Genomic DNA, 54034 nt, shown 5'->3' with positions numbered 1-54034 from the left:
ACCTGGCCGCTCAGCTCGCCGACTCGGGTGCCGTGGCGATCGTCAGCTGGGCGCAGGCGTTCCCCGCGGTGCCCGTGCAGACGCTGCGGTTCGCGCTGGTCACGAACCGCGAGCAGGGCCTGGACCCGGCGGTCCGCCTGGCCGAGCACGGGTCCGCCGACCACGCCGCGATCGACTTCGAGGCCTTCCACGCGGACGCGCCCACCACGGCGCCCGAGATCGACATCGACCTGGACGGGCTCGCGCACCTGGCCTACACGGGCGGGACCACGGGCCGGTCGAAGGGCGTGATGCTGCCGCACCGCAACGTCGTCACGAACGTCCTGCAGTACGCCTGCCTGGGCAGCGGCACCCGCTGGGACCTCGACGCGGACGGCGGGATCGTGCTCGCCGACCAGGGGCCGCCCGAGGAGTACCCGGTGCGGCTCGGACAGTCCGTCGTCGTCAACGTCACCCCCTGGTTCCACGCGATGGGGACCGTCGGCGGGCTGAACGTCCCGCTGCTCTCGGGCACCACCAGCGTCCTGCACGAGCGGTTCGACCCGGCGGCCTACCTCGCGGACGTCGAACGCTTCCGGGCCACCTCGATGGGCGGCGCTCCCCCGCTGTACGCGGCGCTGCTGCGCCATCCGGACTTCGCGAAACGGGACCTCTCCAGCGTCCGTGCGCTCAGCTCGGGGGCCGCGCCACTGCCCGTCGAGATGATCGCGGCGCTGCACCGCCAGTGGGGCGAGGACATCGTGATCACCGAGGGCTACGGCCTCACCGAGGTCACGATGGGGGCGACCGCCAACCCGTCGAACCGGTCCGGGCTGCGCAGACAGGGCACGGTCGGGGTGCCGGTGCCGGACACGGAGGTCCGCGTCGTGGACCCGGACGGCGAGCCGGTGCCGGTCGGCGAGACCGGCGAGGTGGTGATCCGCGGGCCGCAGGTCATGATCGGCTACAAGGACCGCCCCGAGGAGACCGCGGCGACCCTGCGGGACGGCTGGCTGCACACCGGGGACGTCGGCGTGCTGGACGAGGACGGCTACCTGCGGATCGTCGACCGCACGAAGGACATGCTGCTCTACAAGGGCTACAACGTGTACCCCCGCGAGCTGGAGGAGCTGCTCTTCCGCGAGGACGGCGTGGTGGGGGCGGCCGTGGTCGGGCGGCCCGATCCGGAGGTCGGCGAGCTCGCCGTGGCGTTCGTCGTGGCGCCGGGTCGCACCCAGGAGGAGGCCGAGGCGATCCGCGCCGCCGTGAACGCCCAGGTCCTGCCCTACAAGCGCATCCGGGAGATCCGGTTGGTCGACGAGATCCCGGTGTCCGCCGCGGGCAAGGTGGTGAAGCGGGAGCTGAGGGAGCGGCTGCGGTGAACGGCGGTGTCGGTGACCTGCGCGCGTCGTCAGCCCTGACGACACCGATCGGGTGAGCGGGCCGCACACCGCTAACGACCGTGCATGACGGCTCGATCACATTCACGTGACCGTCCTGCCCGTGACCCCCACCGCGCCCACCGTCTCCACGGTGCGGCCGCCGGTGGCGGTCCCGCGGCAGTCGCGGGGAGCTCACCGGGCCGCACCGTCCGCGGTGCGCCTGCCGGAGCGCTCGCGTGTGCCGGTCACCTCGCCGCTGCGACCGGTCGAGCCCGTGCGGTACTCACGGGTGAGCCCCGCGGTGCGCGGGGCCGGGGCCGCCGCCTACGCCGTGGTGGCGCGGACGGGCAGCCTCGTGACGCTCGCGGCGATGCTCGTGCTCGGCGGCGCCGTGGCCGGAGCGACGGACGGCCCTGCTCCGCCGCAGACGACGCCCGTGACCCTGCAGGTCCCGTGAGGGACGCTCAGGCGGCCACGCCGCTCTGTCCGTCCGCGTTGAGCGGGGTCTTGAGCACGTGGTCGACCAGGCGCATGACCAGCTGCCCGCCACCGAGGCGGTAGCCGAACTCCTCCCAGGTCAGGAGCTCACGCGAGAGCACCTCGCCGACCGGGCCGGGGTAGAGCCGGGTGACCCGGAACGCGGCTGCGCGCAGCCGCATCTTCTCGTGATGGTCCATGGGAACGGGACTCATTGCACTCACCTCCACAGGCGATGGACGTGCGGGCCGGTTGCGCGCCCTCTGCGCTGAGTCGCCATCCGGGATGCTTCATCGTGACCCACCCCGTTTACCGGCAGATGTCATCGTAACCGAAGAGTGACTGACCTCTCACTCAACGCACACGAATCGTGCAAGATCCACTACAAAGGGCGTCGACATCGACAGCGGGTCAGCACACGATCACGCACCGCGACACCGATTAGGGTCGAGATCATGCGCACGACCGACGTCCTCTGGGCCGACGCCACCGAGATCTACGAGGCGATCCTCGCCCACCCGTTCGTCACCGGCCTGACCGACGGCACGCTCCCCCACTCGGCGTTCCGCCACTACATCGTCCAGGACGCGCACTACCTGCGCGGATACGCCCGCGCGCTGGCGCTGTGCGCCGCGAAGGCCCCGGACGAGCACGCCCTGACGATGTTCTGCGCGCACGCGGGCGGCGCCATCGCCGCCGAACAGGAGCTGCACACCGAGCTGCTGGGGACGCTCGACCTGACCGCCGAGGCCGCCGCGGCCCTCCCCGTGGCGCCCGCGACCCAGGCCTACGTCTCCTACCTGCTGGCCGCCGCGTACTCGGGCTCGTACGCCGAAGCCGTCGCGGCGGTGCTGCCCTGCTACTGGATCTACGCGCGGGTCGGTGAGCACCTCGTCGAGGCGGGCTCCCCCGACCCGCTCTACGCCCGCTGGATCGCGACCTACGGCGGCGCGGAGTTCCAGCAGGTCGTCGACGACGTGCTGGCGGCGACCGACGCGATCGGCGAGACCGTCTCCGCCGCCGAGCTGGCCCGCATGCGCCACCACTTCACCACGACCAGCCGCTACGAGTGGATGTTCTGGGACGGCGGCTACCGCGAGGAGACCTGGCCCGTCTAGAACGACGCCGGGTCAGCGGCGGTCGATGCCGTCCGGGATGATCAGGTGCAGCACGAAGCCGACGACGGCGACCACGATGGCGCCCCAGAAGCCCGGCCAGAAGCCCTCGACCACGAACGGCAGCCCGACGCCGCTGGACAGCGTGCCGACCAGCCAGAACAGCAGGGCGTTCACGACCAGGCCGAACAGGCCCAGGGTCAGCACGTAGAGCGGACAGCCGATCACCTTGATGATCGGCTTGAGCACCGCGTTCACGATGCCGAAGATCAGCGCCACCACGAGCAGCGTGCCGATCCTGCCGCCGGTGGAGGTGGCGCCGAGCTCGATGCCGTTGACCAGCCACACGGCGACGGCGAGCGCGATCGCGACCACGACGACCCGGACGACGAACGCCACGACGGCGTTCCCTCGGGGTTGGACCGGAACAGTCACGAGACCACCGCCTGGGAGACGAGCGTCCGCAGCTGCGGACGGATCGGGTAGGTGCTGGAGGGCATCAGCTGGGTCAGGAAGACGACCGTGAGGTCCTCCTCCGGGAACACGGTGAACGTGGTGCTCGCCAGGCCGCCCCACCCGTACTCGCCGGGCGACTGCAGCTGCTTGCCCGCCGCCGGGTCGACGACCACGGAGAACCCGAGCCCGAACCCGGTGCCGAGGTAGGTGGACTCGGCGAAGATCGGGCGGCCGAAGGTCTGCAGGTCCGCGTTGCCGGGCAGGTGGTTGCGGGTGGCGTAGGCCAGCGTGCGCGGGCCGAGCAGCCGGACGCCGTCGAGCTCGCCACCTCCTGCCAGCATCTGGGTGAAGCGGTGGTAGTCGTACAGGGTCGAGGCCAGCCCCCCGCCGCCGGAGAGCATCGCGGGCTCGGCGGTGATCGCGTCCCCCATCGCGGCGGAGCGGACCAGCCCGCCCCCGGGCTTCGGCAGGTACAGGGTGGCCAGCCGGGAGACGTCCCGGGCCTGGAACCCGGTGTCGACCATGCCGAGCGGGTCGAAGATCCGCTCCTGGAAGAACACGTCGAGGGACTGCCCGGACGCCACCTCGACGACGCGGCCGAGCACGTCGGTGTTGACGCCATAGTTCCACTCGGTGCCCGGCTGGAACAGCAGCGGCAGGCTCGCCCAGACGTCGCACGCCGCGGCGAGGTCCTGCCCGCGCGGGGCGCCGAACTCGTGGCCCTTGGCGCGGTACATCTCGTCCACGGCGTGGGCGTGGTGGAAGCCGTAGGTGAGCCCCGCGGTGTGGGTCAGCAGGTGCCAGATCCGCACCGGTTCGGTCGCGGGCACCGTGCCCGGGTTGGCCGCCGACCCGCCGGTGTAGACCCGCATGTCCGCGAAGGACGGGATGTAGCGGGACACCGGGTCGGTGAGCTCGAGCAGCCCCTCCTCCCACAGCATCAGCGCGGCGACCGAGGTGATCGGCTTGGTCATCGAGTAGATGCGCCAGACCGTGTCGTCGGTGACGGGGAGGTCCGCCTCCACGTCCCGCCTGCCGTAGTGCGCGACGTGCGCCGGCCGACCCCGCCTGGCGACCGCGAGGGACCAGCCCGCGAGCCTCCCGTCGTCGACGTACTTCGCGAAGTGGGAGTCGATCCTGGACAGACGGGCGGCGTCGAACCCCAGCTCGGCGGGGTCGACCTCGACCTTGCAGACGCTCACGGATCCACCCTACCGAGAAGTAAGCACCGCGCGCCCGAGTCGACGGCAGGCGTGCAGCGCCAGCTCGATGTCCATCCGCGCGTCGGCGAGCGGGCGACCGAGCTCGCGCTCCGCGCGCCCGACCCGGTAGCGCACCGAGTTGCGGTGCAGCATCAGCTGCTCGGCGGCCGCCGTGTAGCTGCCGCCGGTGTCCAGGAAGATCAACAGGGTCTCGCGCAGCCGGGCGTGGGCCACGGTGTCGACGGCGAGCCCGCCCAGGGTGTCCGCGACCCACGAGCGCGCCGCGGCGAGGTCGGTGGTCAGCAGCGACACCGACGCGACGTCCGCGAACAGGGTGACGGCGGCGGCGTCCGGTCCCGCGGCGAGAGCCACCGCCTGGGCCCGGAGCGCCTGCCGGTGGCTCTCCCGGAACCCCTCGAGCCCGGAGCCGGGCTCGCCCACGGCGAGCCGCACCCCCGGGGGCGGCTCGGCGGCGAGGGCGGCGACGTCCGACGCCCGGGTGCCCCGCCCGACCGGGAGCCACGCCCAGGTGGTGCCGTGGTCGTAGGCGATGCTCAGGGCCCGCCTGCCCAGCCCGTCGGCCAGCCCGCCCACGGCCCGTCCGGCGGCGGCGCCGTCCGCGGACCAGGCGACGAGGGCGAGGTGCGGGCCGCGCAACGCGTAGCCCAGCGTGGCCTCGGCGGCCTCCAGGTCGGTCGAGTCGCCGTCGAGCAGCGCGCGGACCCGCCCGGCCCGCGCGGTGTCCCGGTTGGCGAGCCAGCGCTCGCGCTCCTCCTCGTAGACCTCGGTGACCTGCCCGCAGATCCAGTCGACGTAGTGGAAGGTGTCCGCGACCAGCCTGCGCGCGGCCGCGAGCGCGACCCGGGGGTCCGAGCACACCCGGTCGAGCTCGGCGAACAGGAAGTCCAGCAGCCGGTCGTGGCCGATCCGGTAGGCGCGCAGCAGGGCGTTGGCGGGGACCCCGCGCTGGGCGAGCCTGCGGGCGTACTCGAAGGCGGCCGAGGGCGGTTCGACCCGCTCGGTCGGGATCTCGTGCGCGAGCATGTGCACGATCGTCTCGACGTTGCCCTCGACGGACGCCCCCAGCAGCTCGAGGATGCGCGGGTCGCCGTCGAGCTCGTCGATCTCGGTCGCCATGAACGTGCTCAGCTCGTCGGAGGTCTCCACGACCCGGCGCCCGAGGGCCCCCGCGACGGCACGGACGACGGCCCCGGCCGTGGCCTCCGACGTCGTTGTGGGCACCCGTCCACTCTCGGTGCCGGACGCACGGGTGACAAGTGTCCGGCCGGGCGCGACGACGGTGGCGCGCCCGGCCGGAGTCCCGTCCGCCTCAGACCTTCCGGACCGCGTCGGCGACCTCGTCGAGGATCGGCGCGCCGACCGGGGTGGCGCCGAGGGTCCACAGGAAGTCGTGCAGCAGGCCCTCGAAGCGCTTCCGCGTGACCGGCACGCCCGCGGCCTCGAGCTTCGTGGCGTAGGCCTCCCCCTCGTCCCGCAGCGGGTCGTACTCCGCCGTGGCGACGTAGGCCGGGGGCAGCCCGGAGAGGTCCGCGCGCCGACCGGGGCACAGGTACTCGATGTCGTCGGACTGCGCGCCGAGGTAGTGCGCCCAGAACCACTCCATCGCGCCGCGGGTGAGCAGCTTGCCGTCGGCGTTCTCGGAGTAGCTCGGGGTGGTGAAGGCGAAGTCGGTGACCGGGAACAGCAGGACCTGCGCCGCGATCGCGGGGCCGCCGCGGTCCAGCGCCGCCTGCGCCACGGACGCGGCGAGGTGGCCGCCCGCGGAGTCCCCCGCCACGACGAGCCTCGACGCGTCCGCCCCCAGCTCCGCCGCGTGCTCGGCGGCCCAGACGGTGGCCGCGTAGCAGTCGTCGAACGCGGCGGGCGCGACGTGCTCGGGGGCCAGCCGGTAGTCCACGGAGACCACCACGGCACCGGAGCGGTTGGCGATGGACCGCAGCGGCCGGTCGACGATGTCCAGGTCCCCGATGACCCAGCCGCCGCCGTGGAAGTAGACGACGAGCGGGCGGGGTCCCGCACCGTCCGGCGTGTAGATGCGGACCGGGAGCTGCGAGGCCGGGCCGGGGATCCGCCGCTCCTCGACGGCGATCGGCTCGGGCTCGCCCTGGAGGTCGAGGAAGCCCTTGGTCGCGGCGCGGGCCGTCGGGACGGTCATCTGCGGGAACGGCGGCATGCCCTGCGCCTCGAGCGCGTCGAGCAGGGCCTGGGCTTGGGGGTGGACCGGCAACGCTGCCTCCTCCGGAACGGGTGTCGCGCCCACCGTGACATCGGTCACGCCCGCGACCTTCGTGCCGAGGATACGAAAACGACCGACGCGTTCGTACCGGGAGAATGACGGGGATGACTGCTCCGGATCCGTGGGGTGACGCCTGGGGTGACCAGGAGGTCCTGCGTGCCCTGCTGCGCAGGCGGGAGGCGGGCAGCAGGCCCGGCGAGCGCCGGGACGGGCACCGGATCGCACTGGTGGTGGGCGGCGGCGGGATGCGCGGTGCCTACGCGGGCGGGATGGTCTGGGCCCTGGAGCAGGCCGGGCTCACCGCGGGCTTCGACCTCGCCTACGGCGCGTCCGCGGGGGCGTTCGTGGCGACGGCGGCGCTGCTGGGCCACGGGTACGACGCCTCGCGGATCTTCCCCGACGACATGGCCCGCCCGGAGTTCGTCGACCCGCGGCGGCTCGGCCGGGCGCCGATGGTGTCGCTGGACCACCTGATCCACGAGATCCTCGTGCACACCAAGCCGACGGACTGGGAGGCGCTGCGGGACCACCCGGCTCCCCTGCACGTGGTGGTCACCGATGCCGCGGACATGACTCCGCACACCCTGACCGGGCTGCGCGACGCTGCGGAGTGGCGGCTGGCCATGCGCGCCACCGCCGCCATCCCCTACCTGACCGGTCCGCCCGTCGAGGTGCGCGGCCGCCGCTGGGTGGACGGGTCGATCGGCGACCCGCTGCCCGTCGGGCGGGCGCTGCGCGAGGGCGCGACCCACGTCCTCGCCCTGCTCACCCGCACCCTGCCCGAGCTGCGCAGGCCCGCGCCCGCGAACCCGTGGTGGGCCCGCGGGATCGACCGCCTCGTGCCCGGGCTCGGCGCGATGACCCAGGACGTCGCGCGGCACGCGGACAGCATCGCGCTGCTCGCCGACGCCGCCCATCCCGCCCGCGGCGGCAGGCACGTGTGCGCCCTCAGCCCGCTGACCAGCGCGGACATCCGGGGGCTGACCGTCGACCCGGTGCGGGTGGAGCGGGCGAGCCACCTGGGACACGCCGCGGCGGCGGCCGCGATCCGGGCCGTCGACCCCGGTTTCCGCCTCGGCCCCGATGAGTTCCCGGCCGGACGGCGGTCTCCCCTTCCGTAACCGGATCCGGGGGAGGGGTGGTGGACCGCTTCGACAGACGACGCATCACGATCGAGGCGGGCACGTCCCGGCCGCACGACGAGGACGAGTGGCGAGGGGTACTCGTCCTCGTCGAGGCGGGGGAGATCGAGTTGCGCTGCGCGCTCGGCGGGCGGCGCCGCTTCCGCGCCGGGGCGGTCCTGTGGTTCTCGGGGCTGGACCTGCGCGAGGTGCACAACCCGGGAGTCGACCGAGCGGTGGTCGTGGCCGTGTCACGAACCCGTAGCACCGGGTGAGCACGGTCGACATGTGGACGGACGACCATGAACCCATGAGCATCGACGTGCCCGTCGCGCAGGCGGAGAACACGCGGTCGGCCGCGATCGGTGAGCTCCTGGACGCGCTGCAGGAGCTGAGCGCCACGTACCTCGACCTGCCCGAATCCGAACGCATCGCGCGGTGCACCGCCGAGGCGGACCGGATCACCGCGGAGGTGGCCCGCCACCTCTTCGGCGCCCGCACGCGGCTGTCCAGCTCCTACAGCCGCCGCTGAACCGTCCGCTCGGCGAAGCCCCGGACCCAGCGCCGCTGCCACGGGGTCTCGACGGCCCGCGGCCGGTAGTGCGCACGGGTCCAGGCCACGGCGTCCGCGGCCGGGTGTCCGGCGAGGACGGCCATGCAGGCCAGCACGGTGCCGGTGCGCCCGGTGCCGCCGGTGCAGCTGACCTCGACGAGCACACCCGACCGGGCGCGCTCGTAGGCGTCCACGATCGCGGCCGTCGCGCCCGCCCGGTCGCGCGGCACGCGGAAGTCCGGCCAGTCGATCCACGCGGCGGCCCACTCCGGCTCGTCGTCGTGGCCGGGCCTGCCCAGACACAGCGAGAACGCGGGCCGCGGGCCGCCCGGGAGGGGATCGCGCCGCCCCCGCCCGCGGACCGGGGTGCCGTCGGGGAGCAGGACGGCGCCGTCCAGCTGGGTCATGGGGGCCATACTGCCCCGTCGTGACCGTCGACGGGATTGTGGCCACCCTGCGCGCCGCGGGGTGTGTGTTCGCCGAGGAGGAGGCCGCGGTGCTCCGCTCGGTCGCGTCCGGCGCCGGGCTCGACGCGCTGGTCGCGGCCCGGGCCGCGGGCGCCCCGCTGGAACACCTGGTCGGGTGGGTGGAGTTCGCGGGCCTGCGGGTCGCCGTCGGGCCCGGGGTGTTCGTGCCGCGGCGCCGGACCGAGCTGCTCGTGGACCAGGTGGTGGCCGCGGCGCCCGCCGTCGTCGTCGAGCTGTTCTGCGGGGCGGCGGCCGTGGCGGCGGCCGTCGCGGCGGCGCTGCCGTCCGCCGAGGTGCACGCCGCGGACGTCTCGCCCGAGGCGCTGGTCCACGCACGTCGCAACCTGCGCGCGGACCGGGTCCACGGCGGCGACCTGGATGCCGGGCTGCCGCCGGACCTGCGCGGGCGGGTGGACGTCCTGGTGGCGAACGCCCCCTACGTCCCCACCGGGGCCATCGCGACGATGCCGCCCGAGGCGCGCGACCACGAGCCCCGCGCCGCGCTCGACGGCGGCGCGGACGGCCTCGACCACCACCGCCGCCTCGCCGCGCGGGCGCCGCTCTGGCTGCGCCCTAGCGGTCTCCTCGTCGTGGAGACCTCCCGCGGGCAGGCGGCGGGCACCGCGGCGGCGATGCTCGGCTTCGCGACCACCGTGGTGCGGGACGAGGACCGGGACGCGACCGCCGTCGTCGGGCGGCTCACCGCCGGGGCGTCTCCACCACCACGTTCGTCGACTTGATCACGGCGACGGCCAGCGACCCGGGCGCCAGCCCCAGCTCCGCGACGGCCTCGCTGCTCATCAGCGACACCACCCGGTGCGGGCCGCACTGCATCTCCACCTGGGCCATCACGGTGTCCGCCACGACCGACGTGACCAGCCCGACCATCCGGTTGCGCGCCGACGACGCCACCGAGGACGTCTCCGGCGCGGCGCTCGCGTGGTCACGGGTGAACGCGGCCAGCGCGGCCCCGTCCACCACCTTGCGCCGCGACGCGTCCAGGTGCACGGGCAGGGTGCCGGCGTCGATCCACCGGCGCACGGTGTCGTCGCTGACGCCCAGGAGGTTCGCCACCTCCGAGATCCGGTACTCTGCCACCTACCGGATACTAGCCACGGCCAGGTCGCCCGGTTCGGCGCCCGCCCGGACCGGCGCGGACCCGTCCGCGGGCCAGATCCCGGAGCGCCCCGCGGTGCGGTCGTAGCCGAAGCCGGTCGGGGCGGCGCAGCTCGCGATCACCACGGCCACGCCGTGGTCGGTCACGACCCGCCGGGCCCGTTCCTCCTGCACGGCCGCGTCCTCGGGCCGGTCGACGACGCCGGCGACGTAGACGTCGATCCCCAGCGCCGCGGTGTCCGCGGCGTGCCGCGGGATCCCGGTGTCCCGGCAGACCGCGAGGCCCAGCCGCCACCCGTCGACCTCGACGACGGCCGGGGCGTCGCCCGCGCGGTGGTGGGCGGTCTCCTCCGCACCCAGATAGATCTTGCGGTAGGCGACGCGCACCCCGTCCCCGTCGACGGCCAGCACACCGATCGACGGGCCCGCCACCGGCGCCCCGGCCAGGGCGAGCGTCCCGGTCTCGGCGCAGGCGGCGACCAGCGGGGCGAGGTCGGCCGGGTCGACCGGGGGCGCGTCGAGCTCGTAGCCGGTCAGCGACAGCTCCGGGAACACGACGACCCGCGCCCCCGCCGCCCGGACGACCTGGGCGTGCAGCCGGGCGTTGGCCGGGACGTCCCGCGCCACGCACGGCGGTTGTGCTGCGGCGATGCACAGCTCGGTGCGCACGATTCCTCCTCGCCGTGACGAGAACGCCCGCCGGGGCCCGACGTCCGCCACCGATGACTTCCGACTCCCCCGGAGGTCTACCCTCCCATGCTGATCATTGCCGGGTACCTGCGCACCGAGCCCACGGATCGAGACGCCTTCGTGGCAGACGGAGCGAAGGCGGTCTCCCTGGCGCGCAGTGCGCCCGGCTGCCTGGACTTCTCCCTCACGGCCGACACCGTCGATCCGGCGCGCATCACCATCTTCGAGCGTTGGGAGTCCGAGGACGAGCTCCTGGCGTTTCGCGGCTCCGGGCCGGACTCGGGCACCGCCGCGCGGATCCTGGGTGCGGACGTGAAGCGCTACGTCATCGCGTCCGTCGAGGAGGCGTGAGCGGAGCACCTCTGGACCGGTCCCCGACGCACTGAGTCGTGAGGAGGCCCCCGCACCGCTCGCCAGGCGCCCGTACGATCTTCGGCACCCACCCTCTCCCGACACGAGAACGGCCCCCGACCCGCGTCTCCGCTGGTCAGGGGCCGTCACCCGAGGGTGTGGCAGGTGAAGGATTCGAACCTTCGTAGGCTAAGCCGACGGATTTACAGTCCGCTCCCTTTGGCCACTCGGGCAACCTGCCGGGGTGCAGTCGGCGTGCCGACGTGCGGGGAGAAGGATACGACAGCGGTGATCGACCTCCGACGAGGGGGTGCCGTGCCGCAGCGAGGAGGAGCCATGGCCGACCCGTCGTTCGACGTCGTCAGCAAGGTCGACCGCCAGGAGGTGGACAACGCGCTGAACCAGGCGGCGAAGGAGCTGTCGCAGCGCTTCGACTTCCGCGGCACCGGAACGTCCATCGACTGGTCCGGCGAGGAGGCGATCAGCCTCGAGTCGGAGACCGAGGAGCGGCTCAAGGCCGCGGTCGAGGTCTTCAAGGAGAAGCTGATCAAGCGCAACATCTCGCTGAAGGCGTTCGAGGTCGGCGAGCCCGCCGTGTCCGGCAAGACCTACAAGGTCACCGGCAAGATCCTGCAGGGCATCGCCTCCGACAAGGCCAAGGAGATCAGCAAGGCGATCCGGGACGAGAAGCTCAAGGGCGTCCAGGCCCAGATCCAGGGCGACCAGCTGCGCGTCTCGGGGAAGAAGAAGGACGATCTCCAGGCGGTCATCGCCCTGCTCAAGGGCAAGGACTTCGGCATCGCCCTGCAGTTCACGAACTACCGGTAGCCGGGCGGGGCCGGGGGCCCGGACCACGTGACCGCCCTCACAGTCCGGTTGGGCGCCGCCCGTCCGATTCTGCGACGACTGAGCAGATGTTCATGCTTGAAGTCGTCCTCGGTCGCCTGCTGGCATGGACCCCGTGCCCCGCATCCGTTCGCGCCTCACCCCCGCCGAGAGACGAGGTGCGACGGCGATGGCCGCCGTCCTCGTCGTGCTCACCGTCGCCGGATGGGGCGTCCTCGTCCTCCTCGTCGTCCCCCACCACTACGACCTCGGCAGTACCGGGGCGTTCGGGGTCGGGCTGGGCCTGACCGCCTTCCTGCTCGGGATGCGCCACGCCTTCGACGCCGACCACATCGCCGCCATCGACAACACCACCCGCAAGCTGCTCGCCGAGCGCGAGACCGGCTCCCCGCGGCCGCTCTCGGTCGGGTTCTGGTTCGCCCTGGGCCACTCCAGCGTCGTGCTCGTGCTCGTCGCCCTGGTCGCGCTCGGGGTGCGGGTGATCGCCGGGGAGATCTCCGACGACGGCTCGTCGCTCAAGCAGGTCGGCGGGCTCATCAGCACCAGCGTCTCCGGTCTGTTCCTGGTCCTGCTCGGGCTGGTCAACCTCGTCATCCTGGTCCAGATCCTCAAGGTCTTCCGCGACATGCGCCGCGGCCGCTACGACGAGGCCACCCTCGAGGAGCACCTCGCCAAGCGCGGCCTCCTGAACCGCATCCTCGGCCGCGCCACCCGCGCCGTCCGCCGCCCGTGGCACATGTTCCCCGTCGGCCTGCTGTTCGGCCTCGGCTTCGACACCGCCACGGAGGTCACGCTGCTGGTCATCGCCGGGGGCGCCGCCGCGGGCGCGCTGCCCTGGTACGCCGTCCTCGTCCTGCCGGTGCTCTTCGCCGCGGGCATGAGCCTGTTCGACACCCTCGACGGCGCCTTCATGTGTTTCGCCTACGACTGGGCCTTCCGCGGGCCCGTCCGGAAGGTCTTCTACAACGTCACCATCACCGCCCTGTCCGTCGCGGTCGCCCTCGTCATCGGCATGATCGAGCTGCTGTCCCTGCTCGCGGACAAGCTCGGCGTGGACTCCGGTCCGCTCGGCTGGGTCGCCTCGCTGGACCTGGACGACGTCGGGTTCGTCGTCGTCGGGCTGTTCTGCCTGACCTGGGTGGTCGCCCTCGCCGTCTGGCGGTTCGGCCGCATCGAGGACCGCTGGAACGCGGCCCTCGCCGACGCCGACGCACCCGGCTGAACCCGCTCCCGACGAGGTCGGTCAGCGGTCCCGGCGCCGGTCCACGAGCGTCCGCGCGACGTCGGCGAGCTTGACGTTCATCCGCTGGGAGGCGGAGCGGAGCGTCGCGAAGGCCTCGTCGGCGCCGATGCCCTGCCGCTCCATCAGGATGCCCTTGGCCTGCCCGATGACGTCCCGGGTCGCGAGCGCCGTCTCCAGGTGGGCCGATCTCGCCTCGGCGGCGGAGGTCGCCCTGGCCATCACCAGCGCGGCCCCGACGTGCGCGGCGAGGATCACCGCGACGTCGCGGTCGGCGGAGTCCAGTCCGTGCGCGCGGTGGGAGTAGAAGCTCAACGCACCCGCCCGGGGCGGGGCGCTGTGCGGGAAGAGACCGACGGCCAGGGCGGCGTTGATCCCCGCCCGGGCCGCGGCGGACCCCCACCGGCCCAGCAGCGGGTCGGCCCGCACGTCCGGGGAGTACACGATGCCCGGCCCCGTCGCCCGGGTCGCCGCCACGCAGGGACCTTCCCCGAACCGCAGCTGCAGCTCGTCGAGGCGCGTGACGAGCGCATCGCCCCGGATGGGCGAGTGGAATCCGCCCTCGGCGTCGGCGAGGGACACGCCGACGAGGTCCGCCGTCGGCACCAGCGCGCTCGCCGCACCGAGGACGCGGCGCAGGATCTCCACCACACTCGTCGTGTCGGACATCGACTCGGCGAGCGCCGAGAACACCAGACGTCGGTCGTTCGCCGTCCGTTCGGGAACGGACGGATGATCGTGCTGCGGCACGCGGGGACCTTTCCACCCACGCCCTGGTCGAGGGCTCCAACCGGTCGCGGCTGGAGGTTCAACCGATCTCCACCTTAACGTCGCCCGTCCGGTCCGTGAGACCGGGGCGGCAGGCGTCAGCGCGCGTCCTCGAACGGGAACAGCGGGACGGGAGCCCGGGCCGGGACGGCGACCGCGGGCGTCATGTCCACGGTGGGCACGGCCGGGGCGCCGCCACCGGACAGCCCGATCCCGACGATCGCCGCGACGGACAGGACGACGACCACGCCCGCCGAGAGGCGAGGCCCCAGGATCCGCCGGTCGTCCGGGGCCTCAGCGGCGGGGAACGTGCTGGTCATCCGGGCTCCTCGGGACGGGGCACGGGCCGAGACACCGCGCGACGCGCGCGGAATACCCGCGCGCCGACCCGCCAAACCCGAGGCGCTACCGGGCGCGTCGCGCCGGGAGGTCTCCGGTGTCGATGACCTGCTCGGCGATGTCCCGGAGCTTGACGTTGAGGAACTGCGAGGCCCGCCGGAGCAGGTCGAAGGCCTGCTCCTCGGTGACCAGCCCGCGCCCCATCAGCACCCCCATCGCCATCCCGATCCGCCGGTTGCTCTGCAGGGCCTCGTCGAGGTCCTGGGCGTGGCGGCGTTCGCGCGCGGCGTCCATGGCGACGGCGGCGTGCGCGGCGAGGACCGCGCCGACCGCGTGATCGTCCTGCCCGAAGGCCCCGACCTCACGGGAGTAGAGGTTCAGCGCCCCCATCGTGTCCTCGCGGACGAACAACCGGAACGACAGCATGCTGTGCACCCCGGTCTCGTCGGACGCCCGGCGACTGAAGGCGGGCCATCGGCTCTCGGTCGCGAGGTCCTCGATGAGGAACACCTCGTGCGCGGCGATGGCGCCCAGGCAAGGCCCCTCGCCCGCGGCGTACTGGATGCGGTCGACCTGTACGGCCACGTCGTCCGTCGCGGCGACCGTGTCGATCCCGCCGCGGCGCCTGACCAGCGAGATGGCGGCGTGGTCGCACCCGTCGACGACGTCGACGGCGGCCTTCGTGACCCGCGTCTGGGTCTCCTCCGGTCCGGACTCGGCCTGCAGCTCGCGGGCGAGGGAGGCGAACACCTCGGCGAGGCCGTGCTCGTTCGCGTGCGTTCCCATCGCCCGACCGTAGCCGCCCCCCGCCGACCCTGACGTCACCAAATCGTCGGACGGTGCCGGTCCACGCGGACGGCCGAGGGTCGCTCACCCATTCGGGGGTGTCTCAGGTGATAGGCGACCCGCCCGTGACCCCGACGACCTCCGCGGTCCTGTAGGCGGACTCCTGGGAGGCGAGGAACACGGAGAACGGGGGGCGAGCTCGACCGGCTGCGCGGCCCGGCCCAGGGGTGCCTGCGCCCCGAACGACTCGAGCTTCCTCTCGTCCAGCCAGAACAGCGGGTAGAGGTTCGTCTTCAGCACCCGGTCGAACCACTCGGAGGTGATGTCGTCGATGCCGCCGTCCTGCGACATCGGGTAAGGCGGCGTTGCTGACCAGGACGTCGAGGCCGCCGAGCTCGCCCACCGCACGCTCGACCACCTCGCGGCAGACCGACTCCTCGCGGAGATCGGCCTCCACCAGCACGGCCGTGCGTCCGGCCGCGCGCACCCAGCGCGCGGTCTCGTCGGCGTCCGCCTTCTCCGCGGCCAGGTGGGTGATCAAGACGTCCGTGCCCTCGCGGGCGAAGGCGATCGCGACGGCCCGACCGATGCCCGAGTCCCCGCCGGTGAGCACGGCCCGCCTGCCCTCGAGACGACCGGTCCCGCGGTAGGTCTGCTCGCCGTGGTCGGGGCGGACGTCGAGCTCGTCGGTGCGGCCGGGATGCTCGACGGTCTCGTCGCCGCTCCCGGGGGAGGTGCTGCTCGGTGGAGTCCTGCGGCGTGAACTGTTCGGGCGCCATGGGCGTCAGTCCTCTCGGTAGAGACGTCGGTGGGCCGCCTGCACGGCCCGCCGGTAGAGCGGCCCGGCGAGCCCGGACGCGGCGAGCGCCGCCCGCGCGGCGTTGGCCCCGGCGCCGCCGTGTACAGCCCCGCCGGGGTGGGCCGACGAACCGGCCAGGAACAGCCCGTCGACAGGGGTGTCCGCCCGACCCAGGCCCGGGACCGGCCGGAACACCAGCTGCTGGTGCACCGCGGCGGTGCCGCCGTTGATGGCGCCGTCGACGAGGTTGGGGTTGCGGCGCTGCAGGTCCGGCGGCCCCGCGACGTGCCGGGCCCGGATCAGCGCCCGGAAGCCGGGGGCGACCCGCTCCACGGTCTGCTCGATCCGGTCGGCGTGGCGTGCCAGATCCGACTCGGTCCAGCCCAGCCCGCGCGGGACGTGCGTGTACGCCCACGCCGACTCGGTTCCCGCGGGCGAGCGGCTCGGGTCCGCGGTGGTCATCTGCCCGAAGAGCAGGAAGGGCTCGTCGGGGAGCCGATCGGCGGTCAGGTCGGCGGTGTAGCGGCGCAGCCCGTCGGCGTCCGCGCCCAGGTGGACGGTGCCCGCGCCGCGGGCGCCCTCGGCGGTCCACGGGACCGGCCCGTCGAGTGCCCAGTCCAGCTTCACGGTCGCGGTGTCCCACTCGAACCCGACGAGATCGCGCACGAACCGTGCCGGGAGGTGCTGCTCGCCCACCAGCTCCCGGTACAGCAGGGGCGCGGCGACGTCGGCGAGCACCGCACGGCGGGCGACGACCACGTTCCCCTCGGCGTCCCGCACCCCGCGCGCCCGGCCGTCTCGCACCACGACCGAACCCACCGGGCGGTCGCAGTCGAGCCGGCCGCCGCGGCTGCGCAGCCGGGCCACCAGCGCGTCGGTCAGCCTGCCCGCCCCGCCCTCCGGGACCGGGAACCCGACGTCCTGGCCGAGCATGCTCAGCAGCCATCCGAACACCGCGCTGCCCGCCGCGTCCGGCCCCAGGTCGGTGTGCAGGGCGTTGCCGGCCAGGAGCAACCCGGCCCCCTCGCCGCGGAAGTGCTCGCGGGCGAACCCGCGCACCGGTTGCACCACCATCCGCGCGAACCGCAGGCCCTCGGCCGCACCGAGCGCCCGGAGCAGCCGCGGTGCACCGCGCAAGGGCGGGAACGGCCGCAGGACGGTCTCCAGCAGGGGGTCGCGGATCCGCTGCCACTGCGCGACGAGCGCCAGCCACGCCTCCCCGTCGCCCGGGGCGGCGGCGTCCAGGTCCGCCGCGGTGCGGGCCGGGTCGCGGTGCAGCACGGTGCACCGGTCGTCCGGGGTCACGTGGGCGAGCACCGCCGGGGCGTGGCGCCACCGCAGGCCGTGCGCCGGGAGGTCGAGCCCGGCCAGCACCGGTGAGGCGGCCGCGAGCGGGTAGAACGCGCTGAACAGGTCGTTCTGGAAGCCGGGCGCGGTGATCTCGGCGCTGCGGACCGCGCCGCCCGGGCTGTCGGTGGCCTCGCAGACGAGCACCTCCCAGCCGGCGTCGGCGAGCAGGTTGGCCGCGACCAGCCCGTTGTGCCCGGCCCCGACCACGACCGCGTCGACGCTCTCGGCCGTCATCCCCGCTCACAGACGACGGCGGCGAGCCGGGCGAGGGACTCGCGGTTGCGCGGCACCAGCAGCGCCTGCTGCACCACCCCCGGAATCAGTCGGGCCGGACCCCGTTCGGCGTTCTCGGTCATGACGACGAGGCTGCCGGCCGCGTCCGGCCGCACCTCGATCCGGATCCGGGCCGCGCCCGCGGGCCAGGCGTACCCGCGCAGCTCCAGCAGCTCAGCCGGCGTGCACGCGAGGACCTCGGTGTCGTCCTCGATCTGGAGCGGCCACGACCCCACGCTGTGGTGCAGCCGCGACCCGACGGCGGGGAAGGTCTCGTCGACGTCTCGCATGTGGGTCGCGCCCACGACCCACAGCGGGTAGCTCCAGCCGTCGGCGAGCACGGCGAACACCCGCTCCGGCGCCGCGGGGATCCGGCGTTCCACTCGGACACTCATCGCTTCGACGCCTCCAGTCGCAGGTGGTAGGGATCGAGCCCGGCGGGCAACGGTTCTCCGACGGCGAGCGGGGAGTCCAGCGGCAGCCCGACGTCGAGCTGCTCGAGCAGGGCCGCCAGCGCCGTGCTCGCCGTGAACAGGACGAGTTCGCGGCCGGGGCACACCCCCGGCCCGCCGCTGAACGGCACGAGCGCGCGGTCCGCGGACGCGGCGCCGTCGAGCCACCGGTCGGGACGCAGCTCGTCGGCCTCGGGGTCCCGAGCGGTGTCGCGGTGCAGGTACCAGGCGGGGATCAGCAGTCCGGTCCCCGCGGGCAGGGTCCCGGTGCGCCAGTCGGTCTCGGTGGTGGTGTCGCGCAGCAGCAGCGGGGTCGTCGGCCAGAGCCGGACCGACTCCAGGACGACCGCCCGCAGCCGGGCGAGCTCCTGGGGGCGGGCCAGGTCGAGGCCGTCCAGCTCCCCGCGGGCCCGGCCGAGCTCCGCGGGTCGGGCGGCCAGCGCACCGAGCGCACGCAGGGTGACCGCGCCCGCCGGGTCGAAGGCGAACAGCCACTGGGGGACCTGGTCCACCCGATCCACCCCGGGCTCGGCAGGCATCCGGGCGACGAGCTCGGCCAGGCTGCCGGGTTCGGCGCGCTCCAGGTGCGCGGCCAGGGCCGCGCGGAACCGGTCCCGCCGCCTCCGTTGCCGCGGGGCCAGGTACGACCAGTTGCCCGCCTGGCGGAGCCGGGTGAGGTCGTCGGTCAGGGCGTGGTCGTCCCGGGCGCCCTCACCCAGGACGATCCGCCGGACGACGCGCCACCACGCCCGCGCGAAGGGCGGCCAGTCCAGGGTGCCCGTGCCTGCCGCGACGGCGATCGGTTCGGTCATCTCGGCGCGGATCACCTCGGTCATCCGCGCGGCGAAGGGGTGCATCGGCTGCCCGGTGTCCAGCACGGCCTCGGTGAAGCGGCGCCGCTGTGCCCGCAGCTCGCCGTGCGAGACCAGCGTGCCGTGCGGCTGGAACTGACCGAGGGCGGCCTTCTTCTCCCGGTTGGCCGGGGCGAACGGCACCGGTGTCTCGTCGAGGACCCGTTCGACGTCGTCGGGGTCCAGGACCAGCGCCAGCCGGCGGCCCGGCAGCGGCACCCGGACCGGGCCGGGCCCGTACCGCTCCCGGACGCGCTGCAGCTCCCGCACCCCGCGACCGTCCGTGTCGAGCCCGCCCGCGATCCGCACGACCGCGGGCCGCCGGGCGATCACCCCCTGGGCCACGATCGGGGCGAGCGCCAGGCCCAGGACGCGGGCGGTGTCGGCCGGGCTGAGGGTCGGGTCTCCAGGGTTCGCGACACGGGTCATGAGGGCGGCTACCCCCGACGCCCAGCGCCGAACGTCGCTGCGGCCGCCGCCACGGCACCCACCGCGGCACCCACCGTGCCCACCACCGCGGCGAGCCGCCTCGTCCGCTCCCGCCCGGCCCCGTTCCAGCCGTCGGGCACGCGCCGCGGCCCCTCGGGGACCCGGTGCAGGTTGCCCGACGTCGGCGGCGCGGCGTCGCCTCCCAGGGCGTAGCGGGCGACCTCCTCGGCCAGCACCCGCTCGGCCAGACCGGGCACGACCTTGTGCACGACCAGCAGCATCGAGGTCAGCGGACCGCCCGCCACGACCTCGCGCCGAGGCCTGCGCAACCGGCCGACCACGATCCGCGACACCCGCTCCGGGTCGTAGGTCGGCGGGGCCACCCGCGGCGCCCGGCCGCTCCGGTTGCCCCCGACCCGCCAGATCGGTGTGTCGACCGCACCCGGCAGCACCGTGGCCACGTCCACCCCGGACACCCCGGAGGTGCGCAGCTCCTGGCGCAGGCTCACCCCCAGGCCGCGCAACCCGAACTTCGCCATCGAGTAGGCCGCGCCGTAGGGCAGGGCGACCACGCCGAGGATCGAGGACACGTTGACGATCACGCCGCGCCCGTGCACCAGCATCCCGGGCAGCGCCGCCCGGCAGCCGTGCACCGCGCCCATCAGATCGACGTCCAGGACGCGCCGGTGCTCGGCGAGCGGGACGTCGCAGAACCGGCCGAACGTGATGACCCCCGCACAGTTGACCCACCCGTCGATCCGGCCGAACCGACTGATCGTCTCGGCGGCCACCCGCTCCACGGCGTCGGCGTCGGTGACGTCCGCGGGCAGACCCACGACCCCGTCGAGCTCGGCGAGAGCGGCCTCGTCGCGGGCCACCCCCACGACCGTCGCCCCCTCCGCGACCAGGCGCAGCGCGGTGGCCCGGCCGATCCCGCTCGTCGCGCCGGTCACGACCACGACGCCACCGGCGAGCTGGATGCCCCGCATCACGGGGCCCGCCACTCGCTCGACAGCCGGTGTCGGCCCAGCTCGGCGCGGTCGCGCGGCGCCACCCGGTCGGCGAGGTCGTCGTCGACGACGAGGGTGAGCTCCACCCGGCGTCGGGCGCAGGAGTGGCGGGCGTGCTTGAGCGCGACCAGGGCGCCCGGGGCGACCCGCTCGGCCCGGGTCAGGTCGAGGTGCACCGCGTCGGTCGTCGGTCGCCCGGTCGACGGCAGGGCCAGGCGGGCGTCGAGCAGCCGCAGGAGCCGGACCACCGTCACGGCGTCGAGGTCACCGGTCACCCCGATCACGTACGTCGAGGGGTCCACGGTGCGGACGGAGAGGGAGGGGGCGAGCGGGGAGACGGTCATGGCAGGTCCTCCGGCATCCGGGGTCGAGGGTCCCGGGCGGCGTTTTCACGCGGGCTCCCCGTCCGGCTACCCCGGCACCCGACGATCACACCGACGCGATCCGCGAGCGGGTGAACCAGGGCTGCCCGGGTAGCCCTGCGCCATGACCCGAGACGGCGAGAACCGCGACGAGAACCGCGACGACGAGACCCCCCGCCCCGAGGCCGCCCCGCGCGAGTCGATCCCCGACGACCAGGCGGATGGCGTCGAGCCCATGGCCGAGGTACCGGGCGGGCCGCAGGTGGACGTGCCCGCCGCCCGGGGCCACCTCCCCGACGACGAGGTCCGGTAGGACTTTCCGGAGCGTTCAAGGTTTGGGCGCCGCAGAACCGGGCAGCAGTCCCCCGTGCCGCTCGACGGTCGTCGCCGGCGGCCCTCGGGAGGTGTCGTGGTCGGAGATCGGAGAACCGCCGCCGACGTCCCGAGCGATGCCGTCGCCGCCCACCGGCGCCGACGGCTCGCCGCCGCGGTCCTGCTCGGGGTGGGCGTGCTGGGCCTGCTGGTGGGCTTCGCCTCCGCGAGCCCCGCGGTGGCGACGGCGGCGACGGTGGCGATGACGAGCGGATGGGTGTGGACGTGGTGGCTGCGCGGCCCGAACCCGCCCTGACCGACGACCTCGTGGACGACACCGCCCTCCTCCGCGGCGCGGGCCTGCGCGTGACCGCGCCGCGCAAGGCCGTGCTCGCCGCGGTGCGAGCGAACCCCCCGACACCGAGAGAGGGCTGACGTGACCGACCCGAAACCCCGAGACGAGACCGCGAGCCCGCAGGGCACCGACACCACCGCGAGCCGCAGCGAGAGCGAGAACCCGGCGCTGGCGGGCCCCACGTTCCACCCGGAGCACCGGCCGCGCAGCAACCGCGACTGGTGGCCGGACCAGGTCGAGCTGTCCGTCCTCACCCGGACCTCGCCGGACCCCGACCTGCTGGGCGCCGACTTCGACTACAAGAAGGCCGTCGCGCAGCTGGACTTCGACGCCGTCAAGGCCGACATCGTCTCGGTCATGCGCACCTCGCAGGACTGGTGGCCCGCCGACTGGGGCCACTACGGCCCGCTGTTCATCCGCATGTCCTGGCACGCCGCCGGCACCTACCGCCAGCTCGACGGCCGCGGGGGCGCGGGCGAGGGCGCCCAGCGCTTCGCCCCCCTCCGGTCTCGACGGCGCACGACATCTTCCGGACACTGCTGAACCTCGACGTCGAGTGGGGCACCGCGCGCGACGAGGAGGGCGTGTACGAGGCGCGGGACGCCCAGGGCACCGTCGTGCGCACCGCCACGGCCGTCGATCTCGTGTTCGGTTCGAACTCGATCCTGCGCGGGATGGTCGAGGTCTACTCCGCCGACGACGCCACGGAGCGGTTCGTCCGCGACTTCGTCGCCGCGTGGGTGAAGGTCATGGACCTGGACCGCTACGACCTGCGCTGACGATCCACGACTGTGAGCGGCGATCGTCGCCAGGGCGACTATCGCCGCTCACGGCCAGGGGAGAGGGCCTCTCACCTGCAACGACGCGGCAACAGGAATGTCCTGGGGAGAGCGCCGAACCCGTTCCGCCGGGGCGCCGCGGGGCCTACCGTCTGCCGTCATGAGCGTTCACACCCACGAGCACAGCCACGGCGACACCGCGCACACCCACGAGCACGGGGCGCACGAGCACCAGCACGTCGAGCACAGCCACACCCACAGCCACGACGGCGACTCCCACGAGCACACCCACGCGCACGACGCCGCGGCCGAGCAGGTCCACGAGCACGCGCACTAGACAGCACCGGTCACCACCCGTCACCACCCCGGGTGCGCGGTCGTTGGACCGGTGAGTCGCGAGTGACACCGGGCTCGAACGATGCGTTCTCGCGGTGAGTCCTCGGGTGTGGGCCTTCGGTCTCCTGTGACGGCGCTGCGGCCGGTCGGTTGCCGGCATGGAGTGCAACCGATCGGCCGCTCCCCGCGGTGAACGCGACCGCCGTCGGCTTCGTATATCCGACAAATCGGATGGACGAGCTGAGGGAGACACCCATGACGAGCGTTCTGCACCGCACCCTGCGGGCCGCCACGGTGGCCGCCGTGGTCGCAGGCCTGGCCGCCTTCGGGGCGGGCACCGCGAGCGCCCAGGACGGCGAGGTGGCCGAGCCCGCCGAGTTCACCAGCATGTTCACCGCGATGGCCACCCCGGACATGGTCGTGAACAACGACGGCGTCGCCACGCCGGGCGAGCCCGGCGCGACCGGGACCTTCCACTACCGGCTCAACAGCGAGCTCGAGGTGATCTGCTACGACATCACCCTCGACGGCGTCACCCCGCCCTACCAGAGCCCCGCCCGCACGGCGACGCACATCCACGAGGGGGACGCCGGGTCCGCGGGTCCGCCGCGCATCGCCTTCCCCAACCCCGAGGACGCGGGGGACGGCACCCTGCGCAGCGCGGGCTGCCTGCAGGGACCGTTCACCACGGGCGTCATGGCGAACGGCCAGGACACCGGCACCGGGTTCACCCTCGACCGGATCGAGGCCGACCCGGCGGCGTTCTTCACCGACACCCACACCGCGACGTTCACCGCGGGTGCGGTGCGCGGCCAGCTGACCGAGGTGCCCATGGGCGGGGTCGCGACGGGCGCGGGCGGCGCCGCGACCGAGACCGACACCGGGACCGCTGCGATCGCGCTCGGGGCAGGCGCGGTGCTGGCCGCCGGCGCAGGCGGGGCGGTCTGGCTCCGCCGCCGTGCGTCGGCGTGACCTGGTCCCGCTCGCGGTCGCCGCGCTCCTGACCGTCGGCTGCTCCGCGGCCCCGACACCGCAGCCCGCGGTGTCGGGGCCGCCCGCGAGCACGGGAACCGGCCCGCCGGGCCCGCCCACCGCCGTGCGGATCCCGGCCCTCGGGATCGACACGGCGCCGATCCCCCTCGGCGTGGCCCCGGACGGGACGGCCGAGGTGCCCGCCGACTACGCGCGGGTCGGCTGGTTCGCCGGAGGCGGCCGCAGCGCGGCGACGGTCCTGCTCGGCCACGTCGACTCCCGCAGCGGACCGGCGGTCTTCCACCGCCTCCGCGACCTGGCGGCGGGCGACCGCGTGGAGGTCGAGCGCGGCGGACAGCGCGCGGTCTACGCCGTCGAGCGGGTGGAGCAGGTCGCCAAGGACGCGTTCCCGACGTTCGCGGTGTTCGGCGCGACCGGCGAGGACGTCGTGCGGCTGGTCACCTGCGCGGGCGCGTTCGACCGGGGCGCACGCAGCTACACCGACAACCTCGTGGTCCACGCCGTGCGCACCGGATGAACGATCCGGCGCCCGCGCACGTACGTCCTCCCGGAGGGATGTCCATGGGAGTGGTCCGACGGGCGGCCCCGGTCGCCGGCCCGGCACCGGGAGCGCTCGACACCGAGGTCGGGCTGCGCCGCGCCTACACCGCCTACGGCGCGGAGCTCTACCGCTTCGCGCTGCGGCAGCTGGGCGACGAGGGCGCGGCGCAGGAGGTGGTGCAGGAGGTGTTCCTGCGTGCGTGGCGCCGCGCCGACACCTACGACCCGGAGATCGCGAGCCTGCGCTCGTGGCTGTTCTCGATCGCGCGCAACGCCGTGGTCGACGAGGCCCGCCGGGTCGCCGCCCGCCCCTGGCGGCGGACGCTGACCGACGCACCCCAGGACTCCCCCACCGCCCCGGTCACCGACGGGCTGGACCGGGCGGTCGTCGACACCTGGGTCGTCGAGGAGGCGCTGCGCCGCATCCGCCCCGAGCACCGGGACGCGATCGCCCAGACCCACCTGCGCGGCCGTCCCCACGCCGAGGTGGCCGCCGAGCTCGGCATTCCGATCGGCACCCTGCGCAGCAGGATCTTCTACGGCCTGAAGGCCCTGCGCCTGGCCATGGACGAGATGGGGGTGGAGCGGTGAACGACAGCCACCGCACGATCCGCGAACAGCTCGGCGCGTACCTCCTCGGCGGGCTGACCGCACCGGAGGAGACGGCGCTGGGCGCCCACCTGGACGGCTGCCCCGACTGCCGCGCCGAGCTGGACGACCTGCGCCCGGTCGCGGACGCGCTCGCCGGTGTCGCCCCCCAGGACCTCGCCCACGCCCCGGCCCCGCCGCCGTTCCTGATCGAACGGGTCCTCGACGAGGTCCGCCGCACCCCCCGCCCGGCCGCCGCGCCGCCGCGGCGCCGGGCCCCGCTGCTCGTCGCGGCCGCCGTGGTGGTCGCGGCGCTCGTCGGCGGGGGCGTCGGGTTCATCGCCGGAACCGGGCCGGACGCGCCCCGCGAGGCCGTCGCCGTGCGCACCCTCGCGGGCGGGGTCCAGGCCTCGGCCACGGTGATCCCGCACACCTGGGGCATCGAGATCACCCTCGACGCCGACGGGTTCACCGCGGGCACCCCCTACCGGGTCGTCGTCATCGACGACGCGGGCCGCACCGTCGGCGCGGGCGAGTTCCTCGGCACCGGGGCGGACCCGATGGTGTGCAACCTGAACACCTCGGTCCTGCGGGCCCAGGCCGCCGGGTTCGACGTCCTCGACCCCGACGGCCGCGTCGTCGTCCACGGCGAGCTGTGAGTGAACCGCGGGCGGGCCGGCTCCGAACACAGAGCTGTGTACCGACCTGAACCCGCGGCGCCGCCCGGGGTGAGCGCGGGTCCCGGCCCGCTCACCGAGGAGGACCTCCTCGACGCCCTGGCCGCGGGCGACCGGAGCGCGCTCGCCGGCCTCTACGACCGCTACGGCCGCCAGGCCTGGGCCCTGGCCCGGCGGATCTGCGCCGACGACGCCCACGCCGAGGACGCCGTCCAGGAGGCGTTCCTCGCCGTCTGGCGGGGCGCCGCGCGGTTCGACGCCACCCGGGGACGAGTGGGGACCTGGGTGATGACCCTCGTGCACCACAAGGCCGTCGATCTCGTCCGGCGCGAGGAGGGGGTCCGCCGCCGCACCACCACCCTCGACGAGCAGCAGCCCCTCCCCGCCGCACCCGGCGCGGACGGCGCGGCGCTCGCCTCGGTCACCGCGGCGGCGGTGCGGCGGGCCCTGGCCGCCCTGCCCGAGGAGCAGCGCCACGCGCTCTCCCTGGCCTACTTCGGCGGCTACACCCAGCGCGAGGTCGCCTCGCTGACCGACAGCCCGCTGGGCACGGTGAAGTCCCGGATGTTCGCCGGGCTGGCCCGGTTGCGGACCGCGCTCGGCCCGGTGCTCGCCGAGGGGGACCTCCGATGAGGACCACCACGCCGTGCCCGATGAGCCGCGAGCTCGTCGGTTTCGCGCTGCACGCCCTGGAGCCCGCGGACGAGCTGGCCGTCCAGCACCACGTCGCGGGGTGCGCCGAGTGCACCGCCGCGCTGCCCGACTACCAGTCCCTGCTGGCCGCGCTCGGGCGCGCCATCCCCGAGGCACGCCCGCCCGCCGACCTGCGGGCCCGGATCCTGGACCGGGCGGCGCCGCCGACCACGGCGGGTCCCCGCCCGCACCCACCGGTCCGGCCGGTCCGGCCGACGGTCCTCCCCCGCCACGGGGTCGCGCGGCGCCGGCCGCGCCGCCCGCGCCGACTCGTCGGGACCGTCCTGGCCGTGGCCTGCGCGATCGCCGTGGGCGGACTGGCGGGCGCCGCGGTGGACCGGACCGGTTCGACGCTCGACCGGGCCGTCGCCGCCGTCGCCACGCCGGGTGACGCGCGCTCGACGCTGCACGACGAGGCGGGCACCGCGGTCGCGGCGGTCGTCGCGGGCGACGGGACCACCCGCCTGGTCGTCGCCGCGCTGCCCGCGAACGACGCCACGAACTCGGTGTACGTGCTGTGGGGCATCGGCTCGGGGCAACCGCGCCCCCTGGGGACGTTCGACGCCCGCTCGGCAGGCACCCAGGTCGTCACGCTGGCCGCGGACCCGGGCGCCGTCGGCTACGCGGTGTCCCTGGAACCGGGCCGCGCCGCCCCGACCACACCGAGCCGCGTCGTCGCGAGCGGGCAGGTCTGAGCCCACAGCCGCATTATGGAACCATGATGTCGGTTTCGGGCCCCGAAAACGGCATTATGGTTCCATAATGCGTTCGGTGGGGGTCGTCGGTTGCAGGAGGGCCTCGACCAGCGCTTCCGTGCGCAGGTGGGTGCCCTTCTGGTACTCGGGGTCCCGCACCATGTCCGAGAAGGCGCGCCTGCTGGGGTAGCGCACCAGCAGCACCGCGTCCCACGCCTGCCCGTCCTCCGCGACGACCGGGGCGCCGCCGTAGCCGTAGTAGACGACCTCGGCGCCGAACCGGCCGGACGTCCGCCGGAAGTGCGCGATGTACTCGTCGTAGCGGGCCCGGCCGCCCTCGACGAAGCGCAGCAGGTTCAGCATCGTCACGGGCTCGTCCGGGTCGACGGAGAGGTAGGCCTTGAGATCCGCGCCGGTGGGGTCGATCGCCATGCCGCGCAGTCTGCCTACTCGGCGGCCGGGGCGTCGAGGGCGTCGAGGGCCTCGCCGGACGTGGCGAACACGCTGCCCGGTTCGAGCGCGTCGATGATGCCGTAGCGCTGCAGCAGGTCCGCGACGGGCGGGATGACGTTGGACAGCACCAGCCGGATCCCGGCCGCCCGCAGGCGGGCGCGGACCTGGTCGAGGACGGCGCCCGCGGTGTAGTCGACGTCCCCGATCGCGGCGGCGTCGAGGCAGAACCAGCGCAGCGGCGGACCGCTCCCGGTCAGCGTGGTGACGTCCTCGACGAGGCGGGAGGCGTTGGCGAAGTAGAGGCCGCTGCCGAAGCGGTAGACCACCAGTCCGGGCGCGGTGCGGGCGCCGGGCGTCACGGCGAGGGACTCCCAGTGCCCGGCCGGGGACTTGCGCAGCACGCTGGAGTGTGGCGAGTAGCTGTGCCGCAGGTGGTCGGCGATGGACAGCGCGACGGCCACGAGGATCCCGGTCTGCACCCCGAGCCCGACGACCGCGGCGGCGGTGGCCACGGCCAGCGCGAACTCCGCGCGCCGGACCCGCCACAGCCGACGCAGGCCTGCCAGGTCCACGAGCTCGATCCCGATCACGAACACCACGGCCGCGAGCGCGGCGAGCGGCAGGATCTCCAGCGGCGGGGTCAGGAACAGCACCACGACCACCGTGACGACGGCGGCGCTGAGCTGGGCCAGCTGGCTGCGCCCGCCCGCGGAGGCCACCAGCTGGGTCTTGGTGGGGCTGCCGTTGACCACGAACGTGCCGGTGAACGCGGCGGCGAGGTTCGCCCCGGCCAGCCCGACGACGTCCTGGTCGATGTCCGCGGCCTCGCCGTCCCGGGCGGCGTAGGACCGCGCGGTCGCGGCGCTCTGGGCCAGGATGACCACGATCATCGACAGCGCGACGGGGAACACGGCCCGCACGTCGTCCAGCGACAGCGCGGGCAGCACGAGCACCGGCAGCCCGGCCGGGACCGGCCCGACGTGCGGCACGTCCAGCCCCACCGTGGCCGACACGACGATGGCGGCGACGACCGCGACCAACGCGCCGGGGATCCGGCGATCGACCCGCCGCAGCACCAGGACCAGCACGACCACGGCGGCGGCGACGCCGAGGGCGACCCCGTCGGCCTCGGCGATCCGGCGCCCGATCTCGACCACCCGCGCCGGCACCTCGCGCGCGGCGATCTCCAGGCCGAGCATCTCCCCGAGCTGCCCCACCGCGACGGAGAGCCCCACCCCGGTCAGGAACCCGACCAGCACGGTGCGGGACAGGAAGTTCGCCAGCGCCCCGAGGCGGACGACCCGGGCGAGGACCAGCAGCACGGCGACCACCAGTGCCGTGGTGCCCGCGAGGGCGACCCAGCGGTCGCTGCCGACCGCGGCCAGCCCGACCAGGCCCGCCGCGAGCATGGCCGCGGTGGCCGAGTCGGCGCCGACGACGAGGTGGCGCGAGGCCCCGAGCAGGGCGAACACGACCGCGGGCGCGAGCAGCGTGTACAGGCCCGTCTCGACCGGCATCCCCGCGATCCGCGCGTACCCCAGCACCTCGGGCACGGCCAGCGCGGCGAGGGAGGCCCCGGCGACGGCGTCGGGCAGCAGCCGGGCACGGCGGAGGTCGAGCCCACGGCCGATCCAGCGCAACCGACGACCCCCTCCCGCCCGGCGAGGGGAGAGTACTCAGGCGGCCGCCACCGGCAGCTGGGCCCACACCGTCTTGCCGTCCGCCGGGTCGCGCACGATCCCCCAGGAGGCCAACGCCTCGACCAGGGTGAGGCCGCGCCCACGCAGCCGCCCCAGCCGCGACCGCCCGACGGTCACCGCGGCGGCCCCGTCCGCGTCGTCCACCTCGACCCGCACCGTCGCCCGCCCCGCCACCGCGAGGCGCACCTCGTACGGCGGGGCGCCGTGCTCGAGGGCGTTGGTCACCAGCTCGGTGCAGACCAGCTGCGCGTCCGTCTCGAGATCGCCCGGGGGCAGCGCGTCACGCAGCCACCGTCGCAGCTCGGGCAGACAGGTCGGGTTGGCGAAGCGGCGGCGCAGTCGGACGACCGGCTGCACACCCATGGGACGACCTCCCGCGGCAGGCGAGTGACCTCACGACGTAGCGGAGGTACCCGTCACGCACCGTGTCCAATCGGATTCGGCCGCGACGGTCGAGTCGGTGATCACGGCGCGCAGGTCCCCGGTCCGCGCGTACACCGCCTGCTGCCGGTCCGCCCCCGTGCCCCGCGCGGTCAGCGCCGCCACCAGCTCGCGGACCACGGCCAGGTCACCGGCCGCGTCCAGGGCCTCGGCCACGTGCGCGACGAGCCGGTCGACGACCGCCGCCGCGGGCGCCGGACGTCCGGTGACCGGGTCGACGAGCGCACCCGCCAGGCCGCTGCGGGCCGCCCGCCACAGGTGCAGGCGCAGCTCCTCGGTCCGCACCGGATCCGGCGCCCGACCCGCCCGCCAGTCCCGCGCCGCCGTCTCCACGAGCCCCCGCGCCAACGCGGCGACCAGCACGGCGTCCTCCCGGTCACGGCAGACGTCCGTCACCCGGATCTCCACCGTGGGGTGCCGCACGGACAGGCGGGCGTCGAAGTAGAGCATCCCCTCGTCGACGAGGGTCTCGGTGTCGAGCATCGCCGCGGTCACCCGCTCGTACTCCGCCACCGACCCGAAGATCCCGTACGGCCCGGCCGAGGGCCATCGCGACCACACCTGGTTGCGGAAGCTCGCGTAGCCCGAGGCCTCCCCCGCCCAGAACGGCGAGTTCGCCGACAGCGCGAGCAGCGGGGCGAGCCACGGCCGGATCCGGTCCAGCACGGCGACGCCCTCCTCCGCGTCCGCCACCCCGACGTGCACGTGGCAGCCGCAGGTCAGCTGCTCCCGACCGGTCAGCGCGAACCGTTCGAGGACGTGCAGGTTGCGCTCCTTCGGGAACGCCGTGGGCTCGACGGGCAGCGGGTAGGTGCCCAGCGGTGCCACGGCCGCGCCCCGGCGCGCCGCGGCGCGGGCCGCCTGCGCGCGGGTGCGCTCGAGCTCGGCGGCGAGGTCGGCGAGCGCGACACAGGGCCGGGTCCCGGTCTCGAGCTGCTCGGCGTGGAGCTCCGCCTCCAGCCCGGAGCCGTCCGAGGACTCCGCGCCGGACCCCCCGTCCTGCAGCCGCAGGACGGTCGCCGCGACCGCGCGCGCCGCCCCGTCGGCGGGGTCGACGAGCAGGAACTCCTCCTCCACTCCCACGCTGCGCGGCTCACCGGCCATGGTGTTCCGCCTGCCGCACCGACTCCCCGATCAGCCAGATGGTCGAGGGCCAGAGCCCGACGAACAGGGCCCGCCGCTCGGCGTTCCCCCGCTCCTCCTGGCTGACGGTCTTGGCCCGCACCCACAGCCCGATGCAGAGCCCGACCGAGCCGAGCGAGGCCGCCTGCAGGTGCACGGACCGCACCCCGACGCGATGCAGCAGAGTTCCGATGGTCACGCCGGTAGGTTCCCGGTCCGCCGGGTATCCATGCCGGTGCGTGCACCCCGGTTCTCCCGCCCGAGCGGCGACCGCCGCCGCGTCGCCGCCGTCCTGCGGTGGCCGATCGGCATCGCGGTCGTGTCCTGGCAGTACCTCTGGCGCACGACGGCGATCCGGCGCGTCGACGAGGAGGGTGACGCCTCCGACCTGCCCGATCCCGTGCCGCCGGACCGGCTCGACGACCGGATCCAGCAGGTCCAGGACGGCTACGGCCCGCTGCTGCACCGCCGCTACCGCGTGCGGATCGTGGACGGCTGCCCCGCCGAGGAGCTGATGGCGCGCCTGGCCGCCGACCCGAACCGCTGGGCGCCGTCGGGGATGTCGGTGTTCCGGCGCACCCGCGGCGAGTCGGGGTCGATGAGCGTGGGCGACGAGCTCGTCGTCCGGCTGCCGGGGCCCTGGGACGGCCCGGTGCGGGTGATCACCTCCGGCCCGCGCGGGTTCCGGCTCGCGACGCTGCGCGGGCACCTCGAGGCCGGGCAGATCGAGTTCCGGGTGCGGCCGGACGGCGCGGCCGTCGACTTCGAGATCGAGTCGTGGGCGCGGCCGGGCGACCGGCTCTCCCACGTGCTCTACAACCGCCTGCTGCTGGCCAAGGAGGTCCAGCTGGTGATGTGGACGCAGTCCTGTCTCGGCGTCGCCGCGCTGTCCGGCGGCCGCCGCGACGGGCCCCTGTCCGTGCACACCCGCAGGCTCACCGACCCGGGGTAGCCCCGGCGTCGACGATTCGCACGGTCCAGGCCTCGAACCGGCCGGGCCTGCTTCCCGTGGGGGCCCGGACGATCCCGTCGGGCCCCGGTCGCGGGGCCGTCGCGGGCTCGCCGACCAGCACCTGCAGCCTGCGCAGGGCGTTGCGGTAGAAGCGCTGCTGGGTGTGCCTGCCGAACACCCGGAACCCCAGCCGCAGGATCGGGTTCGCGATCGGGGCCCGCCGGGAGTGCGCGATGATCCGGAACTCCACCCGGCCCGCGTCCAGCAGCTTGGCCACCTCGTAGGTCAGTCGGCCCTGCTCGATGTGCCCGTCCAGGGTCTGGTAAGACCAGCCCACCCGGCGCTCCGGTCCCTCCGGGCCCTCGACCAGCTCGTCGTGCCGGTCGGTGACCCGCACCCCCATCAGCAGGCGCAGCAGCAGGAACCGGCCCTCCAGCACCATCGCCCGCCCGAGCAGGTCGCCGGGCGCGCGGTAGGCGGCCCGCACGATCGCGGGGTCGCTGAACTCGTAGCTGTTCACCAGGTCGACCGCGCGGGCGAACACCCCGTCCGCGGCCGGCTCCCCCGGGGCCTCCCGCCCGAGCACCGCGACGCGGCGGTCCTGGTGCCAGCCCACGGTCACCGCGGGCGGGGCCGCCGCCTCGTCGTAGTTCACGGGCCGGTCGGCCAGCGTGTCGAGCAGGCCGACGACGGGGTCGGCTCGTCGTCCGGGGCGGCGGGGAGTCGGGAGCACACCGGGCCTGTACCCCGTCCGGCGCGCGTGGTCACGCCCCGTCCGGATCCGGGCGGGTCTGGTAGACGTCCGGGACGCCGTCCGCGTCGTCGTCCCGGGCCTCCTCGGCCGCGATGCGCCGGTAGTGGGCGTTGCGGACGCGCAGCACGACCGCGGCGAGCAGCGCCGCGATCAGCGAGGCGGTCAGCACGCCGATCGTCGCGTGGTCGGCGGCCGCCGTGCCGCCGCCGAAGGCGAGCTCGCCGATGAGCAGGGACACGGTGAAGCCGATCCCGGCCAACAACGACACGCCGAACACGTCCCACCAGCTCAGCCCGTCCGCCAACCGGGCCCGGGTGAACCGCTGGGTCAGCCAGGTCCCGCCGAGCACCCCGACGACCTTGCCGACGACGAGCCCGAGGACGACGCCCACCGTGACCCGCTCGGTCAACGACGCGAGGCCGCCCGAGTCCGCGAGGGACACCCCGGCGGCGAAGAACGCGAAGACGGGCACCGCGAACCCCGCGGAGAGCGGGCGGATCCGGTGCTCGAAGCCCTCCGCCAGGCCGGGCTGCACCCGATCGTCCCGGCGGGTGCGGTCGCGCACCGGCACGGTGAAGCCCAGCAGTACCCCGGCGACGGTGGCGTGCACCCCGGACTCGTGCACCAGGAACCAGGTCAGCGCGGCGAGGGGCAGCAGCACCCACCAGGCCCGCACCCGCCGCTGCACCAGGAACCCGAACAGCGCCGGCGGGAGCAGCGCGAGCAGCAGCGCCGCCGGGTCGAGGGAGTCCGTGTAGAAGAGGGCGATGATCGTGATCGCCAGCAGGTCGTCGACCACGGCGAGGGTCAGCAGGAACAGCCGCAGCGCCGTCGGCAGGTGGGTGCCCAGGACCGCGAGGACCGCCACGGCGAAGGCGATGTCGGTGGCCGTGGGAACGGCCCAGCCCACCACGGCGTCGGTCCCGGCGTTGACCAGCACGAAGATCACCGCGGGCGCGGTCATCCCGCCGACGGCGGCCACGATCGGCAGCGCGGCGCGCCGCGGGTCACGCAGGTCGCCCGCGACGAACTCGCGCTTGAGCTCGACCCCGACCACGAAGAAGAAGATCGCCAGCAGCCCGTCCGCGGCCCACGTGGCGAGGTCCAGGTGCAGGGCGCCCGGGCCCACCTGCAGCGCGCCCAGCGCGAAGTAGGCCTCCCGCCACGGCGTGTTGGCCCACACCAGCGCGACGAGCGCCGCCCCCACCAACAGGAGCCCACCCACCGTCTCGGTCCGCAGCACGTCCGCGATCCGGCGGGCCTCCGGCCACGATCCACGGCCGAACAGGGGCAGGCGGGAGAGGGCGGGGCGCACGGGAGACCTCCACGGGAGCAGGGCGGATCATCACGCCGACCAGACTTCCCGGCACACCTGTCGTCGAGGGTAGAGCAGCGGGCGCGCGTCAGCCTGCCGGGGCCGCCCGCCGGATCCGGTGGACCGCGACGTCCGGCGAGGCCGTGGCGGTGGCGGTGACCGCACCCCACCGGCGACAGCCCTCCAGGAAGGCCCGCGCGGGCGGGCGGTGCTGGTCGGCGAGCCACACCTCGCCCGTGTCCCCGACCAGGCGGGGCAACAGGTCCGCGAGCGCCGGGAGGGAGGCGTGGTCGTAGAGCACGTCCGCGGCCAGGACCAGGTCCCACGGGGCGCCGGCGAGCGCGCACCACGGGTCGTCCCAGTCGCAGCGGGCCACCTCGAGCCGCAGCCCGTTGTGGCGGGCGTTGTGCGCCGCGTAGCGCAGCGCCCCCTCCGCCTGGTCGGTGGCGAGCACGCGGGCCCCGCGCTGGGCGGCGACGAGGCTGGGCAGGGCCAGCCCGCAGCCGAGCTCGAGCACCCGGACGCCCGCGAGGTCCGCGCCGCCCACGAGCGCGGCCAGCTCGATGCCGCTGGGCCACGGCTGGGCCCAGTAGGGCGGGTCGCCCGCGTCCCCGTCGTCACCGGTGCCGTGCTCGTAGATGCGCGCCAGGGCGTCCCGGGGGTGGGCGAGCTCGATCCGCCCGGTGGGCAGGTCGAGCACGGTGCGTCCGACGCCGCGCGGGTCGGAGTCCGACTCCGCGCTCGGGGCGTCGCCGTACAGGGTCAGGCCGCGGAAGGCGGACCGCATGGATGCCTCGGGTTCTCTCGCGGACGTGCCCGCGTTCGGGGTGGGACCTGCGGTGGCGGACCGGTCAGAGCCGGAACACGCCGGTGACGGCGGGCCCGGTGTCCGCCTCGTGCAGGTCGAACTGCACCCGGTCGTGGGGGCTGAGGCTCTGGCTCCCGCCGCCGTCGATCTGGGCGCGATGGACCGGGTCAGGGCAGGGGGCGGTCCGCGGTCTCGATCCCGAGCATGTCCAGCAGCTCGCGGCAGTCCCGGGCGTTGTGCGCCTGGCCTGCCACCACTCGGGCGGCCCGGTCGTTCTGCACCTGGCAGGCGACGTCGTAGGCCTCGGCCTGGGCGGCCCACCCCTTCGGCTCCTGAGACGGACCATCGGACGCGAGCCGGACCATGTGGTGCTCCTTGGATCGACCAGCAGTCCCCGACCGCGGCGCGAGCGGCGGTCCCGGGACGAGAACCTGTGCGACGAGTGCCGCACATGGTCACCGGTGCTGTCCGATCAGACCGGTTCAGCCTACGCGCACCGGCACGATTTCGGGGAGTCGGGAACCTTCGGGCCGGTTCGGCCGTTGAGCAGTGCAGGTCGTTCGGTTTTCGAGGTCCGTGTGCACTGCACGCTCGCGAGAACACGCGGTGGAGCAGTGGGTCGGCGTCATGAGGGCGCTCGGGACCTGTTCCGCCCGGGTCGGCCGGGCCCCGCAGTTCGCGGACGCGCCCAAGACCTGCGAGGAGCAGCACATGGCACAGGGAACCGTGAAGTGGTTCAACGGTGAGAAGGGCTTCGGCTTCATCCAGCAGGACGGTGGCGGCGCCGACGTGTTCGTCCACTACTCGGAGATCGCGGCGGACGGGTTCCGCAGCCTCGACGAGGGCCAGCGCGTGGAGTTCGAGGTGGGCCAGGGCAAGAAGGGCCCGCAGGCCACCGCCGTCCGCCTCGTCTGACGGCGAGCCCGCCTCCCCTCGCGGGAGGCGGGCCCCCGCCTGCGCGTCCCGCCGCACGATCACGTCCCGGTAGGCACCCAGCTTCGCGCGGAACTCCGCCGCGCCCTCGACCACGCCCTTCTGGCGGAACGTGCCGAACCAGCGCGCCTCGACCCGGCCGCAGGTCCCCGCCCTCAACCGCCACCCCCGCTGAGCCTGCGGCCCAGGACCGTGGCCGCGGCGGCGGTGAGGACCACGGCCACCGAGGGGACGAGCACCACGTGGGGGGCCGCGAAGAGGTACTCGCGGCCCTCCGCGACCATCGCCCCCCACTCGGCCGTCGGGGGCTGCACGCCCAGCCCGAGGAAGGACAGCCCGGACACGGTGAGCAGGGTGCTCGCGAACCGCAGGCACGCGTGCGCGACCAGCGGCGGGGCGATGTTGCGGCTCACGTGCACGGCCAGCACCCGAGCGCGGGTCGCGCCGAGGGCGACCACCCCCTCGACGTACTCCCGGCCGGTCTCGCGGACGGTCAGCAGGTGGGCCTGGCGGGCGAAGGGCGTCCAGCCGACCGCGCAGACCGCGACCAGCAGCGCGGGCACGCCGGGGCCGAGCACCACCGCCGCCAGCAGGCCGAACAGCACCGTCGGCAGCGCGGCGAGCAGGTCCGCGGTGCGCACCAGGACCGCGCCGAACGGCCCCTTCGACGCCCCAGCCAGGAGCCCGACCGCCACCCCGAACAGCCCCGTCAGCAGCACCGCCGCCACGGACAGGCCCAGCGTCAGCCGGGCGCCGGCGACCATCCGGGCGGCGACGTCTCGACCCAGCTGGTCCGTGCCGAGCGGATGGGCCGCGGACGGCGGGGCGAGGATCGCGGCGAAGTCCGGGACGTCGGGGTGCGGCAGCAGGAACGGCAGCACGACCAACACCCCCGCCGCGGCGGCGCAGGCCACCGGCCACCGCCTCACCGGGCCGCCTCCCGGTCCCGCGCCACGGGATCGGCGAGCAGCGCCACGACCTCGACCACGATCCCGGCCACCACGGCGACCGCCACGATGACCAGCGTGCCCGCCTGCACCACGGGCAGGTCTCGGGCCAGGACCGCGTCGTACATCAGCCTGCCCGCGCCCGGGATCCCGAACACGACCTCGACGACCACCGACCCGCCGAGCAGCCCGGCGACGAACATCCCGGACAGTGCGGTCACCGACACGCACCCGAGCCGGGCGGCGTGGCGCCAGAGCACGCGCCCCTCGCTCAGCCCCTTCGCCCGCGCGAGCCGCACGTGGTCCCGGGCGAGGACGTCGATCGTCTCGGCCCGGACGAGCTGCGCCGCGAGCGCCGCGGGATAGGCGGCCAGGGTCAGCGCGGGCAGCACCAGGTGCTGCGGGCCGCCCCACCCCAGCGCGGGCAGGACGCCGAGCCAGACCGCGGCGACCAGCACCAGCCACGGCGCGAGCACGAACTCCGGGACGCTCACCCCGGCGATCCCGACCGCGGACAGCACCCGGTCGAGCAGGCCGCCCGGCCGCCGCGCCGCGTACACCCCCGCCGGGATCCCCGTCGCGGCCGCGAGCAGCAGCGCGCAGCCCGCCAGCAGCCCGGAGACGGCGAGGGCGTCGCCGAGCTGCGCCGCGACCGGCGTGCGGGTGACGTACCCGAGCCCGAGGTCGCCGCGCAGCACCGCACCCAGCCACCGCAGGTACTGCCCGACGACCGGGCCGTCGAGCCCGAACTGCGCGGCCACCGCCGCCTCGACCTGCGGGTCCGGCGTCGCGCTCGCGACGCGGGCCCGCAGCACCGCCCGCACCACCGAGTCGGTGTCCCCGCCGACCAGCCGCGGCAGCGCGAACGCCACCACGGAGGCGACGACCAGCAGCAGGGGCAGCGGGAGCAGGCGGCGGAGCAGCACTCAGGTGGCCGACCGGGTCAGCGACGGCAGGATCGGTCGGACGCCGAGCGGGTCCGGCACGAATCCCGTGACCCCGCGCGAGCCCGCGGTGTTGCGCGGGTGCACCACCATGACGCCCACGGCGTCGGTGGTCAGCAGCCGCGCGGCCTCGGCGAACAGGGCCTGCCGCTGCGCGGTGTCGCTCGTCTCGGCCAGCCGCTGGATCAGCGCGTCGTAGGCGGGCGAGCAGTAGTGCTCGAGGTTGTAGCTGCCGCCGCAGGTGTAGTCCGAGGTCAGCGTGCTCGCCGCGTCCGCGTAGTCCGACAGGTAGCTGCGCGAGTTGAGGAACAGGTCGAACCGGCCCGCCAGCAGGTCAGGCTCCTGCGCCGCGTAGTCGCCCACGGTCAGCTCCACGCGGATGCCCGCCTGCTCCAGCATCGAACCGATCGCGGTGGCAAGCACGGGCATCTCCGGGCGGTTCGGGAAGGTCCACAGCCGCGCCGTCAGCGGCCGGTCCGGACCGTGGCCCGCCTCCGCGAGCAGGGCCTTCGCCCGCGCGAGGTCCGCGCCGGGCGGCGGCGTGGTCGCCCCCCACGGCACGGCCGCCCCGAACAGCTCGCTCGCGGGTGCCGCCGCCCCGGCGAGCACCTGCGCGGCCAGGGTCGGCCGGTCGATCGCCGCGGTCACGGCCTGGCGCAGCCGCACGTCGCCGAACAGGGTGGACTGGCTCATCAGCAGCTCGACGGTGCGCGCGGCCGGGTACTCGGCGACGTCGGCGCCCGCCGACCGGACCTGCTCGACCGCCGCGCCCGGCAGGCCCTCGGCGAACTGCAGGTCACCGGACTGCAGCCCCAGCGCCCGGGTCTGCGGGTCCGGGAGGTACCGCACCGTCACCCTGGCCGCGCCCGCCTTCGGGCCCCAGTAGGCGTCGTTGCGGAGCAGGACGGCGGAGTCCGTGCCGTTGACCGTGTCGAGGACGTACGGGCCGGTGCCGGTGCGCAGGACCTGCGGTTGCCCGCCGCCCGAGTAGGCGGTGGGCGCGAGGATGCCGAGGTTCCCGCTGCTCATCCGCATCGGCATGATCGGGTCGGGCGCCGCGGTGGTGATCAGCACGGCGTCGGCGCCGTCGGCGGCGACGGAGAAGCCGATGTCGCGGATCGCGCGCGGCGGCGCGGTCACCCCGGCGACGTACCCGAGCGCGGTGACCACGGCGTCGGGGGTCAGGGGGGTGCCGTCGTGGAAGGTCACGCCGGGGCGCAGCACGAACCGCCAGGTGCGCGGGTCCGCGGTCTGCTCCCACGAGGTCGCGAGGCCCGGTGCGGGTCGGGCCTGGTCGTCCACCGTGGTGAGGGTCTCGGCCACGCCCAGGCTCTGCAGGCGGGCGCCGTCGTCCGCCTCGAAGGCGTAGGCGGCGCGGGGCGGGAACTGCAGGCCCACCGTGATCTCACCGTCCGGGTCCGCCCCACCCGCGGAGCCCGCGCCCGCACATCCCGCCGCGAGGGCGGCCACCGCCACCGCCGCGAGCACCACTCCGGGCAGTCGTCGCCCCATCACCGCTCCTGTCGTGCGTTCCACGTGTGGAGCGAATCATCTGTGCAACTGTTCAGGTCGTCAATGTGACTCGGACGTGACCCGGCGGACCTCGAGCTCGGGCGGCCGGGGGTCGGCAGGCCCCTGGGCCGGGAAGTCGAACACGCCGAGGATCAGCAACATCGGATAGTCCGGGGACTGGCGCGACCGCCGGACCACCTCGCCGTCGAGCCGGAAGTCGACGCCGTCGGGGCGCCAGTCCACGGCATAGGTGTGGAAGTCGGCGACGTCGATCTCCCGCGGCTCGGCCGCGAACTCCTCGTGCAACGCCGGGTCGCGGAACGCATGGATGCCGCAGCCCACCGCCCGCGGCGCGGTGCCGAACACCTCCACCAGACAGATCTCGCCGCAGCGCTCGGGGGCGTCCTCCATGCCGATCATCCAGGCCGAGAACATCGACCGCGGCCCGATCCGGGCCCGGCACTCCACCTCGACCGTGCCGTGGTGCGGAACCAGCCCGCGCAGCTCGGACTGGGTCTCGCGGACGGTCAGCCCCTCCCGGAAGGGCTGCTGCCCCCGGGTGCTCCCGACCGGGCCGGACCAGTTGCCCGACTGCACCGCGGACACCCGCAGCGGCGGATCGTGGCGGTCCGGACACCAGACGGGGTGCTCGGGCGGGATGCTCAGCCGCAGGCCGCCGCCGTCCTCACCGCCCACCTCGTAGGTCGCGGCGGCCGCCGCGCGCGAGCTCCACGCGGGCAGGTAGGCCGGGAGCCAGCGGGCCGGGTCCAGGGTGGTGAACCGCTCCTCCACGCCCTACCCCTTCACCCCGAACTCGGCCTTCACCTCGGCGCGGAAGCCGTCGTAGTCCTGGGTCGCGGCGAGGCCGAGCTCGCCGATGCAGTCCGCGCAGCGGCCGACGATCCGCAGCAGGGACTGCCTGCCGCAGCGGACGCAGGTCTGCGGGAGCGCGGTGGTGTCGTCGTCGTCGGACATGCGCCGAGTCTGCCGCACGCCGCCGCGCAGGCCGACCGCGCGTCCGGCGGAGGGGTCAGCGCATCACGATGCAGCTCGAGCTGCCCGTCGCCAGCAGCCTGCCGCCCGCGTCCCGCAGCTCGGACTGCGCCAGCGCGGTGCGGCGGCCCGCGTTCACCACCCACCCGGTGGCCTCGACCTCCCCGGTGGCCGCGGTCATGGGGCGCAGGAACCTCACGTCGAGGTCGAGGCTCGTGTACCCGACGCCCGCGGGCAGCGTCGTGTGCACGGCACAGCCCATCGCGGAGTCCAGGAGGGTGGCGAAGACCCCGCCGTGCACCGTGCCCAGCGGGTTGTACTGGTACTCCCCGGGGACCATGCGGAACACCACGCGGCCCTCGCCGAACGAGGCCAGCTCGAACCCGACGAGCGAGAGGATCGGCGGGGCGGGCAGCTCACCCGCCTGCAGCGCCGCGAACACCTCCATGCCGCTCATCCCGGCCGCGGCGGCCATCTTCGTCGGGTCCTCCCAGGTGTGGGTCCGCTCCCGGGGCTGCACGGTCGTCATGCGGGGGAGCCTACCTGGATTGCGGTCAGGAACCCAGCCCCGGTGGACGGCGACAACGATCCGGTCGCGGCCCGGGGGAAACGTCGGGTGTGCCGGATAGCGTGATCGTCCCCGGACCAGGAAGGCCCACCCGTGACTGAGACCCGCTCGTGACGACACCCCGGCCCCGCCGCCGCATCGTCCCCCTCGTCATCGCCCTCGTCGTGGGGGTGGCACTCGTGATCGGCGTGCGCGCGTGGGTGACCGGCGGATCGGGTGGCTCCGGCGGGGACGACCCGGCGCCGAGCCGGGCCGACCGGGCGGACTGCGTGCCGCTGAACGTCACCGCGTCCTCGGAGAAGGCGGCCCTGCTCGCCGCCGTCGCGAACAGCTACAACAACACCGACCGCGAGGTCGACGGGCGGTGTGCGGACGTGCGGGTCACCTCGTTGGCGTCCGGCGAGGCGGCCCAGGCCCTGGCCGCGGACTGGAACGAGGCGGCGTACGGCCCGCGGCCGGACGTCTGGAGCCCCGCCGCGTCGTCCTGGGCGGGTGTGCTCGAGCAGCGGCTCACCGAGGCGGACCGGCCGAACCTGGTGCCCGCCGAGCGGCCGTCGGTGGCCCAGACACCGCTAGTCATCGCCATGCCGCAGCCCATGGCGGAGGCCCTGGGCTGGCCGGACCGGGCGATCGGCTGGGCCGAGCTGGCGGCGTTGGAGGCGGACCCGGCGGGCTGGGGCGCGCAGGGGCACCCCGAGTGGGGCCGGTTCACCCTCGGCAAGACCAACCCCACGCTGTCCACCTCGGGGCTGAACGCCACGGTCGCGGCGTTCTTCGCGGCGACCGGGCGCTCCACGGACCTCGTGTCCGCAGACGTCGCGGACCCCGCGAACCGGGAGTTCGTGCAGCGGGTGGAGAGCGGCGTCGTGCACTACGGGGACACCACGCTGACCTTCCTGCGCAACCTCGCGGAGGCGGACGCGCGGGGCAACTCGCTGTCCTACATCAGCGCGGTCACCGTCGAGGAGAAGTCCGTCTGGGACTACAACCAGGGCAACCCGTCCGGCGACCCCGCGACGGCGGGCCAGGGCCCGAAGCCCCGCGTGCCGCTCGTCGCGATCTACCCGCGGGACGGCACGCTCGTCTCGGACAACCCGTTCCTCACCCTGACCGCGGACTGGGTGGACGCGCCGAAGCGGGCGGCCGCCGCGGACTTCCTGTCCTACCTGCGCGAGCCGGACCAGCAGAGCCGGTTCACCGACGCGGCGTTCCGCAGCTTCGAGGGCACGCCCGGTGCCCCGATCACCCGGGAGAACGGGCTGCTGCCGCAGGCGCAGCTCGCGGTGCTCCAGCCGCCCGCGGCCGCGGTGCTCGACGAGATCGTCACCTCCTGGACCGATCTGCGGAAGAAGGCGAACCTCGTCTTCGTGCTGGACGTCTCGGGCTCGATGGGCCAGACCGTGCCCGGTGCCGGGAGCACCCGCCTCGACCTGGCCAAACAGGCCGCCGAGGAGGGGTTGGGGCTGCTCGGGGCGGAGGACACGCTCAGCGTGTGGACCTTCAGCACGCCGCGGGGCACGGAGACCGACCCGTTCCGGGTGGTCGTGCCGCCGGGGCAGGTCGGCGCCTCCCGCGACCAGGTGCGCCGTGTGGTGCAGGGCCTCGAGCCCGGCGGCGGCACGGCGCTCTACGCCACGACCCGCGCGGCCGTCGCGCAGGTGCAGCAGACCTTCGACCCGAACCGGATCAACGCCGTCGTGCTGCTGACGGACGGGGTGAACGAGTACCCCGCCGACAACGACCTGGCGGGCCTCGTGTCGAGCCTCGACACCGAGGACACCTCGCGCGCGGTCCGGGTCTTCCCGATCGCGTACGGCGAGGACGCGGATCTCGACGTGCTCACCCAGATCGCCCGCGCCACCCGCGCCGCGTCGTACGACGCCGGGGACGAGGCCTCGATCCGCCGGGTCATGACGAACGTGATCTCGAACTTCTGAGGGGGCCGCTCGGATGGGTCTGAAAGAGCGGCTGGCCGATCCGTGGGCGGCGGTCGTCGGTGCGGTCGCGGGCGGGCTGACCTGGGCGGTCGTCCCGGCGGGCGGGGTGGGCATCGCGGCGGGCGCCGGCGTGGCCGTCGTCGTCTACGGGGCCAAGGTGGTGTCCGACGCGCTGCTGAACCGCTCCCCCGCCACCGCGCAGGCGGCCGTGCCCGTCGCGCTGCCCGAACCGCCGCGCGGCAGCTCCGCACGCCGGCTCCTGGACCGGGCGGAGGAAGCGCTGCGGGCGCTCGACGGCACCGTCGAGAACGCCGCGGCCGGGGTCACCCGTGACCAGATCGGCGCGATCCGGGACACGGCGTCGAGCGCGTCGACACAGGTGCGGCGGCTCGCGGGTCAGGCCACCGCGTTCGACCAGGCCTGCGGGCAGATCCCCGTGGAGCGGCTGCGCGAGGAGCGGGGCAGGCTGCAGCGCGCCCGCCCGACGGACCCGGCGGTGCGGGAGGAACAGGCCTCGGCGCTGCGGGGGGTCACCGATCAGCTCGCCACCTACGACCGGATGACCGCGGCCCGAGACGCCGCCCTGGCCCGGCTGCACTCGACCGCGGTCGGGCTGGAGGGGTTGCGCACCCGGGCCGTCGAGCTGCTCGCGCTGGCCGCGACGACCGGCGAGGGACCGGGGGACGAGCTCGTCGAGGAGCTGGGCGCACAGCTGGATGCGCTGCGCGCCGGGCTCGACGAGGTGAGCCGCCTGGCTAGCGGCGGGCCATCGCCTGGAGCCGCCTGATCCGGTCCTCGATCGGCGGGTGGGTGGCGAACAGCCGAGCCATGTGCTCGCCGGGCCGGAACGGGCTGGCGATCATCAGGTGGGCCTGCGAGACGAGCTGCGGCTCGGGCGGGAGCGGCGCGAGGGCGGTGCCGTACTCCAGCTTGTGCAGCGCCGAGGCCAGGGCGAGCGGATCGCCGGTCAGCCGGGCGCCGGACGCGTCCGCCTGGTACTCCCGCGACCGGCTCACCGCCATCTGCACCACGCCGGCGGCGACCGGCCCGAGCAGGGCGATCAGCAGGGCCGCGATCGGGTTCGGCCGGTCCTCGTCCCCGCCCCCGAAGATCCCGGCGAACATCGCCATGTTCGCCAGGAAGCTGATCATCGAGGCCATCGCCCCGGCGACGCAGGAGATGAGGATGTCGCGGTTGTAGACGTGGGACAGCTCGTGGCCCAGCACGGCGCGCAGCTCACGTTCGTCGAGCAGCTCGAGCAGGCCGGTGGTGGCGCAGACGGCAGCGTTGCGGGGATTGCGGCCGGTCGCGAAGGCGTTCGGCGCCTCCGTCGGGGACAGGTAGAGCTGCGGCATCGGCTGGCGCGCGCGCTGCGAGAGCTCGCGGACGATCCGGTACAGCTGCGGCGCCTCCGCCTCGGTGACCGGTCGGGCGTGCATGGCGCGCAGGGACATCTTCGCCGAGTTGAAGTAGGCGTAGCCGTTCATCGCCAGCGCGACGAACACGGCGAGGATCAATCCCGTCCGGCCCGCGACGAGCCCGCCGATCAGCAGCACGAGCGCGCTCATGCCGCCGAGCAGGACCGCCGTCTTCAGACCGTTGAGATGACCGTGCACCGTTCCTCCCTCGTTCCTGCCGCGACAACGAACCGGCGCCGGGAGGTGTTCCGCGCAGACCTGTGCTCTCCGTGTCCTTTGCACTGTCAGCGGATCCGCACCCGACGCGAGGCACGAGCCCACCCTCCGCGCCCCTTTGCAGTGACAGCGGATCCGCACCTCGTGCGAGGTATACGCCCATCCTCCGCGCCCCCCTTGCACTGTCGGCGGATCCGCACCCGACGCGAGGGACGAGCCCCCTCCGCGTCCCTTTGCACTGACAGCGGATCCGCACCCGACGCGAGACACGAGCCCCCATGACCCTTTGCACTGTCAGCCGATCCGCACCTCACGCGGGGTGCGGATCGGCTGACAGTGCAAAGGGGCGCGATCACCACAGCTCCCCCGTGTCAGGATCAGGCCATGACCACCGAAGTTCAGACGTCGATCACCGACGGAGTCGCCCTGCTGACCGTGTCCAACCCCGAGCGCCGCAACGCGATGAACCTCGAGCTGGCAGGCATGCTGGTCGCGGCGCTGGACGCCGCGGTCGCGGACCCCGCCGTCGGCGCCGTCGTGATCACCGGCGAGCCGCCGGCGTTCTGCGCGGGCGGGGACCTCGCCGAGCTGCAGGGCGCCGACCACGAGCGGCTGCGGGCCGTGTACTCGGGGTTCCTCGCGGTGGCCGAGTGTCCGCTGCCGACGATCGCGGCGGTGAACGGCGCGGCGGTGGGCGCGGGCCTCAACCTGGCACTGGCCTGTGATCTGCGTCTCGCCGGCCCCGGCGCGAAGTTCGACACCCGCTTCATGCCGCTCGGTATCCACCCCGGCGGCGGCTACACCTGGATGATCGAGCGCGCTCTCGGGACCCAGGGTGCCAAGGCCATGACGCTGTTCTGCGACGTCCTCGACGCGGCCGAGGCCGAGCGCGTCGGGCTCGTCTGGCGCCGGTACGACGACGACGAGTCCCTGCTTGCGGGCGCCCTGGAGCTGGCGGGCCGGGCCGCAGCGGCGCCCCGCGCGCTCATCGAGACCACCAAGGCGACGATGCGGATCACCGCGGGCCCCCTCTCGCACCGGGAGGCGACGGAGATCGAGGTGCGCGCCCAGGCCGCGACCGTACAGTCGGAGGAGTTCCAGAAGCGGGTCGCGGCGCTGCAGGCGCGGATCAGCAAGCGGTGATCGACGGGTGTGACGCCGCCCGGCCTCAGGCACACTGAACGACATCGGACGTTAACCTCGTCCGTACTCACCATGCTCTCGAGTGGAATCGGGGAATGACCTCGACATGACGTCCAACGACGCCGCCGTCACGTCCGTGCCCGAGGTCGTGACCAAGGACCGTGTGGTCATCCGGTTCGCGGGTGACTCCGGTGACGGGATGCAGTTGACGGGTGACCGGTTCACCTCGGAGACCGCGACGTTCGGCAACGACCTGTCGACGTTGCCGAACTTCCCCGCCGAGATCCGCGCCCCCGCCGGGACCCTGCCCGGAGTCAGCTCGTTCCAGCTGCACTTCGCCAACTACGACATCCTCACCCCCGGCGACCGCCCGGACGTGCTGGTCGCGATGAACCCCGCCGCGTTGAAGGCGAACATCGCCGACCTGCCCCACGGCGGGGTGTTGATCGTCAACACCGACGAGTTCACCAAGCGGAACCTGACCAAGGTCGGCTACGCGCAGAATCCGCTCGAGGACGACTCGCTGGCCGACTTCCAGGTGCATCCGGTCGCCATGGCCACCCTCACGAGGGGCGCTCTGGAGGAGACCGGGCTGAGCAAGAAGGACGCCGAGCGGGCGAAGAACATGTTCGCCCTCGGGCTGCTGTCCTGGATGTATCACCGCCCCCACGAGAGCACCGAACGGTTCCTGCGGGAGAAGTTCGCCCGCAAGCCCGACATCGCCGAGGCCAACATCCTCGCCTTCCGGGCAGGTCACGCTTACGGGGAGACCACCGAGGCGTTCGCGGTGACCTACGAGGTCGCCCCGGCGAAGCTGGCCCCGGGCACGTATCGGCAGATCACCGGGAACACCGCGATGTCCTACGGCATCGTCGCGGCCGGGAGGGTCACCGGACTACCGGTGTTCCTCGGCGCCTACCCGATCACCCCCGCCAGCGACATCCTCCACGAGCTGTCCAAGCACAAGGCGTTCGGTGTGACCACGTTCCAGGCCGAGGACGAGATCGCCGGGGTCGGCGCCGCCCTGGGCGCGAGCTTCGGCGGGGTCCTGGGTGTCACGGCCACCTCCGGGCCGGGAATCGCGCTCAAGGCGGAGACCATCGGGCTCGCCGTCGCCCTCGAACTCCCGCTGCTGGTCATCGACGTCCAACGAGGCGGCCCGTCCACGGGGCTGCCCACCAAGACCGAGCAGGCCGACCTGCTCCAAGCCATGTTCGGGCGCAACGGCGAAGCACCCCTGCCGATCATCGCCCCCCAGTCCCCGGGGGACTGCTTCCACGCCGCCGTCGAAGCCGCCGCCATGGCGGTCAAGTACCGCACCCCCGTCATGGTGCTCTCCGACGGGGCGCTCGCGAACGGGTCCGAGCCGTGGAAGGTCCCCGACGCCGACACCCTGCAACCGATCGACCCCGGGTTCGCCACCGAACCCAACGCCCCCGACGGGTCCGGGGAGTTCTGGCCCTACCTGCGCGACCCCGAAACGTTGGCCCGCCCCTGGGCCGTCCCCGGCACACCGGGCTTGGAACACCGCATCGGTGGGCTGGAGAAAGCCGACGGCCGCGGGTCGATCTCCTACGACCCGGACAACCACGACCGGATGATGCGGCTACGCCAAGCCAAGATCGACGGCATCGAAGTCCCCGACCTGCAGGTCGACGACCCCACCGGGGACGCCGAGCTGCTGGTCGTCGGGTGGGGCTCCACCTACGGGCCCATCGTCGCCGGCGCCCGGCGGGTCCGCGGGCTCGGACACCGGGTCGCGACCGCGCAGATCCGCAACCTCAACCCCCTGCCCGCCAACCTCGGGCAGGTGCTGCGCTCCTACAAGACGGTGCTGGTCCCGGAGATGAACCTCGGGCAGCTCGTCCTGCTGCTGCGCGCCCGCTACCTCGTCGACGCCAAGTCCTACACCAAGGTCTCCGGGCTGCCGTTCAAGGCCGAGGAGCTCCAGGACGTGTTCCTGGACTACCTCACCGGCACCCACCCGAACACCAGCACCACCACCAACGGAGCCCCCATGACCGGAGCACAGGCATGAGCACCGACCTCGGTCTGCCGTCCATCGGCGGGCTGGACCTCGTCCCCCACACCGAGGACAAGCAGACCGCGAAGGACTTCACCTCCGACCAGGAGGTCCGCTGGTGCCCCGGCTGCGGTGACTACGCCGTGCTCGCCGCGGTGCGCTCCTTCCTCCCCACGCTGGGGATCAAGCGTGAGAACACCGTGTTCGTCTCCGGCATCGGCTGCTCCAGCCGGTTCCCGTACTACCTCAACACCTACGGGATGCACTCCATCCACGGCCGCGCCCCCGCCATCGCCACCGGCCTCGCCACCAGCCGCGAAGACCTCTCCGTCTGGGTCGTCACCGGCGACGGAGACGCCCTCTCCATCGGCGGCAACCACCTCATCCACGCCCTCCGCAGAAACGTCAACCTGAAGATCCTGCTGTTCAACAACCGCATCTACGGCCTCACCAAGGGCCAGTACTCCCCCACCAGCGAGGTCGGGAAGGTCACCAAGTCCACCCCCATGGGGTCGGTCGACCACCCCTTCAACCCCATCTCGTTGGCCCTGGGCGCCGAAGCGTCCTTCATCGGCCGGGCGTTGGACTCCGACCGCAAGGGCCTCACCGAGGTCCTCGCCGCCGCCGCCGCGCACCGCGGCTCCGCGCTCGTGGAGATCTTCCAGGACTGCCCCATCTTCAACGACGGCAGCTTCGACCTGCTGCGCAAGCCGGAGACCAAGGAACAGCGGCTCATCGCCGTCCGTCACGGCGAGCCCATCGTGTTCGGCCCCGAGGACGACCGGTACGCCGTGGTCCGCGACGGGTTCGCGTTGAAGGTCGCCCGCGCGGCCGAGGTCGACGCCGCCGACATCGTGGTCCACGACCAGGAGAGCCACGAGCTCGCCTTCGCCCTGTCCCGGCTGTCGGACCAGAACCTCGACCACACCGTCACCGGCATCTTCCGCAACGTCGACCGCACCACCTACGACGACGCCGCCCGCGCCCAACTCCAGCAGGCCAAGGACAAGGCCCCGAACGCCGACCTCCAGACCCTGCTCAACGGCCGCGACACCTGGACCATCGCCGGCTGACCCGGCGTGGACGCCCCGCCGGCCGGGTGTCGAGCCGCTACCCGCCGGCGGGCGGCGGCTCGGGCTCGTCGGGCGGGGTGAACAGCCGGCCGGGTCGCCGATCGTGGGCGCCGGGTTGCCTCGGGATCCGCGGATCGGGCTCGGGGCCCGGGTGGCGCAGCCGGTCGAGCGCGCCGAGCGCCGAGGGTCCCGTCCGGGGCGGCGGGACGCTGTCGAGCCCGGCCAACGCCGGGTTGGTGGGTACCGGACCGGCGACCGAGGGGGTGCCGGGCGTGCGCCGAGCATGGCGCGGCACCCCGGGCAGGGGACTCGGCGGAGCCTGCGCGGCCTGCACCGGGTCCATGGGCTCGGGGGCGGCCGACGGCTCGGGCGGAGCGGGCCGTCGCCGCCCCGGTCCGATCGCGAGCCAGGTCAGCAGCCCGCCGAGCAGGAACGAGAGCAGGCAGAGCACCCACATCTGGGCGAACACCGCGGCCATCCCCACCTCCTCCTCGATGAATCGCTCCGGACCGTTCGTGCGCTACCCGAGCGCACCGACGAACACCTCGACCCGCCGACTCGCCTCGGGCTCGGCGAGGGGGTCGGCGTCGCCGGCGCCCTCCACCGTGATCCGAGACGGCGCCACGCCTGCCGCCACCAGCCGCTCCGCGACGGCCGCCGCCCGCTCCCGCGACAGCTCCACCGCACGACGAGGTGGGCCCGGCAGGTCCGCCGTGTGCCCGACGAGCCGGACCGTCGCCTCCGGTGCCGACGCCAGCAGCGCGCCGAGCGCGTCCGCCGTCGCCGCGGTCGCGGGGCGCAGATCGGCTCGTTCACCGTCGAACAGGAGCGGGTGCGCGGCCAGCATCGCCGCGACCCGAGCTCCGACCTCGCCCGCCGCCCCGGGGGTCGGGGAGACCGAGCCCGGCGCTCCGGTCGCGGTGGTCCGCGCCGCGGCGGTGGCCGGAACGACCGGTGCCGGCGCACGGACCCACAGGAGCCCGATCGCCGCGAGGAGCGCGGGCACCGCGACGGCCGCCACCGCCCATCCCGCCAGCCGGCCGCTCCCGGACACACCGCCTCCCCGATCGGGTGAAGGACACAGTAGCCGGGACCGGGGGCGGGGGGGACCCGCCGATTCGCCGGCCGAGCGCGGGCTGGGGCGGGTGGACGTTCGGCGATCGTGTTCTGATGGAACGGTGACCACGTAAGACCGCTCGCCGCTCGATCGCCGGGGCGTCGGCTTCGGCGTCTCGGCACCCGTGCTCTGGGGGCTGTTCCCCGCGTTCTGGCCGCTGCTCGACCCCGCTGCCCCCGTCGAGGTGCTCGCCCACCGCATCCTCTGGACCATGGTCCTGATGGCCGGGGTCCTCGCCCTCACCCGCGGGTGGGGGGCGCTGCGGCGGCTGTCGGCGGGCGGCTGGGCCCGGGTGGCGGTCGCGGCCTGCCTGATCACCGTGAACTGGGGCGTCTTCATCTACGGCGTCGCGGTCGACCGGGTCGTGGACATCGCGCTCGGCTACTACATCTCGCCGCTGGTCAGCACCCTGCTCGCCATCACCGTGCTCCGCGAGCGCCCGAACCGCGCCCAGGTCGCGGCCCTGCTGATCGCGGCGGCCGCGGTGGTGGTGATCAGCATCGGGTCTCGCGCTCGACGAGACCATGCCCACGTCCCGGTGGATCGGCTTCGGCCTGGTCTGGGTGGCCCTGCTGATCTTCACGGTGGACCTGCTGCGCAGCACCCGGACCCCCTCCACAGCGAACGGCGCGTTCGTTCACCAGGTGTGAACGAACACGCCGCCCGCCGGGGGGCTCGGAGCCGGGGCGGTCAGCCGGTGCGGTCGATGGTGTAGCCGGTGAGGGTCGTCAGGGCGTCGACGGCGGAGCAGGCCGGGAGCTTGCCCAGCTCGGCGCGCGCCTCCTCGGCGTACCCGGCCAAGGTCTCCTTGGCCTGCGGGATGCCCGGGCCGGACCGCAGCAGGTCCAGGGCCTCCTCCACCTCGGCGTCGGACCCCAGCGGACGCGAGAGCAGGTCCCGCAGCCGCTCGGGAATGCCCGGGTCGGCCAGCGCGTAGAGCATCGGCAGGGTGTGGACGCCCTCGCGCAGGTCCGTCCCCGGCGTCTTGCCCGAGTCGCCGGACGGCGAGGCGATGTCGATGATGTCGTCGGAGATCTGGAAGGCCGCGCCGATCACCGACCCGAAGCGCTGCAGCGAGTCCACCTGCTCGGGGGTACAGCCGGAGAACATCCCGCCGAAGCGCCCCGCGGTGGCGATCAGCGAGCCCGTCTTCTCGTCGATCACCCGCAGGTAGTGCGCGACCGGGTCCTCCCCCGCGGCGGGCCCGCGGGTCTCCCGCATCTGGCCGGTGACGAGCTCGGCGAACGTCTCGGCGATGATCCGTACGGCGTCCGGGCCCAGATCGGCCACCAGGCGGGACGCGTGGGCGAACAGGAAGTCCCCGGTCAGGATCGCGACCGTGTTGTCCCAGCGGTGGTTGGCGCTCTCGGCGCCGCGGCGCATCGTGGCCGAGTCCATGACGTCGTCGTGGTAGAGCGTCGCGAGGTGCACGAGCTCGACGACGGCGGCGGCCCGGACCACCTCGTCGGCGGATCCTGACGGCCCGACCTGTGCGCTGAGCAGGGTGAACAGCGGCCGGAACCGCTTGCCGCCCGCGTCGATCAGGTGCAGGGACGTCTCGCTGACGAAGTGGTAGTCGCTGTGCACCTCACGGTGCAGCAGCTCCTCCACCCGGTCGAGCCCCTGCGCCGTCACGGCGGCCAGGTCCGGGTCGGCGAGCTCCACACCCGCCACGCTCTGCGTCTCCACCCCGACAGCCTACGAGGCCGACTCCTCGGTCACCCTGTGAACCCGCCCGCGCCCGCCCAGTCCAGGACGAGGGTCGGGGCGACGCCGAGCAGCAGCGTCACGACGACCCCGAGGGTGATGGCGACGGTGGTGAACGCGCCGGGCACGGAGACCGTGGGCCCGTCCGCGGGCGTCTCGCTGAAGTACATCAGCACCACGACCCGCAGGTAGAAGAACGCCGCGATCGCCGAGGCCACGAGAGCGACCACCACCAGCGGGGCCATCCCGTCCGACAGCGCCGCCGAGAACACCGCGAACTTCGCGGTGAACCCGCTCGTCAGCGGGATCCCCGCCAGCGCCAGCAACAGGAAGGTCATCACCCCGGCCAGCAGCGGCGAGCGCTTCGCGAGCCCCGCCCATTGGGACAGGTGCGTCGCCTCGCCGTCCGCCGTGCGGACCAGCGAGATGATCCCGAAGACCGCGATCGTGGTGAAGCCGTAGGCGAGCAGGTAGAACAGCGTGCCCGACGTCCCGGCCTGGGTGATCGCCATCGTCCCGAGCAGCAGGAACCCGGCGTGCGCGATGGACGAGTACGCGATCATGCGCTTGAGGTCGGTCTGGGTGAGGCCCAGCACGGCACCGATGACCATGGACGCGATGGCCACGGCCCAGAGCACCCCGCGCCACTCCCAGCGCGTGCTGCCGAACGCCACGTACAGCACCCGTGCGATGGCCCCGAACGCCGCGACCTTGGTGCACGCCGCCATGAACGCCGTGGCCGGCGTGGGTGCGCCCTGGTAGACGTCCGGCGTCCAGGTGTGGAAGGGGCCGACCGAGCCCTTGAACAGCAGCCCGACGATGAGCAGCGCGAGCCCCCCGAACAGCAGCGCGTCCGACCGGTCGGTCCCGACCGCCGCCTCGGCGATGGCCGAGAGCCGGACCGAGCCCGCGTAGCCGTACAGCAGCGCGACGCCGTAGAGGAAGAACGCGGAGGCGAACGCCCCCAGCAGGAAGTACTTGACCGCCGCCTCCTGCGACAGCAGTCGCCTGCGCCGGGCGAGCCCGCACATCAGGTACAGCGGCAGGGACAGCACCTCGAGCGCCACGAACATCGTCAGCAGGTCGTTCGCCGCGACGAACGCCATCATCCCGCCGAGCGCGAACAGCGTGAACGGGAAGACCTCGGTCTGCATGGTCGGCGCGTCGCCCGGGGCCCCGTAGGAGCGGTCCACGTGCTCGGGGTCGACGCCCGACGGGCCGGTCGTGCTGCCCGGGGCGGCACCCGCCGAGGCGCGCTCCAGCGCCGACGCCACGAACGCCCCGCCCGGCTCCACCGAGCGGTCCGCGATCAGCAGCAGCGACCCGAACCCGAGGACGAGCAGGGTGCCCCAGAGGAACAGGGTGGGCATGTCCACGGCCATCGTGCTGCCGAGGGTGATCACGCCCTGGGCGGGCGCGTCGCCCGCGTAGACGCCGAGCGTCACGCCGGCCACGACGATCGCCACGACGCTCAGCGCCACCTGGGCGGGCCAGCGCTGGTGGCGGGGTAGGAACGCCTCCACCAGCACGGACACGCAGGCGGCGCCCAGCACGATCAGCAACGGCGCGACGGCGGCGTAGTCGATCGGCGGCGGGGTCAACGGGGTCATCGGGCGATACCTCCGGCCGGGACCGGGTCGGGCAGGCCGAGCTCGGTCATCGTCGCCTGGACGGACGGGTTGATCACGTCGAGCACGGGGCCGGGGAAGAACCCGAGCACCACGATGACGACGATGAGCGGGGCCAGCGCCCCGATCTCCCGCTTCGTGAGGTCGGGGAAGCCGCCACCGCGGCGGGCGGCCACGGCCGGGTCGATCATCGCGCCGGGCCCGCCCACGGGTTCGAGCGAGTTCAGCACGGCCTGTCCGCGGACCGGGCCCTGCATCGTCTGCTGGTAGAACCACAGGATGTAGAGGGCGGCGAAGATGATGCCGACGGTGGCGATGATCGTGGCCACCGGCTCGTTCGGGAACGAGCCCACGAGCACCAGGAACTCGGAGACGAACGAGTTCGTGCCCGGCAGCGCCAGCGAGCTCATCCCGGCCAGCAGCAGACAGCCCGCCAGCACCGGCGCCAGCTTGGCGACGCCGCCGTAGTCGCTGATCAGCCTCGACCCGCCGCGCGCGACGAGCAGGCCGACCATCACGAACAGCATCCCGGTGGAGAGGCCGTGGTTGACCATGTAGAGCGCGGCGCCCGCGAAGGCCTGGCTGGAGAAGGCGAACGTGCCGAGCGCGATGAACCCGAAGTGGGCGATGGACGTGTAGGCCACGAACCGGCTCATGTCCTTCTGCCCCACCGCCAGCAGCGCCCCGTAGAGCACGCCGATCACCGCGAGGGTGATCACCAGCGGCGCCATGGTCCGGGACGCCTCGGGGAACAGCGGCAGGGTGTAGCGCAGGAAGCCGTAGGTGCCGACCTTGTCCAGCACGCCGACGAGCAGGACCGCGGCGACGATGGGCGCCTCGGCGCCCGCGTCGGGCAGCCAGGTGTGGAAGGGCACCAGCGGGGCCTTGATCGCGAAGGCGATGAAGAACCCGAGGAACAGCCAGATCTGGGTCGACTCGGGCACCTGGTGCGCGATCGACTGCAGCTCCGACCAGGTGAAGGTGCCCTGGCCGAGGATGTTCCCGCTGGTCACGTACAGCCCGATCAGCGACGCCAGCATGATCAGGCCGCCGAGCAGCGAGTACAGGAAGAACTTCACCGAGGCGTACTGCCGGTTCGGGCCGCCGAAGCGCCCGATCAGGAAGTACATCGGGATGAGCATCGCCTCGAAGAAGACGTAGAACAGGAACACGTCGGTGGCCGTGAAGACGCCGACGAGCGTGGCCTCGGTGGCCAGCAGCAGCGCGAAGTAGCCGGACGCCGTCCGGCCCTCCGGGAGCTTCTCGGCCCAGGCGAAGAGCATCAGGCCGGGGACGAGGAACGCGGTGAGCGCCAGCAGGACCAGCGCGATCCCGTCGATGCCGAAGGCCAGGTGCGTGCCGAAGGCCGGGATCCACGGCACGGAGAACTCGTACTGGAAGCGCGTCCCGCTCGCCGCGGCGGCCGGGGAGTACCCCACCCAGATCACGACGACGAGCACGAACTCCAGCAGCGCGGTGGCCATGGCGGTGGCCTTGGCCGCGGGCACGTTGTGCCGCAGCGGGTACATCAGCAACGCGCCCACCACGGGCACGAGCAGCAGGATGATCAGCATCGGGCTCACGCGAACCTCACCGCCAGCAGGGCCGCGACGACGAGCACGCTGCCGCCCAGCATCGAGAGCGCATAGGAGCGCACGAATCCGGTCTGCAGTCTTCGCAGCCGCCCGGAC

68 protein-coding genes, 1 tRNA gene and 1 pseudogene (2 of these 70 running past the window's edge) are annotated in these 54034 nt (G+C 74.1%); 30 read left to right on the top strand and 40 right to left on the bottom strand.

The window, feature by feature from the left end; all coding sequences use genetic code 11:
- Together BLS43_RS04000 and BLS43_RS03995 are read left to right on the top strand one after the other, a co-directional pair.
- Positions 1-1361, top strand: the 3' portion of a protein-coding gene (locus BLS43_RS04000) for a class I adenylate-forming enzyme family protein (RefSeq protein ID WP_093076832.1). It extends 280 nt beyond the left edge of the window; 1361 of the gene's 1641 nt are visible here — the last part of the coding sequence; its start codon lies off the left edge, out of view; the stop codon is at positions 1359-1361.
- Positions 1362-1467: 106 nt separating this feature from the next.
- On the top strand, positions 1468-1818 hold the full coding sequence (locus BLS43_RS03995) for a hypothetical protein (protein WP_093076829.1): 351 nt from the start codon (positions 1468-1470) through the stop codon (positions 1816-1818).
- Between the two features lie 7 nt (positions 1819-1825).
- On the opposite strand, the gene BLS43_RS03990 is transcribed toward BLS43_RS03995, so the two are convergent.
- On the bottom strand, positions 1826-2053 hold the full coding sequence (locus tag BLS43_RS03990; protein WP_093076826.1) for a hypothetical protein: 228 nt from the start codon (positions 2051-2053) through the stop codon (positions 1826-1828).
- Positions 2054-2293: 240 nt separating this feature from the next.
- Here BLS43_RS03990 and tenA point away from each other — a divergent pair, with 240 nt between their 5' ends.
- Positions 2294-2956, top strand: a complete 663-nt coding sequence (gene tenA, locus BLS43_RS03985; protein ID WP_093076823.1) for a thiaminase II — start codon at positions 2294-2296, stop codon at positions 2954-2956.
- A gap of 12 nt (positions 2957-2968) precedes the next feature.
- On the opposite strand, the gene BLS43_RS03980 is transcribed toward tenA, so the two are convergent.
- From BLS43_RS03980 to BLS43_RS03965, 4 genes are all read right to left on the bottom strand, one after another.
- The gene (locus BLS43_RS03980; protein WP_245707281.1) at positions 2969-3388 is read right to left on the bottom strand and encodes a phage holin family protein; all 420 of its coding nucleotides are present in this window, start codon (positions 3386-3388) and stop codon (positions 2969-2971) included.
- Positions 3385-4611: a serine hydrolase domain-containing protein gene (locus BLS43_RS03975; protein WP_093076818.1), complete on the bottom strand. Its 1227-nt coding sequence runs from the start codon at positions 4609-4611 to the stop codon at positions 3385-3387. Before BLS43_RS03975 ends, BLS43_RS03980 begins: the two co-directional genes overlap by 4 nt.
- 9 nt (positions 4612-4620) lie before the next feature.
- Positions 4621-5853: a PucR family transcriptional regulator gene (locus BLS43_RS03970; RefSeq protein ID WP_218129701.1), complete on the bottom strand. Its 1233-nt coding sequence runs from the start codon at positions 5851-5853 to the stop codon at positions 4621-4623.
- A gap of 88 nt (positions 5854-5941) precedes the next feature.
- Positions 5942-6907, bottom strand: coding sequence for an alpha/beta hydrolase (locus BLS43_RS03965; RefSeq protein ID WP_245707280.1), 966 nt, complete (start codon positions 6905-6907; stop codon positions 5942-5944).
- Between the two features lie 65 nt (positions 6908-6972).
- Here BLS43_RS03965 and BLS43_RS03960 point away from each other — a divergent pair, with 65 nt between their 5' ends.
- The 3 genes from BLS43_RS03960 to BLS43_RS03950 are packed head-to-tail and all read left to right on the top strand — an operon-like array spanning position 6973 to position 8521.
- Positions 6973-7989 (top strand): patatin-like phospholipase family protein, encoded by a 1017-nt coding sequence (locus BLS43_RS03960; RefSeq protein ID WP_093077455.1) that lies wholly within the window; start codon positions 6973-6975, stop codon positions 7987-7989.
- Between the two features lie 20 nt (positions 7990-8009).
- Complete coding sequence (locus BLS43_RS03955) at positions 8010-8264, top strand: hypothetical protein (RefSeq protein WP_143029933.1); 255 nt, start codon at positions 8010-8012, stop codon at positions 8262-8264.
- A gap of 35 nt (positions 8265-8299) precedes the next feature.
- Entirely contained in the window at positions 8300-8521 is a 222-nt protein-coding gene (locus BLS43_RS03950) for a hypothetical protein (RefSeq protein ID WP_143029932.1), read from the top strand.
- Here BLS43_RS03950 and BLS43_RS03945 read toward each other — a convergent pair.
- A complete protein-coding gene (locus BLS43_RS03945) occupies positions 8506-8949 on the bottom strand; it encodes a protein-tyrosine phosphatase family protein (RefSeq protein ID WP_093076809.1) in 444 nt (147 codons plus the stop codon). The genes BLS43_RS03950 and BLS43_RS03945 overlap by 16 nt on opposite strands.
- A gap of 20 nt (positions 8950-8969) precedes the next feature.
- Here BLS43_RS03945 and BLS43_RS03940 point away from each other — a divergent pair, with 20 nt between their 5' ends.
- Complete coding sequence (locus BLS43_RS03940) at positions 8970-9749, top strand: putative protein N(5)-glutamine methyltransferase (protein WP_093076806.1); 780 nt, start codon at positions 8970-8972, stop codon at positions 9747-9749.
- On the opposite strand, the gene BLS43_RS03935 is transcribed toward BLS43_RS03940, so the two are convergent.
- Positions 9709-10107 carry a TOBE domain-containing protein gene (locus BLS43_RS03935; protein WP_093076803.1) on the bottom strand — a complete coding sequence of 133 codons (399 nt, stop codon included), beginning with the start codon at positions 10105-10107 and terminating at the stop codon, positions 9709-9711. The genes BLS43_RS03940 and BLS43_RS03935 overlap by 41 nt on opposite strands.
- The gene (locus tag BLS43_RS03930; protein WP_093076800.1) at positions 10108-10794 is read right to left on the bottom strand and encodes a carbon-nitrogen hydrolase family protein; all 687 of its coding nucleotides are present in this window, start codon (positions 10792-10794) and stop codon (positions 10108-10110) included.
- An 87-nt stretch (positions 10795-10881) separates the two neighbouring features.
- Between BLS43_RS03930 and BLS43_RS03925 the strand changes: the two genes are divergently transcribed.
- Positions 10882-11166, top strand: coding sequence for a putative quinol monooxygenase (locus BLS43_RS03925; protein WP_093076797.1), 285 nt, complete (start codon positions 10882-10884; stop codon positions 11164-11166).
- 159 nt (positions 11167-11325) lie between these two features.
- On the opposite strand, the gene BLS43_RS03920 is transcribed toward BLS43_RS03925, so the two are convergent.
- Positions 11326-11407 (bottom strand) — tRNA-Tyr (locus tag BLS43_RS03920).
- Positions 11408-11502: 95 nt separating this feature from the next.
- Between BLS43_RS03920 and BLS43_RS03915 the strand changes: the two genes are divergently transcribed.
- Both BLS43_RS03915 and nicT read left to right on the top strand, forming a co-directional pair.
- On the top strand, positions 11503-11994 hold the full coding sequence (locus BLS43_RS03915; RefSeq protein WP_093076794.1) for a YajQ family cyclic di-GMP-binding protein: 492 nt from the start codon (positions 11503-11505) through the stop codon (positions 11992-11994).
- Between the two features lie 124 nt (positions 11995-12118).
- Complete coding sequence (gene nicT, locus BLS43_RS03910; protein WP_483880047.1) at positions 12119-13234, top strand: Nickel transporter NicT; 1116 nt, start codon at positions 12119-12121, stop codon at positions 13232-13234.
- Between the two features lie 21 nt (positions 13235-13255).
- Here nicT and BLS43_RS03905 read toward each other — a convergent pair whose 3' ends face one another.
- From BLS43_RS03905 to BLS43_RS03865, 9 genes are all read right to left on the bottom strand, one after another.
- Positions 13256-14002, bottom strand: coding sequence for a GAF and ANTAR domain-containing protein (locus BLS43_RS03905; protein ID WP_143029931.1), 747 nt, complete (start codon positions 14000-14002; stop codon positions 13256-13258).
- A 116-nt stretch (positions 14003-14118) separates the two neighbouring features.
- Positions 14119-14340: a hypothetical protein gene (locus tag BLS43_RS03900; RefSeq protein WP_093076786.1), complete on the bottom strand. Its 222-nt coding sequence runs from the start codon at positions 14338-14340 to the stop codon at positions 14119-14121.
- Positions 14341-14425: 85 nt separating this feature from the next.
- Positions 14426-15145 (bottom strand): GAF and ANTAR domain-containing protein, encoded by a 720-nt coding sequence (locus BLS43_RS03895; RefSeq protein WP_093076784.1) that lies wholly within the window; start codon positions 15143-15145, stop codon positions 14426-14428.
- Between the two features lie 103 nt (positions 15146-15248).
- The gene (locus tag BLS43_RS03890; protein ID WP_218129700.1) at positions 15249-15758 is read right to left on the bottom strand and encodes an SDR family NAD(P)-dependent oxidoreductase; all 510 of its coding nucleotides are present in this window, start codon (positions 15756-15758) and stop codon (positions 15249-15251) included.
- A 171-nt stretch (positions 15759-15929) separates the two neighbouring features.
- The gene (locus tag BLS43_RS03885; protein ID WP_093076781.1) at positions 15930-17528 is read right to left on the bottom strand and encodes a phytoene desaturase family protein; all 1599 of its coding nucleotides are present in this window, start codon (positions 17526-17528) and stop codon (positions 15930-15932) included.
- The gene (locus tag BLS43_RS03880; RefSeq protein ID WP_093076778.1) at positions 17525-17962 is read right to left on the bottom strand and encodes an SRPBCC family protein; all 438 of its coding nucleotides are present in this window, start codon (positions 17960-17962) and stop codon (positions 17525-17527) included. Before BLS43_RS03880 ends, BLS43_RS03885 begins: the two co-directional genes overlap by 4 nt.
- Positions 17959-19299 (bottom strand): cytochrome P450, encoded by a 1341-nt coding sequence (locus BLS43_RS03875; protein ID WP_093076775.1) that lies wholly within the window; start codon positions 19297-19299, stop codon positions 17959-17961. Before BLS43_RS03875 ends, BLS43_RS03880 begins: the two co-directional genes overlap by 4 nt.
- Positions 19300-19307: 8 nt before the next feature.
- Positions 19308-20288 carry an SDR family NAD(P)-dependent oxidoreductase gene (locus BLS43_RS03870; protein ID WP_218129699.1) on the bottom strand — a complete coding sequence of 327 codons (981 nt, stop codon included), beginning with the start codon at positions 20286-20288 and terminating at the stop codon, positions 19308-19310.
- On the bottom strand, positions 20288-20653 hold the full coding sequence (locus BLS43_RS03865) for a hypothetical protein (protein ID WP_093076772.1): 366 nt from the start codon (positions 20651-20653) through the stop codon (positions 20288-20290). The genes BLS43_RS03870 and BLS43_RS03865 overlap by 1 nt, the downstream gene beginning before the upstream one ends.
- Before the next feature lie 142 nt (positions 20654-20795).
- Here BLS43_RS03865 and BLS43_RS03860 point away from each other — a divergent pair, with 142 nt between their 5' ends.
- The 12 genes from BLS43_RS03860 (at position 20796) to BLS43_RS03810 (ending at position 26639) form a co-directional block, all read left to right on the top strand.
- Positions 20796-20984, top strand: a complete 189-nt coding sequence (locus BLS43_RS03860; protein WP_093076769.1) for a hypothetical protein — start codon at positions 20796-20798, stop codon at positions 20982-20984.
- A gap of 96 nt (positions 20985-21080) precedes the next feature.
- Positions 21081-21299: a hypothetical protein gene (locus tag BLS43_RS03855; RefSeq protein WP_093076766.1), complete on the top strand. Its 219-nt coding sequence runs from the start codon at positions 21081-21083 to the stop codon at positions 21297-21299.
- Positions 21269-21418 carry a hypothetical protein gene (locus BLS43_RS29805; RefSeq protein ID WP_176921157.1) on the top strand — a complete coding sequence of 50 codons (150 nt, stop codon included), beginning with the start codon at positions 21269-21271 and terminating at the stop codon, positions 21416-21418. The genes BLS43_RS03855 and BLS43_RS29805 overlap by 31 nt, the downstream gene beginning before the upstream one ends.
- 1 nt (position 21419) lies before the next feature.
- Positions 21420-21881 (top strand): hypothetical protein, encoded by a 462-nt coding sequence (locus BLS43_RS03850; protein ID WP_093076763.1) that lies wholly within the window; start codon positions 21420-21422, stop codon positions 21879-21881.
- 41 nt (positions 21882-21922) lie between these two features.
- Positions 21923-22117 (top strand): hypothetical protein, encoded by a 195-nt coding sequence (locus BLS43_RS03845; protein WP_093076760.1) that lies wholly within the window; start codon positions 21923-21925, stop codon positions 22115-22117.
- Between the two features lie 160 nt (positions 22118-22277).
- Positions 22278-22454 (top strand): zinc transporter Slc39a7, encoded by a 177-nt coding sequence (locus BLS43_RS03840; protein ID WP_093076757.1) that lies wholly within the window; start codon positions 22278-22280, stop codon positions 22452-22454.
- A gap of 254 nt (positions 22455-22708) precedes the next feature.
- The gene (locus BLS43_RS03835; protein ID WP_093076754.1) at positions 22709-23425 is read left to right on the top strand and encodes a CHRD domain-containing protein; all 717 of its coding nucleotides are present in this window, start codon (positions 22709-22711) and stop codon (positions 23423-23425) included.
- Positions 23412-23963, top strand: a complete 552-nt coding sequence (locus tag BLS43_RS03830) for a class F sortase (protein ID WP_093076751.1) — start codon at positions 23412-23414, stop codon at positions 23961-23963. Before BLS43_RS03835 ends, BLS43_RS03830 begins: the two co-directional genes overlap by 14 nt.
- Before the next feature lie 44 nt (positions 23964-24007).
- A complete protein-coding gene (locus tag BLS43_RS03825) occupies positions 24008-24577 on the top strand; it encodes a sigma-70 family RNA polymerase sigma factor (protein ID WP_093077451.1) in 570 nt (189 codons plus the stop codon).
- On the top strand, positions 24574-25233 hold the full coding sequence (locus tag BLS43_RS03820; RefSeq protein WP_093076749.1) for an anti-sigma factor family protein: 660 nt from the start codon (positions 24574-24576) through the stop codon (positions 25231-25233). The genes BLS43_RS03825 and BLS43_RS03820 overlap by 4 nt, the downstream gene beginning before the upstream one ends.
- A gap of 36 nt (positions 25234-25269) precedes the next feature.
- A complete protein-coding gene (locus BLS43_RS03815) occupies positions 25270-25884 on the top strand; it encodes a sigma-70 family RNA polymerase sigma factor (RefSeq protein ID WP_093076746.1) in 615 nt (204 codons plus the stop codon).
- A complete protein-coding gene (locus BLS43_RS03810; protein ID WP_093076743.1) occupies positions 25881-26639 on the top strand; it encodes an anti-sigma factor in 759 nt (252 codons plus the stop codon). Before BLS43_RS03815 ends, BLS43_RS03810 begins: the two co-directional genes overlap by 4 nt.
- A 54-nt stretch (positions 26640-26693) precedes the next feature.
- Here BLS43_RS03810 and BLS43_RS03805 read toward each other — a convergent pair whose 3' ends face one another.
- The 5 genes from BLS43_RS03805 to BLS43_RS03785 are packed head-to-tail and all read right to left on the bottom strand — an operon-like array spanning position 26694 to position 30554.
- On the bottom strand, positions 26694-27071 hold the full coding sequence (locus tag BLS43_RS03805; RefSeq protein WP_093076740.1) for a DUF1330 domain-containing protein: 378 nt from the start codon (positions 27069-27071) through the stop codon (positions 26694-26696).
- A 14-nt stretch (positions 27072-27085) separates the two neighbouring features.
- Positions 27086-28732, bottom strand: coding sequence for a SulP family inorganic anion transporter (locus BLS43_RS03800; RefSeq protein WP_093076737.1), 1647 nt, complete (start codon positions 28730-28732; stop codon positions 27086-27088).
- A 36-nt stretch (positions 28733-28768) separates the two neighbouring features.
- Positions 28769-29155 (bottom strand): ATP-binding protein, encoded by a 387-nt coding sequence (locus BLS43_RS03795; RefSeq protein WP_093076734.1) that lies wholly within the window; start codon positions 29153-29155, stop codon positions 28769-28771.
- Positions 29156-29185: 30 nt separating this feature from the next.
- On the bottom strand, positions 29186-30337 hold the full coding sequence (locus BLS43_RS03790) for a carboxylate-amine ligase (RefSeq protein WP_093076731.1): 1152 nt from the start codon (positions 30335-30337) through the stop codon (positions 29186-29188).
- On the bottom strand, positions 30327-30554 hold the full coding sequence (locus BLS43_RS03785; RefSeq protein ID WP_176921156.1) for a hypothetical protein: 228 nt from the start codon (positions 30552-30554) through the stop codon (positions 30327-30329). The genes BLS43_RS03790 and BLS43_RS03785 overlap by 11 nt, the downstream gene beginning before the upstream one ends.
- Positions 30555-30584: 30 nt before the next feature.
- Between BLS43_RS03785 and BLS43_RS03780 the strand changes: the two genes are divergently transcribed.
- A complete protein-coding gene (locus BLS43_RS03780) occupies positions 30585-31307 on the top strand; it encodes a DUF1990 family protein (protein WP_093076728.1) in 723 nt (240 codons plus the stop codon).
- Here BLS43_RS03780 and BLS43_RS03775 read toward each other — a convergent pair.
- From BLS43_RS03775 to BLS43_RS29240, 4 genes are all read right to left on the bottom strand, one after another.
- Entirely contained in the window at positions 31291-32040 is a 750-nt protein-coding gene (locus BLS43_RS03775; RefSeq protein ID WP_245707279.1) for a DUF1990 family protein, read from the bottom strand. The genes BLS43_RS03780 and BLS43_RS03775 overlap by 17 nt on opposite strands.
- Before the next feature lie 31 nt (positions 32041-32071).
- Positions 32072-33376, bottom strand: a complete 1305-nt coding sequence (gene nhaA, locus BLS43_RS03770) for a Na+/H+ antiporter NhaA (protein WP_093076725.1) — start codon at positions 33374-33376, stop codon at positions 32072-32074.
- Between the two features lie 88 nt (positions 33377-33464).
- A complete protein-coding gene (locus tag BLS43_RS29245; RefSeq protein WP_143029930.1) occupies positions 33465-34163 on the bottom strand; it encodes a class I SAM-dependent methyltransferase in 699 nt (232 codons plus the stop codon).
- Positions 34164-34351: 188 nt separating this feature from the next.
- Positions 34352-34549 carry a hypothetical protein gene (locus tag BLS43_RS29240; RefSeq protein WP_143029929.1) on the bottom strand — a complete coding sequence of 66 codons (198 nt, stop codon included), beginning with the start codon at positions 34547-34549 and terminating at the stop codon, positions 34352-34354.
- Between the two features lie 346 nt (positions 34550-34895).
- On the opposite strand from BLS43_RS29240, the gene BLS43_RS03760 reads away from it, so the two are divergent.
- The gene (locus BLS43_RS03760; protein WP_093077443.1) at positions 34896-35099 is read left to right on the top strand and encodes a cold-shock protein; all 204 of its coding nucleotides are present in this window, start codon (positions 34896-34898) and stop codon (positions 35097-35099) included.
- A 173-nt stretch (positions 35100-35272) separates the two neighbouring features.
- On the opposite strand, the gene BLS43_RS03755 is transcribed toward BLS43_RS03760, so the two are convergent.
- The 6 genes from BLS43_RS03755 to BLS43_RS03730 are packed head-to-tail and all read right to left on the bottom strand — an operon-like array spanning position 35273 to position 40042.
- Complete coding sequence (locus tag BLS43_RS03755) at positions 35273-36046, bottom strand: ABC transporter permease (protein WP_093076720.1); 774 nt, start codon at positions 36044-36046, stop codon at positions 35273-35275.
- Positions 36043-36990: an ABC transporter permease gene (locus tag BLS43_RS03750; protein ID WP_093076717.1), complete on the bottom strand. Its 948-nt coding sequence runs from the start codon at positions 36988-36990 to the stop codon at positions 36043-36045. The genes BLS43_RS03755 and BLS43_RS03750 overlap by 4 nt, the downstream gene beginning before the upstream one ends.
- Complete coding sequence (locus tag BLS43_RS03745) at positions 36991-38520, bottom strand: ABC transporter substrate-binding protein (protein WP_093076714.1); 1530 nt, start codon at positions 38518-38520, stop codon at positions 36991-36993.
- Positions 38521-38580: 60 nt separating this feature from the next.
- Complete coding sequence (locus BLS43_RS03740; protein WP_093076711.1) at positions 38581-39312, bottom strand: glycoside hydrolase family 16 protein; 732 nt, start codon at positions 39310-39312, stop codon at positions 38581-38583.
- A gap of 3 nt (positions 39313-39315) precedes the next feature.
- Positions 39316-39495, bottom strand: a complete 180-nt coding sequence (locus BLS43_RS03735) for a hypothetical protein (protein ID WP_093076708.1) — start codon at positions 39493-39495, stop codon at positions 39316-39318.
- Positions 39496-39550: 55 nt separating this feature from the next.
- Entirely contained in the window at positions 39551-40042 is a 492-nt protein-coding gene (locus BLS43_RS03730; RefSeq protein WP_093076705.1) for a PaaI family thioesterase, read from the bottom strand.
- Between the two features lie 149 nt (positions 40043-40191).
- On the opposite strand from BLS43_RS03730, the gene BLS43_RS03725 reads away from it, so the two are divergent.
- Together BLS43_RS03725 and BLS43_RS03720 are read left to right on the top strand one after the other, a co-directional pair.
- Positions 40192-42018: a substrate-binding domain-containing protein gene (locus BLS43_RS03725; RefSeq protein ID WP_093076702.1), complete on the top strand. Its 1827-nt coding sequence runs from the start codon at positions 40192-40194 to the stop codon at positions 42016-42018.
- 13 nt (positions 42019-42031) lie between these two features.
- Positions 42032-42805, top strand: coding sequence for a hypothetical protein (locus BLS43_RS03720; RefSeq protein ID WP_093076699.1), 774 nt, complete (start codon positions 42032-42034; stop codon positions 42803-42805).
- Here BLS43_RS03720 and htpX read toward each other — a convergent pair.
- On the bottom strand, positions 42774-43634 hold the full coding sequence (gene htpX, locus BLS43_RS03715; RefSeq protein ID WP_093076696.1) for a zinc metalloprotease HtpX: 861 nt from the start codon (positions 43632-43634) through the stop codon (positions 42774-42776). The genes BLS43_RS03720 and htpX overlap by 32 nt on opposite strands.
- A 402-nt stretch (positions 43635-44036) precedes the next feature.
- Between htpX and BLS43_RS03710 the strand changes: the two genes are divergently transcribed.
- The 3 genes from BLS43_RS03710 (at position 44037) to BLS43_RS03700 (ending at position 47891) form a co-directional block, all read left to right on the top strand.
- Positions 44037-44795, top strand: a complete 759-nt coding sequence (locus BLS43_RS03710) for an enoyl-CoA hydratase (RefSeq protein ID WP_093076693.1) — start codon at positions 44037-44039, stop codon at positions 44793-44795.
- A 106-nt stretch (positions 44796-44901) separates the two neighbouring features.
- Positions 44902-46833, top strand: coding sequence for a 2-oxoacid:acceptor oxidoreductase subunit alpha (locus BLS43_RS03705; protein ID WP_093076690.1), 1932 nt, complete (start codon positions 44902-44904; stop codon positions 46831-46833).
- The gene (locus BLS43_RS03700; RefSeq protein WP_093076687.1) at positions 46830-47891 is read left to right on the top strand and encodes a 2-oxoacid:ferredoxin oxidoreductase subunit beta; all 1062 of its coding nucleotides are present in this window, start codon (positions 46830-46832) and stop codon (positions 47889-47891) included. The genes BLS43_RS03705 and BLS43_RS03700 overlap by 4 nt, the downstream gene beginning before the upstream one ends.
- 37 nt (positions 47892-47928) lie before the next feature.
- On the opposite strand, the gene BLS43_RS03695 is transcribed toward BLS43_RS03700, so the two are convergent.
- Together BLS43_RS03695 and BLS43_RS03690 are read right to left on the bottom strand one after the other, a co-directional pair.
- On the bottom strand, positions 47929-48369 hold the full coding sequence (locus tag BLS43_RS03695) for a hypothetical protein (protein ID WP_093076684.1): 441 nt from the start codon (positions 48367-48369) through the stop codon (positions 47929-47931).
- 42 nt (positions 48370-48411) lie between these two features.
- Positions 48412-48945, bottom strand: a complete 534-nt coding sequence (locus tag BLS43_RS03690) for an OmpA family protein (RefSeq protein ID WP_093076681.1) — start codon at positions 48943-48945, stop codon at positions 48412-48414.
- 169 nt (positions 48946-49114) lie between these two features.
- Here BLS43_RS03690 and BLS43_RS03685 point away from each other — a divergent pair.
- Positions 49115-49723: pseudogene (locus BLS43_RS03685) on the top strand (EamA family transporter); the annotation flags it as partial.
- Here BLS43_RS03685 and BLS43_RS03680 read toward each other — a convergent pair.
- The 4 genes in view from BLS43_RS03680 to nuoL are tightly spaced (at most 29 nt apart) and all read right to left on the bottom strand, a layout consistent with a single transcriptional unit that may run on beyond the window.
- Positions 49699-50697 carry a polyprenyl synthetase family protein gene (locus tag BLS43_RS03680; protein ID WP_093076678.1) on the bottom strand — a complete coding sequence of 333 codons (999 nt, stop codon included), beginning with the start codon at positions 50695-50697 and terminating at the stop codon, positions 49699-49701. The pseudogene BLS43_RS03685 and the gene BLS43_RS03680 overlap by 25 nt on opposite strands.
- Positions 50698-50726: 29 nt before the next feature.
- Positions 50727-52325 carry an NADH-quinone oxidoreductase subunit NuoN gene (gene nuoN / locus BLS43_RS03675; RefSeq protein ID WP_093076675.1) on the bottom strand — a complete coding sequence of 533 codons (1599 nt, stop codon included), beginning with the start codon at positions 52323-52325 and terminating at the stop codon, positions 50727-50729.
- The gene (locus BLS43_RS03670) at positions 52322-53917 is read right to left on the bottom strand and encodes an NADH-quinone oxidoreductase subunit M (protein WP_093077440.1); all 1596 of its coding nucleotides are present in this window, start codon (positions 53915-53917) and stop codon (positions 52322-52324) included. The genes nuoN and BLS43_RS03670 overlap by 4 nt, the downstream gene beginning before the upstream one ends.
- Positions 53918-53922: 5 nt before the next feature.
- Positions 53923-54034: the 3' portion of an NADH-quinone oxidoreductase subunit L gene (gene nuoL / locus BLS43_RS03665; RefSeq protein ID WP_093076674.1), read on the bottom strand. It continues 1796 nt past the right edge of the window; the window shows 112 of its 1908 coding nt (coding positions 1797-1908); the start codon falls outside the window, past its right edge; it ends in the stop codon at positions 53923-53925.

Source organism: Pseudonocardia oroxyli (assembly GCF_900102195.1).
Classification (GTDB): domain Bacteria; phylum Actinomycetota; class Actinomycetes; order Mycobacteriales; family Pseudonocardiaceae; genus Pseudonocardia; species Pseudonocardia oroxyli.
This window is presented reverse-complemented; position numbering and strand designations above follow the sequence as displayed.

Excerpts from the sequence above, each read along its gene's own strand:
- BLS43_RS03925 (WP_093076797.1), top strand. The coding sequence starts at position 10,882 with ATGCTGATCATTGCCGGGTACCTGCGCACCGAGCCCACGGATCGAGAC.
- BLS43_RS03720 (WP_093076699.1), top strand. The coding sequence starts at position 42,032 with ATGGGTCTGAAAGAGCGGCTGGCCGATCCGTGGGCGGCGGTCGTCGGT.
- BLS43_RS03880 (WP_093076778.1), bottom strand. The coding sequence starts at position 17,962 with ATGAGTGTCCGAGTGGAACGCCGGATCCCCGCGGCGCCGGAGCGGGTG.
- BLS43_RS03710 (WP_093076693.1), top strand. The coding sequence starts at position 44,037 with ATGACCACCGAAGTTCAGACGTCGATCACCGACGGAGTCGCCCTGCTG.
- BLS43_RS03950 (WP_143029932.1), top strand. The coding sequence starts at position 8,300 with ATGAGCATCGACGTGCCCGTCGCGCAGGCGGAGAACACGCGGTCGGCC.
- BLS43_RS03810 (WP_093076743.1), top strand. The coding sequence starts at position 25,881 with ATGAGGACCACCACGCCGTGCCCGATGAGCCGCGAGCTCGTCGGTTTC.
- BLS43_RS03805 (WP_093076740.1), bottom strand. The coding sequence starts at position 27,071 with ATGGCGATCGACCCCACCGGCGCGGATCTCAAGGCCTACCTCTCCGTC.
- BLS43_RS03860 (WP_093076769.1), top strand. The coding sequence starts at position 20,796 with ATGACCCGAGACGGCGAGAACCGCGACGAGAACCGCGACGACGAGACC.
- BLS43_RS03900 (WP_093076786.1), bottom strand. The coding sequence starts at position 14,340 with ATGACCAGCACGTTCCCCGCCGCTGAGGCCCCGGACGACCGGCGGATC.
- BLS43_RS03705 (WP_093076690.1), top strand. The coding sequence starts at position 44,902 with ATGACGTCCAACGACGCCGCCGTCACGTCCGTGCCCGAGGTCGTGACC.
- BLS43_RS03670 (WP_093077440.1), bottom strand. The coding sequence starts at position 53,917 with ATGCTGATCATCCTGCTGCTCGTGCCCGTGGTGGGCGCGTTGCTGATG.
- tenA (WP_093076823.1), top strand. The coding sequence starts at position 2,294 with ATGCGCACGACCGACGTCCTCTGGGCCGACGCCACCGAGATCTACGAG.
- BLS43_RS03960 (WP_093077455.1), top strand. The coding sequence starts at position 6,973 with ATGACTGCTCCGGATCCGTGGGGTGACGCCTGGGGTGACCAGGAGGTC.
- BLS43_RS03895 (WP_093076784.1), bottom strand. The coding sequence starts at position 15,145 with ATGGGAACGCACGCGAACGAGCACGGCCTCGCCGAGGTGTTCGCCTCC.
- BLS43_RS03915 (WP_093076794.1), top strand. The coding sequence starts at position 11,503 with ATGGCCGACCCGTCGTTCGACGTCGTCAGCAAGGTCGACCGCCAGGAG.
- BLS43_RS03790 (WP_093076731.1), bottom strand. The coding sequence starts at position 30,337 with ATGGCCGGTGAGCCGCGCAGCGTGGGAGTGGAGGAGGAGTTCCTGCTC.
- BLS43_RS03780 (WP_093076728.1), top strand. The coding sequence starts at position 30,585 with ATGCCGGTGCGTGCACCCCGGTTCTCCCGCCCGAGCGGCGACCGCCGC.
- BLS43_RS03865 (WP_093076772.1), bottom strand. The coding sequence starts at position 20,653 with ATGACCGTCTCCCCGCTCGCCCCCTCCCTCTCCGTCCGCACCGTGGAC.
- BLS43_RS03825 (WP_093077451.1), top strand. The coding sequence starts at position 24,008 with ATGGGAGTGGTCCGACGGGCGGCCCCGGTCGCCGGCCCGGCACCGGGA.
- BLS43_RS29245 (WP_143029930.1), bottom strand. The coding sequence starts at position 34,163 with ATGCGGTCCGCCTTCCGCGGCCTGACCCTGTACGGCGACGCCCCGAGC.
- nicT (WP_483880047.1), top strand. The coding sequence starts at position 12,119 with ATGGACCCCGTGCCCCGCATCCGTTCGCGCCTCACCCCCGCCGAGAGA.
- BLS43_RS03700 (WP_093076687.1), top strand. The coding sequence starts at position 46,830 with ATGAGCACCGACCTCGGTCTGCCGTCCATCGGCGGGCTGGACCTCGTC.
- BLS43_RS03735 (WP_093076708.1), bottom strand. The coding sequence starts at position 39,495 with ATGTCCGACGACGACGACACCACCGCGCTCCCGCAGACCTGCGTCCGC.
- BLS43_RS03760 (WP_093077443.1), top strand. The coding sequence starts at position 34,896 with ATGGCACAGGGAACCGTGAAGTGGTTCAACGGTGAGAAGGGCTTCGGC.
- BLS43_RS03795 (WP_093076734.1), bottom strand. The coding sequence starts at position 29,155 with ATGGGTGTGCAGCCGGTCGTCCGACTGCGCCGCCGCTTCGCCAACCCG.
- BLS43_RS29240 (WP_143029929.1), bottom strand. The coding sequence starts at position 34,549 with ATGGTCCGGCTCGCGTCCGATGGTCCGTCTCAGGAGCCGAAGGGGTGG.
- nuoN (WP_093076675.1), bottom strand. The coding sequence starts at position 52,325 with ATGACCCCGTTGACCCCGCCGCCGATCGACTACGCCGCCGTCGCGCCG.
- BLS43_RS03695 (WP_093076684.1), bottom strand. The coding sequence starts at position 48,369 with ATGGCCGCGGTGTTCGCCCAGATGTGGGTGCTCTGCCTGCTCTCGTTC.
- BLS43_RS03990 (WP_093076826.1), bottom strand. The coding sequence starts at position 2,053 with ATGAGTCCCGTTCCCATGGACCATCACGAGAAGATGCGGCTGCGCGCA.
- BLS43_RS03885 (WP_093076781.1), bottom strand. The coding sequence starts at position 17,528 with ATGACGGCCGAGAGCGTCGACGCGGTCGTGGTCGGGGCCGGGCACAAC.
- BLS43_RS03835 (WP_093076754.1), top strand. The coding sequence starts at position 22,709 with ATGACGAGCGTTCTGCACCGCACCCTGCGGGCCGCCACGGTGGCCGCC.
- BLS43_RS03840 (WP_093076757.1), top strand. The coding sequence starts at position 22,278 with ATGAGCGTTCACACCCACGAGCACAGCCACGGCGACACCGCGCACACC.
- BLS43_RS03730 (WP_093076705.1), bottom strand. The coding sequence starts at position 40,042 with ATGACGACCGTGCAGCCCCGGGAGCGGACCCACACCTGGGAGGACCCG.
- BLS43_RS03870 (WP_218129699.1), bottom strand. The coding sequence starts at position 20,288 with ATGCGGGGCATCCAGCTCGCCGGTGGCGTCGTGGTCGTGACCGGCGCG.
- BLS43_RS03945 (WP_093076809.1), bottom strand. The coding sequence starts at position 8,949 with ATGACCCAGCTGGACGGCGCCGTCCTGCTCCCCGACGGCACCCCGGTC.
- BLS43_RS03875 (WP_093076775.1), bottom strand. The coding sequence starts at position 19,299 with ATGACCCGTGTCGCGAACCCTGGAGACCCGACCCTCAGCCCGGCCGAC.
- BLS43_RS03745 (WP_093076714.1), bottom strand. The coding sequence starts at position 38,520 with ATGGGGCGACGACTGCCCGGAGTGGTGCTCGCGGCGGTGGCGGTGGCC.